Annotated in this window: 55 protein-coding genes and 2 pseudogenes (1 of these 57 only partly in view); 21 read left to right on the top strand and 36 right to left on the bottom strand. The window is 71.3% G+C overall.

The features are described 5' to 3' along the window. Together AB0383_RS44705 and AB0383_RS44700 are read left to right on the top strand one after the other, a co-directional pair. A pseudogene (locus tag AB0383_RS44705) lies at window positions 1-562 on the top strand (sigma-70 family RNA polymerase sigma factor) (it extends 289 nt beyond the left edge of the window). A 201-nt stretch (window positions 563-763) separates the two neighbouring features. Further along, window positions 764-1,570, top strand: a complete 807-nt coding sequence (locus tag AB0383_RS44700; RefSeq protein WP_364185548.1) for a PaaX family transcriptional regulator C-terminal domain-containing protein — start codon at window positions 764-766, stop codon at window positions 1,568-1,570. Window position 1,571: 1 nt separating this feature from the next. Here the strand turns inward: AB0383_RS44700 and fdxA are convergent, their stop codons facing one another. Together fdxA and AB0383_RS44690 are read right to left on the bottom strand one after the other, a co-directional pair. After that, entirely contained in the window at window positions 1,572-1,901 is a 330-nt protein-coding gene (gene fdxA, locus AB0383_RS44695; protein ID WP_366190482.1) for a ferredoxin, read from the bottom strand. A 33-nt stretch (window positions 1,902-1,934) separates the two neighbouring features. Further along, window positions 1,935-2,935, bottom strand: a pseudogene (locus AB0383_RS44690) (NAD(P)/FAD-dependent oxidoreductase). A gap of 122 nt (window positions 2,936-3,057) precedes the next feature. Between AB0383_RS44690 and AB0383_RS44685 the strand changes: the two are divergent. Continuing rightward, window positions 3,058-3,366 (top strand): SdrD B-like domain-containing protein, encoded by a 309-nt coding sequence (locus AB0383_RS44685; protein ID WP_364185546.1) that lies wholly within the window; start codon window positions 3,058-3,060, stop codon window positions 3,364-3,366. A gap of 18 nt (window positions 3,367-3,384) precedes the next feature. Here the strand turns inward: AB0383_RS44685 and AB0383_RS44680 are convergent, their stop codons facing one another. From AB0383_RS44680 to AB0383_RS44645, 8 genes are all read right to left on the bottom strand, one after another. Then, complete coding sequence (locus AB0383_RS44680) at window positions 3,385-3,840, bottom strand: helix-turn-helix domain-containing protein (RefSeq protein WP_364185411.1); 456 nt, start codon at window positions 3,838-3,840, stop codon at window positions 3,385-3,387. Then, complete coding sequence (locus AB0383_RS44675; RefSeq protein ID WP_366190452.1) at window positions 3,837-4,790, bottom strand: LLM class F420-dependent oxidoreductase; 954 nt, start codon at window positions 4,788-4,790, stop codon at window positions 3,837-3,839. The genes AB0383_RS44680 and AB0383_RS44675 overlap by 4 nt, the downstream gene beginning before the upstream one ends. Further along, window positions 4,787-4,909, bottom strand: coding sequence for a hypothetical protein (locus tag AB0383_RS44670; protein WP_366190451.1), 123 nt, complete (start codon window positions 4,907-4,909; stop codon window positions 4,787-4,789). Before AB0383_RS44670 ends, AB0383_RS44675 begins: the two co-directional genes overlap by 4 nt. A gap of 112 nt (window positions 4,910-5,021) precedes the next feature. Continuing rightward, a complete protein-coding gene (locus AB0383_RS44665; protein ID WP_366190450.1) occupies window positions 5,022-5,144 on the bottom strand; it encodes a hypothetical protein in 123 nt (40 codons plus the stop codon). After that, window positions 5,141-6,265 carry an acyl-CoA dehydrogenase family protein gene (locus AB0383_RS44660; protein WP_366190449.1) on the bottom strand — a complete coding sequence of 375 codons (1,125 nt, stop codon included), beginning with the start codon at window positions 6,263-6,265 and terminating at the stop codon, window positions 5,141-5,143. The genes AB0383_RS44665 and AB0383_RS44660 overlap by 4 nt, the downstream gene beginning before the upstream one ends. 79 nt (window positions 6,266-6,344) lie before the next feature. Then, complete coding sequence (locus tag AB0383_RS44655; protein ID WP_366190448.1) at window positions 6,345-6,839, bottom strand: universal stress protein; 495 nt, start codon at window positions 6,837-6,839, stop codon at window positions 6,345-6,347. Window positions 6,840-6,853: 14 nt separating this feature from the next. After that, on the bottom strand, window positions 6,854-8,233 hold the full coding sequence (locus AB0383_RS44650) for an MFS transporter (protein WP_366190447.1): 1,380 nt from the start codon (window positions 8,231-8,233) through the stop codon (window positions 6,854-6,856). A 757-nt stretch (window positions 8,234-8,990) separates the two neighbouring features. Next, the gene (locus AB0383_RS44645; RefSeq protein WP_364185399.1) at window positions 8,991-9,782 is read right to left on the bottom strand and encodes an IclR family transcriptional regulator; all 792 of its coding nucleotides are present in this window, start codon (window positions 9,780-9,782) and stop codon (window positions 8,991-8,993) included. Between the two features lie 124 nt (window positions 9,783-9,906). Here AB0383_RS44645 and AB0383_RS44640 point away from each other — a divergent pair, with 124 nt between their 5' ends. The 3 genes from AB0383_RS44640 to AB0383_RS44630 all read left to right on the top strand — a co-directional run bounded on the left by AB0383_RS44640 (window position 9,907) and on the right by AB0383_RS44630 (window position 14,262). Then, window positions 9,907-11,112: a CaiB/BaiF CoA-transferase family protein gene (locus AB0383_RS44640; protein WP_366190446.1), complete on the top strand. Its 1,206-nt coding sequence runs from the start codon at window positions 9,907-9,909 to the stop codon at window positions 11,110-11,112. Window positions 11,113-11,148: 36 nt separating this feature from the next. Further along, window positions 11,149-12,054: a hydroxymethylglutaryl-CoA lyase gene (locus AB0383_RS44635; RefSeq protein WP_364185398.1), complete on the top strand. Its 906-nt coding sequence runs from the start codon at window positions 11,149-11,151 to the stop codon at window positions 12,052-12,054. Between the two features lie 135 nt (window positions 12,055-12,189). Beyond that, entirely contained in the window at window positions 12,190-14,262 is a 2,073-nt protein-coding gene (locus AB0383_RS44630; RefSeq protein WP_366190445.1) for an AMP-binding protein, read from the top strand. A gap of 3 nt (window positions 14,263-14,265) precedes the next feature. Here AB0383_RS44630 and AB0383_RS44625 read toward each other — a convergent pair whose 3' ends face one another. Together AB0383_RS44625 and AB0383_RS44620 are read right to left on the bottom strand one after the other, a co-directional pair. Next, window positions 14,266-14,907: a TMEM175 family protein gene (locus AB0383_RS44625; protein WP_366190444.1), complete on the bottom strand. Its 642-nt coding sequence runs from the start codon at window positions 14,905-14,907 to the stop codon at window positions 14,266-14,268. A 43-nt stretch (window positions 14,908-14,950) separates the two neighbouring features. Further along, a complete protein-coding gene (locus tag AB0383_RS44620) occupies window positions 14,951-15,841 on the bottom strand; it encodes a LysR family transcriptional regulator ArgP (RefSeq protein ID WP_366190443.1) in 891 nt (296 codons plus the stop codon). Window positions 15,842-15,908: 67 nt separating this feature from the next. On the opposite strand from AB0383_RS44620, the gene AB0383_RS44615 reads away from it, so the two are divergent. The 6 genes from AB0383_RS44615 (at window position 15,909) to AB0383_RS44590 (ending at window position 21,746) form a co-directional block, all read left to right on the top strand. After that, window positions 15,909-16,517 carry a LysE family transporter gene (locus tag AB0383_RS44615; protein ID WP_366190442.1) on the top strand — a complete coding sequence of 203 codons (609 nt, stop codon included), beginning with the start codon at window positions 15,909-15,911 and terminating at the stop codon, window positions 16,515-16,517. 98 nt (window positions 16,518-16,615) lie between these two features. Then, window positions 16,616-17,065, top strand: a complete 450-nt coding sequence (locus AB0383_RS44610; RefSeq protein WP_364185389.1) for a MarR family winged helix-turn-helix transcriptional regulator — start codon at window positions 16,616-16,618, stop codon at window positions 17,063-17,065. After that, on the top strand, window positions 17,062-17,895 hold the full coding sequence (locus tag AB0383_RS44605) for an ATP-binding cassette domain-containing protein (RefSeq protein WP_364185388.1): 834 nt from the start codon (window positions 17,062-17,064) through the stop codon (window positions 17,893-17,895). The genes AB0383_RS44610 and AB0383_RS44605 overlap by 4 nt, the downstream gene beginning before the upstream one ends. After that, window positions 17,855-18,676, top strand: coding sequence for an ABC transporter permease (locus tag AB0383_RS44600; RefSeq protein WP_364185386.1), 822 nt, complete (start codon window positions 17,855-17,857; stop codon window positions 18,674-18,676). Before AB0383_RS44605 ends, AB0383_RS44600 begins: the two co-directional genes overlap by 41 nt. A gap of 126 nt (window positions 18,677-18,802) precedes the next feature. Then, on the top strand, window positions 18,803-20,851 hold the full coding sequence (locus AB0383_RS44595) for a transglycosylase domain-containing protein (protein WP_366190480.1): 2,049 nt from the start codon (window positions 18,803-18,805) through the stop codon (window positions 20,849-20,851). A gap of 109 nt (window positions 20,852-20,960) precedes the next feature. Next, a complete protein-coding gene (locus AB0383_RS44590; protein ID WP_366190441.1) occupies window positions 20,961-21,746 on the top strand; it encodes a hypothetical protein in 786 nt (261 codons plus the stop codon). On the opposite strand, the gene AB0383_RS44585 is transcribed toward AB0383_RS44590, so the two are convergent. Both AB0383_RS44585 and AB0383_RS44580 read right to left on the bottom strand, forming a co-directional pair. Further along, window positions 21,635-23,113, bottom strand: coding sequence for an aldehyde dehydrogenase family protein (locus AB0383_RS44585; RefSeq protein WP_364185383.1), 1,479 nt, complete (start codon window positions 23,111-23,113; stop codon window positions 21,635-21,637). The two genes, AB0383_RS44590 and AB0383_RS44585, sit on opposite strands and share 112 nt — an antisense overlap. A gap of 133 nt (window positions 23,114-23,246) precedes the next feature. Then, window positions 23,247-24,221, bottom strand: a complete 975-nt coding sequence (locus AB0383_RS44580; RefSeq protein WP_366190440.1) for an AraC family transcriptional regulator — start codon at window positions 24,219-24,221, stop codon at window positions 23,247-23,249. Between the two features lie 99 nt (window positions 24,222-24,320). On the opposite strand from AB0383_RS44580, the gene AB0383_RS44575 reads away from it, so the two are divergent. After that, entirely contained in the window at window positions 24,321-25,955 is a 1,635-nt protein-coding gene (locus AB0383_RS44575; protein WP_364185379.1) for an AMP-binding protein, read from the top strand. 15 nt (window positions 25,956-25,970) lie between these two features. On the opposite strand, the gene AB0383_RS44570 is transcribed toward AB0383_RS44575, so the two are convergent. The 11 genes from AB0383_RS44570 to AB0383_RS44520 all read right to left on the bottom strand — a co-directional run bounded on the left by AB0383_RS44570 (window position 25,971) and on the right by AB0383_RS44520 (window position 39,324). Further along, window positions 25,971-26,423 (bottom strand): ATP-binding protein, encoded by a 453-nt coding sequence (locus AB0383_RS44570; protein WP_366190439.1) that lies wholly within the window; start codon window positions 26,421-26,423, stop codon window positions 25,971-25,973. Window positions 26,424-26,425: 2 nt separating this feature from the next. Then, the gene (locus AB0383_RS44565; RefSeq protein WP_366190438.1) at window positions 26,426-26,797 is read right to left on the bottom strand and encodes an STAS domain-containing protein; all 372 of its coding nucleotides are present in this window, start codon (window positions 26,795-26,797) and stop codon (window positions 26,426-26,428) included. Window positions 26,798-26,847: 50 nt separating this feature from the next. Further along, on the bottom strand, window positions 26,848-27,285 hold the full coding sequence (locus AB0383_RS44560) for a response regulator (protein ID WP_220238953.1): 438 nt from the start codon (window positions 27,283-27,285) through the stop codon (window positions 26,848-26,850). Continuing rightward, on the bottom strand, window positions 27,282-28,880 hold the full coding sequence (locus AB0383_RS44555) for an ATP-binding protein (protein WP_366190437.1): 1,599 nt from the start codon (window positions 28,878-28,880) through the stop codon (window positions 27,282-27,284). The genes AB0383_RS44560 and AB0383_RS44555 overlap by 4 nt, the downstream gene beginning before the upstream one ends. Further along, on the bottom strand, window positions 28,877-30,106 hold the full coding sequence (locus AB0383_RS44550; protein ID WP_366190436.1) for a SpoIIE family protein phosphatase: 1,230 nt from the start codon (window positions 30,104-30,106) through the stop codon (window positions 28,877-28,879). The genes AB0383_RS44555 and AB0383_RS44550 overlap by 4 nt, the downstream gene beginning before the upstream one ends. A gap of 209 nt (window positions 30,107-30,315) precedes the next feature. Beyond that, a complete protein-coding gene (locus AB0383_RS44545; protein ID WP_366190435.1) occupies window positions 30,316-31,911 on the bottom strand; it encodes an FMN-binding glutamate synthase family protein in 1,596 nt (531 codons plus the stop codon). A 151-nt stretch (window positions 31,912-32,062) separates the two neighbouring features. Beyond that, a complete protein-coding gene (gene metH / locus AB0383_RS44540) occupies window positions 32,063-35,692 on the bottom strand; it encodes a methionine synthase (RefSeq protein ID WP_366190434.1) in 3,630 nt (1,209 codons plus the stop codon). A 158-nt stretch (window positions 35,693-35,850) separates the two neighbouring features. Beyond that, a complete protein-coding gene (locus AB0383_RS44535; RefSeq protein ID WP_366190433.1) occupies window positions 35,851-36,435 on the bottom strand; it encodes a hypothetical protein in 585 nt (194 codons plus the stop codon). Window positions 36,436-36,449: 14 nt separating this feature from the next. Beyond that, the gene (locus tag AB0383_RS44530; RefSeq protein ID WP_366190478.1) at window positions 36,450-36,980 is read right to left on the bottom strand and encodes a sigma-70 family RNA polymerase sigma factor; all 531 of its coding nucleotides are present in this window, start codon (window positions 36,978-36,980) and stop codon (window positions 36,450-36,452) included. A gap of 109 nt (window positions 36,981-37,089) precedes the next feature. After that, window positions 37,090-37,587, bottom strand: coding sequence for a sigma-70 family RNA polymerase sigma factor (locus tag AB0383_RS44525; RefSeq protein WP_366190432.1), 498 nt, complete (start codon window positions 37,585-37,587; stop codon window positions 37,090-37,092). Between the two features lie 117 nt (window positions 37,588-37,704). Further along, the gene (locus AB0383_RS44520) at window positions 37,705-39,324 is read right to left on the bottom strand and encodes a carboxylesterase family protein (protein ID WP_366190431.1); all 1,620 of its coding nucleotides are present in this window, start codon (window positions 39,322-39,324) and stop codon (window positions 37,705-37,707) included. Window positions 39,325-39,406: 82 nt separating this feature from the next. On the opposite strand from AB0383_RS44520, the gene AB0383_RS44515 reads away from it, so the two are divergent. Beyond that, window positions 39,407-39,904 carry a MarR family transcriptional regulator gene (locus AB0383_RS44515; RefSeq protein WP_364185362.1) on the top strand — a complete coding sequence of 166 codons (498 nt, stop codon included), beginning with the start codon at window positions 39,407-39,409 and terminating at the stop codon, window positions 39,902-39,904. A gap of 15 nt (window positions 39,905-39,919) precedes the next feature. After that, the gene (locus tag AB0383_RS44510; protein ID WP_366190430.1) at window positions 39,920-40,363 is read left to right on the top strand and encodes a hypothetical protein; all 444 of its coding nucleotides are present in this window, start codon (window positions 39,920-39,922) and stop codon (window positions 40,361-40,363) included. 26 nt (window positions 40,364-40,389) lie between these two features. Here the strand turns inward: AB0383_RS44510 and AB0383_RS44505 are convergent, their stop codons facing one another. Continuing rightward, the gene (locus AB0383_RS44505) at window positions 40,390-42,084 is read right to left on the bottom strand and encodes a helix-turn-helix domain-containing protein (protein ID WP_366190429.1); all 1,695 of its coding nucleotides are present in this window, start codon (window positions 42,082-42,084) and stop codon (window positions 40,390-40,392) included. A 127-nt stretch (window positions 42,085-42,211) separates the two neighbouring features. Here AB0383_RS44505 and AB0383_RS44500 point away from each other — a divergent pair, with 127 nt between their 5' ends. Beyond that, entirely contained in the window at window positions 42,212-43,909 is a 1,698-nt protein-coding gene (locus AB0383_RS44500) for an FAD-dependent oxidoreductase (protein WP_366190428.1), read from the top strand. Window positions 43,910-44,035: 126 nt separating this feature from the next. Further along, window positions 44,036-44,176 (top strand): hypothetical protein, encoded by a 141-nt coding sequence (locus tag AB0383_RS44495; protein ID WP_366190427.1) that lies wholly within the window; start codon window positions 44,036-44,038, stop codon window positions 44,174-44,176. Window positions 44,177-44,222: 46 nt separating this feature from the next. Here AB0383_RS44495 and AB0383_RS44490 read toward each other — a convergent pair whose 3' ends face one another. Next, window positions 44,223-44,702 (bottom strand): DinB family protein, encoded by a 480-nt coding sequence (locus AB0383_RS44490; protein WP_366190476.1) that lies wholly within the window; start codon window positions 44,700-44,702, stop codon window positions 44,223-44,225. Window positions 44,703-44,850: 148 nt separating this feature from the next. Here AB0383_RS44490 and AB0383_RS44485 point away from each other — a divergent pair, with 148 nt between their 5' ends. Together AB0383_RS44485 and AB0383_RS44480 are read left to right on the top strand one after the other, a co-directional pair. Beyond that, window positions 44,851-45,804 carry a YafY family protein gene (locus AB0383_RS44485; RefSeq protein ID WP_366190426.1) on the top strand — a complete coding sequence of 318 codons (954 nt, stop codon included), beginning with the start codon at window positions 44,851-44,853 and terminating at the stop codon, window positions 45,802-45,804. Window positions 45,805-45,831: 27 nt separating this feature from the next. Beyond that, entirely contained in the window at window positions 45,832-46,236 is a 405-nt protein-coding gene (locus AB0383_RS44480) for a VOC family protein (RefSeq protein ID WP_366190425.1), read from the top strand. A gap of 121 nt (window positions 46,237-46,357) precedes the next feature. Here the strand turns inward: AB0383_RS44480 and AB0383_RS44475 are convergent, their stop codons facing one another. From AB0383_RS44475 to AB0383_RS44440, 8 genes are all read right to left on the bottom strand, one after another. Beyond that, window positions 46,358-46,660, bottom strand: coding sequence for a hypothetical protein (locus tag AB0383_RS44475; protein ID WP_366190424.1), 303 nt, complete (start codon window positions 46,658-46,660; stop codon window positions 46,358-46,360). A gap of 82 nt (window positions 46,661-46,742) precedes the next feature. Next, window positions 46,743-47,756, bottom strand: coding sequence for a lysylphosphatidylglycerol synthase transmembrane domain-containing protein (locus AB0383_RS44470; RefSeq protein ID WP_366190423.1), 1,014 nt, complete (start codon window positions 47,754-47,756; stop codon window positions 46,743-46,745). Next, window positions 47,756-48,865, bottom strand: coding sequence for a glycosyltransferase (locus AB0383_RS44465; RefSeq protein WP_366190422.1), 1,110 nt, complete (start codon window positions 48,863-48,865; stop codon window positions 47,756-47,758). The genes AB0383_RS44470 and AB0383_RS44465 overlap by 1 nt, the downstream gene beginning before the upstream one ends. Window positions 48,866-49,023: 158 nt before the next feature. Further along, complete coding sequence (locus tag AB0383_RS44460) at window positions 49,024-50,526, bottom strand: CYTH and CHAD domain-containing protein (protein ID WP_366190421.1); 1,503 nt, start codon at window positions 50,524-50,526, stop codon at window positions 49,024-49,026. A 49-nt stretch (window positions 50,527-50,575) separates the two neighbouring features. After that, entirely contained in the window at window positions 50,576-51,031 is a 456-nt protein-coding gene (locus AB0383_RS44455; protein ID WP_366190420.1) for a hypothetical protein, read from the bottom strand. 72 nt (window positions 51,032-51,103) lie between these two features. Further along, window positions 51,104-51,943 carry an aldo/keto reductase gene (locus AB0383_RS44450; RefSeq protein ID WP_366190419.1) on the bottom strand — a complete coding sequence of 280 codons (840 nt, stop codon included), beginning with the start codon at window positions 51,941-51,943 and terminating at the stop codon, window positions 51,104-51,106. A 39-nt stretch (window positions 51,944-51,982) separates the two neighbouring features. Further along, the gene (locus AB0383_RS44445) at window positions 51,983-52,351 is read right to left on the bottom strand and encodes an STAS domain-containing protein (RefSeq protein ID WP_366190418.1); all 369 of its coding nucleotides are present in this window, start codon (window positions 52,349-52,351) and stop codon (window positions 51,983-51,985) included. A 97-nt stretch (window positions 52,352-52,448) separates the two neighbouring features. After that, the gene (locus AB0383_RS44440; RefSeq protein WP_366190417.1) at window positions 52,449-53,852 is read right to left on the bottom strand and encodes a PLP-dependent aminotransferase family protein; all 1,404 of its coding nucleotides are present in this window, start codon (window positions 53,850-53,852) and stop codon (window positions 52,449-52,451) included. Window positions 53,853-53,933: 81 nt separating this feature from the next. Here AB0383_RS44440 and AB0383_RS44435 point away from each other — a divergent pair, with 81 nt between their 5' ends. Next, a complete protein-coding gene (locus AB0383_RS44435; RefSeq protein ID WP_366190416.1) occupies window positions 53,934-55,145 on the top strand; it encodes an MFS transporter in 1,212 nt (403 codons plus the stop codon). 245 nt (window positions 55,146-55,390) lie between these two features. Here AB0383_RS44435 and AB0383_RS44430 read toward each other — a convergent pair whose 3' ends face one another. Then, the gene (locus AB0383_RS44430) at window positions 55,391-55,804 is read right to left on the bottom strand and encodes an SsgA family sporulation/cell division regulator (protein WP_220238926.1); all 414 of its coding nucleotides are present in this window, start codon (window positions 55,802-55,804) and stop codon (window positions 55,391-55,393) included. Between the two features lie 281 nt (window positions 55,805-56,085). Here AB0383_RS44430 and AB0383_RS44425 point away from each other — a divergent pair. Next, on the top strand, window positions 56,086-56,643 hold a 558-nt coding region (locus AB0383_RS44425; RefSeq protein WP_366190415.1), incomplete at its 3' end, for an EsaB/YukD family protein.

The raw sequence follows: 56,643 nt of genomic DNA, 5'->3' as shown, positions 1-56,643 counted from the left end.
AGGCCGTGATGGCCGACTCGGTCGGCCTGGCGCTGCTCGTCGTCCTCGACACGCTCTCTCCGGCCGAGCGCCTGGCGTTCGTGCTGCACGACATTTTCGGCCTGTCGTTCGACGAGGTCGCCCCGATCGTCGACTGCGCCCCGGCGGCCGCGCGCCGGCTCGCGAGCCGGGCCCGCCGCCGCGTCCGCGGCACTCCGGCCGGGGCCGAAGCGGACCTGGCCCGCAAGCGCGAGGTCGTCCACGCGTTCCTCGCAGCCTCGCGCGGCGGCGATTTCGCCGCGCTCGTGGCCCTGCTCGATCCGGACGCCGTGCTACGCGCCGACGGCGACGTCGCCAAGCTCGTGCGCGGGCCGAGAACATCGCCGCGGGCGCCGGCCGGTTCGCGGACCGCGCCGCCGTCTCGCGGCCCGCGCTCGTCGGCAGCCGGCCGGGCATCATCGCGGCGCCGCTGGGCCGGCTGCGGGTGGCGATGGCGTTCACGATCGAGGGCGGCGTGATCACCGAGGTCGACATCGTCACCGAGCCGGAGCGGCTGGCGGAACTGGAAATCTCGATGCTCTGAACCGCGCGGTGATCGATGCGAAACCGTTCGGGGAAGTTCAGGCAGGAAGCCTTGCGAGGAGAGCAACCGTTCTCCCCCGGGTCACGCACTCGGGCACCGTCAACCGGGTAATCTGACCAGACGCTTGTACCAGTTTTTCTCCCGGAAGGCGGTGATCCGCAGGTGGCGGCCACCCGGCCCACCGTCACGCGGCGGCGCGAACTGGCGCACACCAGTGCGCGGTCGCTGCTCATGACAGTGCTCGGCGAGTACGTGCTGCCTCGCCAGGAGCCGGTCTGGACGTCGTCGCTGGTCGACGCCCTCGCGTTGTTCAAGGTCGAGGAGAAGTCCGCCCGCCAAGCGCTCGCCCGCGCTTCCGGCGAGGGCTGGCTGAAGTCCGAACGCGCGGGCCGGCGCGTGCGCTGGCTGCTGACCCCGCCGGGACGCCGCCTGCTGAGCGAAGGCGCCGAGCGCATCTACGGCTTCGGCCGGCAGACCGGCGAGTGGGACCGCAGGTGGCTGGTGCTGCTGGTGTCGGTGCCCGAATCCCAGCGCGACCTGCGCCACCGCATGCGCACCCGGCTGAGCTGGGCGGGCTTCGGCTCACCCGCGCCGGGCGTGTGGATCAGCCCGAACGTCGGCGCGGAACCCGAGGCCGCCCGGCTCGTCGCGGAGCTCACCGACGGCGGGCAGGCCATGTCGTTCGTCGCGAGCTACGCCGAGATCGGCGACGAACAGCAGATGGTCGCCCGCGCCTGGGACCTGCGCGAGCTCGAACACCACTACGAGCGCTTCATCGACGAGTTCACCGGCCTCGCGCCGCGCTCGGGCGAGGCCGTGCTCCTCGCCCAGACCCGCCTGGTGCACGAGTGGCGCCGATTCCCGTTCCTCGACCCCGACCTGCCGCGCAACCTCCTGCCCGACCGCTGGAGCGGCACGCAGGCGGCCGAGCTGTTCCACACCCGCCACGCCGAATGGCGCGACGAGGCCCAGGGGCACTGGGACTCCTTCGTCGAGAGCGGCGGCTAGCTCAGCCGCGCGGGTCGTACTCCGCGACCAGCGCCGTGTCCGCGCCGGCCGGGCCGAAAGACATCGCGCCGCCGGGCTGGCCGATGGGCGCGTCGCGGCCGGGCAGGGCCTCGGTGAAAAAGCGGCGGTTGGCCTCGGCGAATGCGGCGTACTCGTCAGGCACGTGCCGGTCCTGCGAGATCGCCTCGACCGGCCAGGCGGGTTCGCAGTTGCCGCAGTCGATGCACTCGTACGGGTTGATGTAGAGCTTGCGTTCGCCTTCGTAGATGCAGTCGACGGGGCACTCCTCCATGCAGGAGCGGTCGGTGATGCCGATGCAAGGCTCGGCGATGACGTACGGCTGTTCTTCTCTCCCAACGGTTTTTCAGATTCGAGCGGGTTCGTCGGTGGAATGGCCGGGGGACACCGGCGCGGCGGGGTCCAGGTGGTGGGCGGCGTTGTTCACGGCCGTCGCGGCTCCGCCGAAACCGACGGCGATGAGCCGCACTTTGCCGGGGTAGTCGATGATGTCGCCCGCGGCGAAGATGCCGGGGACGGAGGTGGTCATGGCCGCGTCGACCGGGATGTGGCGCCGGTTCTCGACGTCGATGCCCCACCGCAACAGCGGCCCGAGGTTGGCGGCGAACCCCAGTGCGGCGATGATCCGCCCGCACCGCAGCGTCCGCGCGCCTTCACCGCCCTTGAGCTCGACGCCGGCGACTTCCGGCCCGCCGAGCACCCGCGAAACTTCCGCGTTGACGACCAGCTCCACACCCGGTTCCCGCACGGCCGCGACGGTCGCCGGATGTGCGCGAAAGGTTTCGCGCCGGTGCACGAGCTTCACGGACTTCGCGACCGGGTGCAGCACGAGTGCCCAGTCGAACGCCGAGTCACCGCCGCCGACGATCACCACGTCGCCGCCGGCGTAGTCGTCGAGGTGGCGCACGAAGTAGGCCAGGCCGTTGCCCTCGAACGCGGCCGCCGGGACGAGCGGGCGCGGGGTGAAGGTGCCGATGCCGCCGGTCACGATCACCGCGCGCGCCTCGACCCGCGTGCCGAGGTGCGTGGTCACGGCGAACGTGCCCGGCCGCGCTCCAGTACGTCGGCGCGGTGGCCGAGCAGGTAGCGCGGCCCGAACGGCGCGGCCTGCTCCAGCAAGCGCTCGACCAGGTCGCGCCCGCGGACGGACGGGAACCCGGCGACGTCGAAGATCTGCTTCTCCGGGTACATCGCGGTGATCTGCCCGCCCGGCTCGGGCAGCGAGTCGACGACCGCGACCGACAGGCCGCGGAAGCCGGCGTAGTAGGCGGCGTAGAGGCCGGTGGGTCCGGCGCCGACCACGAGCACGTCGGCGCTGACGACCGGCGGAGTGTCCGGAGTGGACATTCTGCGCTCCCTCGGTGGGTGCCTCGGGGAAGGTGGACGTACTCGTACTCGAACGGCTGACCGTTGATCCCGTTGCCCGGCGGCGCGACCCAGCTCGCGATCTTGCCGCGCTCGTACACGGGGTGCCTGGTGCGCCGGGTGTCACCAGCGGCTGGATCTACCACGACGACAACAAGAACAGCACCCGGGACCCGGGTGAAGCCATCGCGGACACCGCCGTGAGCCTGGTCGACACCCTGTCCGGCCAGGCGACCGCGACGGGAACCACCGACGCCGACGGGCACGTCTCGTTCGGGCCCGTGCCCGCGGGGCGTTACGACCTAAAGGTGACCGACGGCTGGGTTCCGGCCGACGCGAGCATGTCCGGGATTCAGGCGGGCACGTGCCTGAGCTGCGGCTGGGAATGGTCGAAGGTCTACACGAGGAGCTAGCCTGCAACCGGGCCCGGGTCAGCCTTCTTGGTACCCCGGGCCCGGTTCGGGCGTCACGTTCGCCGTCGTGATTTCGTCGCCGCAGTGCGTGCACGTCAACTGCGGCGCGACGGGCTCACCGCAGGAATGGCGCAGGACCAAGGGCGGCCCGTCGGGCGTCGGCAGGTGCTCGTCGCCCCAGCGCATGAGGATCACCAGTGCCGGGAAGATCTCCTTGCCGGTCGGGGTGAGGCGGTATTCGTGGCGGTCCGGGTCGGTGGCGTAGACCACGCGGTCGAGCACGCCCTGTTCCACGAGCTGTTTGAGCCGCGCCGACAGCGTCGGGCGGGGGATGCCGAGGTTGCGGGCGAACTGGGCGTAGCGCCGGACGCCGAAGAACGCCTCGCGCAGGATCAGCAGCGTCCAGCGCTCGCCGAGCACGTCGAGGGCCCGGCCGACGGACTCGGCCGTGAAGCGGTGCGACCCGGCCGTCACGGGGCCAGCTCGCGCAGCAGCGTGCGGCCGGCCGGGTCTTCCGCCGTGGCCGGGACGAGGCCGACGTGGTCGGCGCCCGCCGCGTGGTAGGCCGCGATGCGTTCGCGCACCTGGGCGGCGGAACCGATCGCCCCGACGTCGGCGACCAGCGAAGGCGGCACCACCAGCGAGGCGCGCTTGGCGCCGGCACGCGCGGCGGCGACGAGCTCGCCGTACCCCAGCTCGGCGAACATCTCGCCGTAGCCGGGCGGGCTCAGGTACACGCCGGCCTGCGCCGCGAGCTGCCGCAGCGTCGCTTCCCCCGGGTTCAACGCGACGGGCACCCAGACGGCCAGCCGCGGCGGCGTGCGGCCCGCGGCGTGCGCCTGACCGTCGATCTCCTTGCGCACGCGCGAAACGTGCGAAGGCGGCACGAGATTCAGCACGACCTCGTCCGCGATCTCCGCGGCCGCCCGCGTCATCGCCGGGCCGAACGCGGCCACCGTGATCGGCACCGGCGCCGGCTCCCTCAGACGGAACCCGTTGCTGCGCACGTGTTCCCCGTGAACCGAGAGGCGCTGTCCCTCGAGGACGGTCCGGACCGCGGCCACGGTCTCCCGCATCCGCAGGGCCGCGTGGTCCCACGGCCGGTCGTGCCAGCCATTGACGATCGCCGGGCTCGACCCACCCAGCGCCAGCCCCACGGGCCTGCGCGCCAGCGCCGCGACCGACGCCACGCCGAGCCCCAGCGCCACCGGCGTCCGCACCCCGAGCGGCAACGGCCCGATCTTCACCCCGATCCGCTCCGTCCGCAGGCCGACGGCCGTCGCGAGCGCGAAAGCGTCGAACGTCGCCATCTCCCCGACCCACAACTCCCCGAACCCATTGCGGTCCGCTTCCACGGCGATGTCCACGGCCTCCGCCGCCGGCCGATCCAGCCAGAACGGCGTGACAACCCCGACCGCGCTCACCGCTGCACCACTCCACTCGCCAAGCCGAGCAACGCCGGCCCGACCCACTCGACCATCACCAGGCCAGCCGCCGCCGGGTAGCCCGGCGACAACGGCGTCACCACACCCACCGCGCTCACCACTGAACCGCCCTGGCGGCCGAACCGAAGAACAGCCCGACGGCCGCAGCGATGCCGACCACCGCAACCAGCCGCCGATCCAGCCAGAACGGCCTCGCCACAACACCCACGCTCACCGCTGCACCACTCCACTCGCCAAGCCGAGCAACGCCGGCCCGACCCACTCGACCATCACCAGGCCAGCCGCCGCCGGGCAGCCCCGCGACAACGGCGTGACAACCCCGATCGCGGTCACAGCTGCGCCGTCTCGGTGGGCAGGCCCAGCAGCAGGCGGCCGGTCAGCTCGAACGTCGCGGGATTCACCTGGAAGTGCGCCGTGGCGGTGTGGGCGTCGCGGAAGCGGCGTTGCAGGGGGGACGTTTCGTAGATCGCCGAGCCGCCGCCGAGGTCGTAGAGGGAGCGCGTGACGTCGGCCGAGGTGCGGACCGCGTGGGTGCACGCGAGGCGCAAGGCGAGGCGAAGGTCTTCCGGCACAACGGAATCAGACAAGGACGCCTGCCAAGCGTCGTCGATCGCGCGGTAGTAGAACTCGCGGGCGGCGCGCAACGAAGCCTCCGCCGAGGCGACCGCGCTCTGCGTTGCCGTGCGTTCGGCGAGGGAGCGACGGGAGCCGCTGGGGTGTTTGGCCGCGGCGAGCTCCACGAACTCCGTGATGGCGCCCCGCGCGTTGCCCAGGGCAGCGGCGGAAATCGACGCGGCGAAGAACCCGAACAGCGGGAACCGGTGCAGCTGTCCGGCACCAACCGGGGGTCCGTCCACAACGGACAGCAGACGGTGGTAGGGCACGAACACCGTGTCGGCGCTCGTGTCGTGGCTGCCGGTGCCGCGCAGGCCCGAGGTGTGCCACGTGTCATGGATTTCCAGCTCGGTCGTGGGAATCGCGGCCACCACGAGCTTCCCGTCGAGCACGACGCCGAGGAAGATCCAGTCCGCGTGCGTCACGCCGCTGCAGAACGACCAGCGTCCCGACACCGTGACCCCACGGTCCACGGCCACGGCCTTGCCGCGCGGCGCCCACACACCGGCGGCGACGGCATCGGGGTCACCGAAGACCTCCTGGCCGCCCTTCTCCGGCAGGTACGCGCCCAGCAGGCTGCTCGTGGCCGCGATCGACACGCACCAGCCCGCCGACGCGTCGGCCTCGGCCACGCGCTCGGCGGCCCGCAGGATCGCCGCCGCGGAAGGTTCCTCGCCACCCAAAGAAGCCGGCAGCCCCGCGCGGAACAGGCCCGAAGCCCGAGCCGCCGACACGACCTCGGGCGCCAGCGCGCGACGCCGTTCGGTTTCGCCGGCGTGCTCCGCGGCTGCCGCGGCCACGGGTTGCGCCTTGTCGAGCAGGTCGTCGCGAGTGCCCACTGTCGTCCTCCGACCGGTTCAGGAAACTTACCGGTTCAGAATTTTTACCGACTCGCGAGCGCCTGTCAACGTCCGCTGGTCACGGCACCACGACCACGGGCCAGATCCCCGCGCGCACCAGCCGGTTGCCCACCGAGCCGACGAGCCGGTGCCCGCCCTGCTCCGACGCCCCGACCACGACCATGTCGGCACTCACCTCGAGCGCGGCGTCCTTCAGCTCTGGATAGGCCTCGCCGCGGCGCACCACGAACGTCACCGGCACCCCGAGCTCGTCCGCGCGGTCGTGCAGCCCGGACCGCAGCTCCGCGATCTCCTCGGTGAACGTCTGCTGCTCGACGTCGACCACGGCGGCCGCGGCCAGCCCGGCCCACATCGACGGCGCCGCGACGTACACGACCACCAGCCGCGCCCGCTGGCGCCGGGCCAGGCCCGCCGCGTACGAAGCCGCGCGCAACCCCGTCGGCGATGTGTCCGTGCCGACCAGGATCACGCGCGGTCCGTCAGTTCCCCGTTCGTACGGCCCGGATTCCCACCGCGGGCCGTACTCCTCGACCAGATCTTCCACGAGGCCCATTATGTCCGGAGCGGTCAGGCTTCCCCGGCCACGTTCTCCACCGAGCGGCCCGTGGTGCGCGGGCCGAGGATCGCGATGTCCAGCGCCACCAGCACGAGCGCCGCGCCGATCACTACGAACAGCGTGGTCGCGCCCGAGCTGTCGAGCAGCGGGACCAGCACGAACGGCATCAGGCCACTCGCCAGCCGCGAGATCGAGTACGTGCCGCTCGACGCCGTGGAGCGCAGCGCCGTCGGGAAGATCTCGGCCTGGTAGATGTGGTAGGAGTTCGAGAACACGTTGCTGATCGCCGTGTAGACGAAGCCGAACACGATGGCGAGGGCGATGGAGTTCGCGAGCCCGAACGCGAGGCCGAACACCGCCATCGCGAGCACCGAACCGATGACCAAGTGCTTGCGTTCCAAGCGTTCCACGAGCGGCAGCGACAACGCCGAGCCCACCGGGTAGCCCAGGAACGTCAGCGCGGTGAACAGCAGCGACTGCGAAACCGGGTAGCCCTTCGCGGCGAGCACGAGCGGGACCATCGTGCCGAAGCCGTAGTAGCCGATGGTCTGCAACACGTGGAAGACCGTCATCATGATCGTGCGACGGCGGTACGTCGGCCCGAACAGGTCACAGATCGGCGCGGCCTTGCGCACCGGCTTCTCGACCGGCGCGGGTGCGGGCTCCGCGGCCGGGGTCTGACCCGCCTCGGCCTCGAGACCCCGGATCACGGTCTCCGCCTCCTGCGTGCGCCCCACCGAGTGCAGCCAGCGCGGCGACTCCGGCAGGCCGCGGCGCAGCAGGAACACGACGCCGGCGCCGAGCGCGCCGATCACGAACAGCCAGCGCCAGCCGGCGATGCCCAGGAACGACCCCTCCGTGAGCCCCTTCGCCAGGAAGCCGACGACCGGCACGCCGCAGAACGCGAGCGTGTACGCCCACGCGATCAGTTTGCCGCGCTTGCGGGCGGGCAGCAGATCGGTGAGGTAGGTGTCGGCCAGCGGCGGTTCGGCGCCGAGGCCTACGCCGGCGAAGAACCGGGTGATCAGCAGCATGATCGCGTTACCGCTGAACGCGCCGAGCAGCGAGAAGAACGAGTACAGCGCCAGGTTGAGCAGGAACGCGCCGCGCCGGCCGAAGCGGTCGGCCAGGCGGCCGAGCAGCAGCGCGCCGAAGCACATGCCGAGGAACGTCGAGGCCAACAGCGGCGGAAGCGCCGCCTTGCTGAGCTTGAACTCGCTGACCAGCACCGCGCTGATCGTCCCGGTCAGGAACACCTCGTAGAACTCGAAGAACAGACCGAGCCCGACGGCGACGGTCGCGCGCCGGTGGGTGCGGGTGACCGGCAGCCGGTCGAGCCGCGCCGCGACCGCGGCCGTCCCCGGCTCCGCCGTGTCGAGGGGGTTCGCCATCCGTCGTCTCCTTTGACAGTTCATGGCCGCGCGGATCAAGCGTGAGCCAGGATCCACTATGTGATTCGTTCCCCCATGATGTGGCGGTAGGCGCGCGGACGTCAAGAGTCGCGGAGCGTTGTGGATCAGCCTGAGGGGTCCACCGATCGGGACGGATCCGCCCCCGGCAGGCCGCTCACCAGCACGAAGGGTGGCGATCCGCGCGGCCGCATCGCATGACAAGAAATCTTCACTCCGCGACGAATCCGGCGAACCAGCCACAACGGACAGCGAGGCCACTCCCTCGCCCGCCGACCAGCGCAAACTCACCCCGGGGTAGCGCACTCGAGGGGATCAGAGTTCGTGAAGGCGACCTTCACGAATCAGGCAGCGGTAGCGCCAGCCGATGACGTTGCGGGCCATTCCCCCCGGGTATCCGCGCCCGCCCACCCCGCAACAACCGATCGACCAGTGCCGCCGCCGCGAGACATGTGCCGAAGACGAGGTCATCCCCTGCGCCCGAAGCCCCAGCCGGCGAGGTCGCAGGTCATCCCCTGCGCGCTGTACCCACGCCGGCCCAACGCCGCGGCCCGCACTCCACCAACCGCGACACTTCCTCTGAAGTCAACAGCTGCCGCGGCGGCCGGAAACTCAGCCTCATGACGTCGCGGCTCGTCCCCGCCGAGCACCCCGCGCTCCTCCCAGGCCGCAACAGCCGCTCCATCAGCACAGCCGACCCCGACAAATCCGCCGAAGACAACCGCCGCAGCGGCCGAAGTCAGCCGATGACGTCGCGGGCCATTCCCGCGCGGTATCCCAGCCGTTCCGACGCCGCGGCCGCCGCCTCGAGTACCAGCGGCGCCAGGCGTGGCACGTCGGCCGACGTCATGCGCTGCGTCGGCGCGCCGATGCCGATCACGGCGCTCAGCTCGCCCGTCAGGCCGAACACCGGTGCGCTCAGCGAGGCCGCGCCGAGGTCGCGTTCCTCGAAGCTGCTGGCGTAGCCGTCGGCGCGGACCTGGGCGAGCTGCTGGTTGAGCAGGTCGATGTCGACGATCGTGTGCTCGGTGAAGCGCGCCAGGCCATGGCCGACGGCGTCACGCAGCGCCAGCCGGTCCCACGCCAGGAAGACCTTCCCGGCCGAGCCGGCGTGCAGCGGCATCACCATGCCGACCACGAACAGCCGGATCACGGGGTGGCGCGACTCGGCCAGCGACACCACCGTGCGGAAGGCGCCGTCGCGCACGTACAGGCAGGCCGTCTCGCCCGAGTCGTCGCGCAGTTTGTGCAGCACGGGACGCACGAGCCGCACCAGATCCAGCCCGAAGGTGCCCGGCGCGGCCCAGCGCACGAGGCCGAGCCCGACGCGGTAGGTGTCGTCGTACCGGTCGAGGAAGCCTTCGCGCACGAGGTTGTGCACCAGCCGCTGGCAGGTGCTCGCCGGCAGGCCGGTGGCGCGGGTGATCTGCTGCAGGGTCAGCTCGGGCTCCTCGATCGTGAACGACTCGAGGATCTGCTTGAACTTCCGCAGCACCAGCACCGGCGCGGTGCCGCCCCGCTCTTCCGCCATCGCCGCCCCGCTTCTGTGACCCACCCGACTGTTTCGCCGAGTGTAGTCAGCCTCGATCGTCTTGACGCCGACACGCGCACCCGTATTCTAGGTTTGCAACTCACTATGTGGTTGGAGCGTGATCATGAGCAATCGAGGCCCTCTCACCGGGGTGCGGGTGGTCGAACTGGGCAACTTCGTCGCCGCGCCCACCGCCGGCAGACTGCTGGCCGACTTCGGCGCCGACGTCGTGAAGGTCGAGCGCCCGGGCAGCGGCGACGAGCTGCGCCGCTGGCGCCTGCACGCGGGTGACACCTCCCTGCTCTTCCGCACGCTGGGCCGGAACAAGCGTTCCGTCACGCTCGACCTGCGCTCGCCGGAGGGCCAGGACGTCGCGCGCAAGCTCATCGCGAAGGCCGACGTCGTCCTCGAGAACTTCCGCCCTGGCACGCTCGAACGCTGGGGCCTGGGCCCGGACGAACTCAAGCAGCTCAACCCCGGCCTCGTCCTCGTGCGCGTATCCGGCTACGGCCAGACCGGCCCGTACCGCGACCGGCCGGGCTTCGGCGGCGTCGCCGAAGCCGTCGGCGGCCTGCGCGCGCTCACCGGCTATCCCGACCGCCCGCCGACGCGCGTCGGCGTGAGCCTCGCCGATTCCGTCGCCGGTCTGTACGCCGTGATCGGCGCGCTGATGGGCCTGCTGCGCCGCGAACGCGAGGGTGGCGGGGGCGAGACCGTCGACGTCGCGCTGTACGAGGCCGTCTACTCGCTGATGGAATCGCTCGTCCCGGACTTCGACGCGTTCGGCGTGGTCCGCGAGCCCGCCGGCTCGGCGCTGCCCGGCATCGCGCCGTCGAACACCTACCGCTGCGGCGACGGCAAGTACATCGTCGTGAGCGGCAACGGCGACGCCATCTTCAGCCGCCTCGCCCACGCCATCGGCCGCCCCGATCTCGCCGACGACCCGGCGCTGGCCGACAACGCCGGCCGCGTCGCCAACTCCGCCCGCCTCGACCAGGTCATCGGCGACTGGGCGCAGGGCCGTTCGCAGGAAGCCGCCGAGACGACGCTGCGTGCCGCCGACGTGCCCTGCGGCCCCATCCTCACCGCCGAGGACATCACCAAGGACCCGCACTTCGAGGCCCGCGGCATGCACCAGCGCCGGACCGTGCGCATCGACGACAACGACGTCGAGGTCACCTTCCCCGGCGTCGTCCCCGCGCTCGGCGAGCACCCGGGCAGCGTGCGGACGCTCGGGCCGGAGCTCGGCGAGCACACCGAAGACGTGCTGGCCGAGCTTGGCTTCGACGACGAGGCCCGCGCGCGCCTGCGCGCCGGCGGCGTGATCTGACCCTTTCGCACAGACAGAGAACAAAGGAGACCCACCATGGACGAGGTCCTCATCACCGAGGTCGTGCTGCGCGACGGCCTGCAGGACGAAGCCCGCACCGTGCCCACCCCCGACAAGCTCCGCCTCGCCCGCGGCCTCATCGACGCCGGATTCCGCGCACTCGAGGTCGGCTCTTTCGTCTCGAAGCGCCGCGTGCCGCAGATGGCCGACACCGACGAACTCCTGCGCACGCTGGACCCCGCGACGAGCCCCGCCACCCTCCACACGCTGGTCTTCACCGAGCGCGGCGCCCAGCAGGCCGTAGAGGCCGGCGCCCGCTCCGTGCGGCTCGTGGTCTCCGCGAGCGACGGCCACAGCTCGGCCAACGCCGGCGTGCCCACCGAAGGCGCGCTGGCCCGGCTCGAGAGCTGCGCCGAGATCCTCACCGCCGCGGACGTCGCCATCGAGGCGACCATCGCGACCGCCTTCGTCTGCCCGTTCGACGGCGACACCGACCCCGCGCGCACCGCCGCAACCGCGGCGCGCCTGGCCAAGCTCGGCGCCGGCGTGCTGCACCTCGCCGACACCATCGGCGCGGCGAACCCGAGCCTGCTGCGCCGCGGGATCGAAGCCGTGCGCGACGCGGTGCCCGACCTGCCGCTCGGCCTGCACCTGCACGACACCTACGGCTTCGCCGCCGCCAACGCGTGGGAGGGCCTGCGGCTCGGCATCCGCCGCTTCGACTCGTCGCTCGGCGGGATCGGCGGCTGCCCCTTCGCGCCCGGGGCCTCGGGCAACATCGCCACCGACGACCTCGTGCACCTGCTTCACCGCGAAGGCATCGCCACCGGCCTCGACGTCGCGAAGCTGGCCAGCCTGCGTGACGAGGTCCGGCTCGCCGTCGGGCACGAGCTCGGCTCGGCGCTCTCGTCGGTTCCTGCCGCACCCGCCGCGCTCGTCTGAAAATTCCCGTCCCGCCGGATTCCTGGTCATTCGGAGTACCGGAGCTGAGCCGATTGCTGGTAGCGTGCCCGCACCTGAACGCGCGTCCGGTACCCACCGGGGAGCGCAACGCGCGCGGCGGTGAGGCGGATCGCAATGCGAGACGATGTGGTCGAGGCGAGCTCGACCGTCGGGCACCCGCCCGACGCGGTGTGGCAGATCGTCGGCTCTCCCGAGCTCTATCCGAGATTCCTGCCGGCGATCAGCTGGTGCGAGGTGACCGAGGCCCCGCTGCGCGGGCGTGGCCCGCGCTGCCTGATCAGGCTGGCTCCCGACCGGGAAACGTTGGTGGAAGGCACCATCCACGCGGTGGTGTACCGGCCCGGCGAACACGTGGTGTGGTGCGGGCTGCCCGACGAGCGCAACTGGGTCTCGTTCGAGCTGCGCGCGCTCGCGGGCGGGGCGACGGAGATCGTGCTGCGCCTGATGCTCCCGTCGCTGCCGCCCGAGCACCACGACCTGCTCTCCCGCTCGGCGGTCAAGGGCATGCTGAAGGAACTGACGCGGCGGATCGAGCTGCAGCTGTCCGGCGAAGCCGCCGAGCCGCCGGAGTACGACCGCGCGACGACGCTGCGCACGGCCAACACGCTGGTGCGCGCGGGCGTGCTCGTGGCGGGCCGACCGGACAAGGTCGCGAAGCAGCTCAACTCGCTTTCGCAGTGGGGCGCCACGATCGCCGGCGGCTACCTCGCGGCGACCGCGCGCGGCGCCGACGACATCGCCGTGCACGACGAACGCAACAGCCGCTCCTTCCGCGACATCGACGAGCGCAGCAACCAGCTGGCCAACTCCCTGGCGAAGCTGGACGTGCGCCCGGGCCAGCGCGTGGCGCTGATGTGCCGCAACCACGCGGCGATGGTCGAGGCGTTCGTCGGCTGCAGCAAGCTCGGCGTGGACGTGGTGCTGCTTAACACCGGCCTGTCGCCCTCCGCGGTGGAAGACGTGCTCACCGAGCACCAGCCCGCCGCGGTGCTGGCCGACGACGAGTTCGCGCAGACGATCGCAGGAGTGCAGGGCGACTTTCCCCGCGTCAGCACGTGGGACGACGCCGAGCAGGGCTACCGCACCGTCGACGAGCTCATCCACGACGCCTCCACCGCGCGGCCGAAGCCGGCCAAGCGGCCGGGCCAGATCGTGGTACTCACCTCCGGCACCACCGGCACCCCGAAGGGCGCGCGCCGGCCGACTCCGAAGGGCCTGAGCACCGCGGCGAGCATTCTCGCGCGGATTCCCTTGCGGGCACGGGACAAGATCGCCGTCGCGGCACCGCTGTTCCACAGCTGGGGCCTGGCCGCGTTGCAGGTCGGGATGTCGGTGCGGGCGGAGCTGTCGCTGATCCGCCGGTTCGACGCGGAGCAGACGCTGCGGATGATCGCCGAGCACCGCTGCGACGCGCTGTTCGCCGTGCCGATCATGTTGCAGCGCATCCACGAGCTGCCCGAGCGCGTGCGCGGCCGCTACGATCTGTCGTCACTGCGGATCGTGGCCAGCAGCGGTTCGGCGATGTCGGGCTCGTTCGTCACGTCGTTCATGGACACCTACGGCGACATCCTCTACAACTTCTACGGCTCCACCGAGGTTTCCTGGGCCAGCATCGCCGACCCGGTCGACCTGCGCGCCGCGCCGACCACCGCCGGCCGCTGCCCGCCCGGCACCCGCATCGCCATCCTCGACGACGAGCGCCGCCCCGTGCCGCCCGGCGACGAGGGCCAGATCTTCGTCGGCAACGACATGCTCTTCGACGGCTACACCAATGGCTCCAGCGTGCCGCGCTCGAAGGACCTGATGGCCACCGGCGACGTCGGCTACCAGGACGCGGCCGGCCGGCTGTTCGTCACCGGCCGCGCCGACGAGATGATCGTGTCCGGCGGCGAGAACGTGTTCCCGCGCCCGGTGGAGGAGGCGCTGGTCGCGTTGCCCGGCGTCTACGAGGCGGCCGTGGTGGGCGTGCCGGACGAGGAGTTCGGCCAGCGCCTCGCGGCGTACGTCGTGCTCCGCCGCGGCGCGCGTATGCACGCCGAGGACGTGCGACACTACATCCACCAGAAGCTGGCGCGCTTCGCCGTGCCGCGCGATGTGTACTTCGTGCCGGAGCTCCCGCGCAACGCCACGGGCAAGATCCTCAAGCGGATGCTCAACGACGACCTTTGGCCGCTGCCGCAGGCTTGAGTTCTAGTCGTCGTCGCGCCCGCTGTACCGGCGGGCGATGATCGGCGGGATGGTGAGCAGCAGCAAGGCGTAGTAGCCCAGTGCCGGCCGGATCGCGCCGATCACGAACGCGATCGCCAGCGCCGCGACGGACAGCACGTTGTTGGCCAGCCACCGATCCGACACGGCCCCCTCGCGGGTGGCGACGTTCGGATCCCGCCGGACGATCAGCACGAGCACCGTCTGGCATGCGCTGCTGACGAGGATCGTGCCGATGTAGAACAACGTGGTGAAGCGGTCCGTGCCGAACTGGCCGGTGAGCTCCGTCGGAAACGGCAGTACCGCGATGGTGAAGAGCCAGCAGAAGTTCGTGAGCGCGAGCGCCCCGCTGTAGGCGCGGACTTCCTCGAAGATGCGGTGGTGGCCCCACCACATCCGCGCGATCACCACGAAACTCAGCACAAAGCTGAAGATCTGGTTCCAGTGCTCCAGCACGGCATCGACGGCGTCCTTGTGCTCCGCCGCCATCTCGGGCACCAGATCGGTGAGCGGCAGCACGAGCAACGTCAACGCGATGGCCACCACGGCGTCGCTGAAGAACACGAGCCGCTCGGGTGATTTCGTCCTCTCCGCATTGCTCTCCACCCTGTGATCCAACCACTTCACGTCGGGATCGTGAATCTGGGGCAAGGGTGTCTATTCAGGACAGTCACGTCCGCAGAGCGGTAGCCGCCGTGGCCGTGACCGCCTCCGCCAAAGCAGCCAGCGCGGGTGAGTCCAGCTTCCACTGTTGCCAGTACAGCGGCACATCCGCCGGCCGGTCGGGCGCCAGATCCACCAAAGCGTTCGCCGAAGAGGACCCCCGCGTCTGGAGTTCCGGCACCATCCCCCAGCCCAGGCCGGCGGTGACGGCGTCCGCGAAGGACTGCGACGAAGGCACGTAGTGGCGGGCGCCGCGCGGCAGCGAACGGCGGGTGAGGGTGCGCAGGAAGCGGTCCTGGAGGTCGTCCTTGCGGTCGAAGAGCACGGCGGGCGCCTCGGCCAGCGCGGAAGCCAGGGGGCGGTCCGCGAGCCAGCGTGCGACGAAAGCCGGGGAGGCCATGGCGCGGTAGCGCATGAGGCCCAGGCGCGTTGAAGTGCAGCCCTGCACCGGGTGGGGCGCGGACGTGACGGCGGCCATCACGAGGCCCTCACGCAGGAGGGTGGCGGTGTGGTCCTGGTCGTCGCTGCGGAGGTCGAAGGACACGCCGGGCACGGCGGCCAGCGCGGGGAGGAACCAGGTGGCCAGGGAGTCGGCGTTGACGGCGATGGGGAGGGTCACCGGGCCCACGACGCCCACCAGGCCGAGTTCCGCGCGGGTGTCCTCCTCCAGGCGCGTGAGCTGGCGGGCGAACCGTACGACGACCTGGCCCGAGCCGGTGAGCCGCACGGGTTTCGTCCGCAGGATGAGCACGCGGCCCAGGCGTTGTTCGAGCGCCTTCACGCGCTGGCTGACGGCCGACGGCGTCACGTGCAGCACGGCGGCCGCGCGGTCGAAGGACTGCTCGTCGACCACAGCGAGGAGCGTCCGGACCTGGTCGAGAGGGAGATCTGAGATCACGGCATCTAATGTTACGTAAGAATCTTTAGCTGGCCTAACCTGAAGATCTCGCCTTACGGTCGAAGGCGTGGTTCCCGCACTCGCCGCCGGCTTCGGTACCGGTCTTTCGCTCATCGTCGCCATCGGGGCGCAGAACACGTTCGTGCTGCAGCAAGGGTTGCGCGGTGGGGCGGTCAAACGACTGATCGTGGTGTGCGCGCTGTCGGACGTCGTGCTGATCGCCGTGGGGGTGAGCGGGATCGGCGCCGTGTTGCAGCGCTGGCCGGCGGCGATCACGGCGATCGGGGTCGTCGGTGGGGCGTTCCTGGTGACGTACGGGTTCCTCGCGGCGCGGCGCGCGATGAAGCCCGGCACGCTGACGACAAGCGCACTCGAGCCCGTTTCCCCGCAGCGCACGGTGCTCACCGGCCTCGCGCTGACCTGGCTCAACCCCCACGTCTACCTCGACACCGTGCTCCTGCTCGGCTCGGTGGCGGCCGGCCAGGGCGGTGGTCGCTGGGTCTTCGGCGTCGGCGCGGCGCTGGCGAGCGCCGTCTGGTTCAGCGCGCTGGGCCTGGGCGCGCGCCGGCTCGCAGGGGTGTTCGCGTGGCCGGCCGCGTGGCGGATCCTCGACGGGCTGATCGCCGTGACGATGACCGCGCTCGGCGTCTCGATGGTGCTCAGCCGGCTCGCCTGAAATCGGCAAGAAGACCAAAGCGCCCAAAACGTGAACAATAAGACCGATGAGACATTTGGCGTTGATAATAACTCTGACTCAGAGCTAACGTCGAAGGCATGACCCCACCTCCCGACCTCGCCGAGCGGCTGATGTCCGCCGTGCAGGGCATCCGCCGCGTCGTGCGGCGACGGGTGCGCGCCGAAGTGCCCGGCCCTCCCCTGCCCGGCGCGCAGGTCGAGCTGCTGCGAGTGGTCGACCGGCTGCCCGGCATCGGCGTCGCCGCCGCGGCGCGCGAGCTGAGCCTCGCCGGCAACTCCGTGAGCACGCTCGTGAACCTCCTCGTCGAAGCCGGGATGCTGCGCCGCGACGTGGACCCGGCCGACCGGCGCGCCGCGCAGCTGGAGGTGACCGAGGCCGCGCGCGAGCGCATGGCGACCTGGCGCAAGGCCCGGACCGGGCTGGTCTCGGCCGCGCTCACACAGCTGTCCGAAGAGGACACCGTGTCGATCACCGCGGCCCTGCCCGCGCTGGAGAAGCTGATGGACGCCCTGAAGGAGGAGGCATGAGCGCCCCGGAAACCGATCGCGAAGCCGGGCCCGAACCCGCCGTCAGGTGCACCGGCCTGTTCCACTCGTTCGGCACCACGAAGGCCGTCGACGGCGTCGACCTGGAGATCGTGCCGGGCGAGATCTTCGGCCTGCTCGGCCCGAACGGCGCCGGCAAGACCACCACCATCCGCATGATCACCACTCTGCTGCCGCTCGACGCGGGCGCCATCACCGTGTTCGGCGTCGACGTCACGCGCCGCCGCATGGCCGTGCGCCGCCTGATCGGGTACGTGCCCCAGCAGCTCTCGGCCGACGGCGCGCTCACCGGACGCGAGAACGTGTCGCTGTTCGCGCGGCTGTTCGACGTCCCCCGCTCCCGCCGCGCCGACGAGGTCCATCGCGCACTCGACCTGGTGGGCCTGCTGAATGAAGCCGAACGGCCCGCGGGCGGCTACTCCGGCGGCATGATCCGCCGGCTCGAGCTGGCGCAGGCGCTGGTGAGCTCACCCCGGCTGCTCGTGCTCGACGAGCCGACCGTGGGCCTCGACCCGGTGGCGCGCTCGGCGGTGTGGGACCGCATCACCGAGATCCGCGCGCGCACCGGCATGACCGTGCTCGTCACGACCCACTACATGGACGAGGCCGAGCAGTACTGCGACCGCGTCGCCCTGATGCACGCCGGCCGCGTCCGCGCGCTCGGCACCCCCGCCGAGCTCGAGGCGGAGCTCGGCCCGGACTCCACTTTGGACGACGTGTTCCGGTCGATGACCGGCGACGCGCTGCAGAGCGAAACAGGAGGGATGCGCAATGTCCGCGCCACTCGCCGCACCGCCCGCCGTCTCGGCTGACCCGGGACCGCTGGAACAACTGCGCATCCTGCTCTCCCGCATCGGCGCGATGTGCCTGGTGGAGCTGCAGAAGCTGCGCCGCGACCAGTCCGAGCTGATCACCCGCGCGATCCAGCCCGCGCTGTGGCTGCTGATCTTCGGCGAGACGTTCACGCGGATCCACGCGATCCCGACCGGCTCGATCCCGTACCTCGACTACCTCGCGCCCGGCATCCTCGCGCAGTCGGCGTTGTTCATCTCCATCTTCTACGGCATCCAGATCATCTGGGAACGCGACGCGGGCGTGCTCGCGAAGCTGCTCGTCACGCCGACGCCGCGGGCCGCGCTCGTGGCGGGCAAGGCGTTCGCGGCCGGGCTGCGCGCGCTCGTGCAGGCACTGATGGTGCTCGTGCTCTCGGCCATTCTCGGCGTGGGCCTCACCGCGAACCCGCTGCGGCTGCTGGGCATGGTCGTGATCGTGATCCTCGGTTCGGCGTTCTTCTGCTGCTTCTCCATCGTGATCGCCGGCATCGTGCTCTCCCGCGAGCGGCTGATGGGGATCGGGCAGGCCATCACCATGCCGTTGTTCTTCGGGTCCAACGCCCTCTACCCAGTGGAGCTGATGCCCGGCTGGCTGAAGGTGCTCAGCCACCTCAACCCGCTGAGCTACCAGGTCGACGCCCTTCGCGGACTTCTCATCGGCACTCCGGCCAACCTCGGCCTGGACTTCGGCGTCCTAGTGGGTGCGACCGCCCTGGCAATCGGCGTCGCATCGGCTCTGCTCGGGAGGTTGGCTCGATGACAAGTTCTGCTTTACCCACCGTATTCACACGAGCTCGGTCGTAGGTTGGGGACCGTGGGAAAAGGCAAGGGGGTAGCCCCGTTCCTCGGATTGTGCGTGCTCGCAGGCGTTCTCGTCGCGGGCACGATGGCACCGGTCGCCATCGGCGCGGGTGTTTTGTCCAATCAGGTCAGTGACTCCGTCGACGCGATCTCCGCGGACCTGGAGCACGCGGACCCGCCACTCGTGACGACGGTGACGGACCGGAACGGCAGTACGATCGCGACTTTGTACGCGCAGTACCGCATTCCGGTCACCGCGGCGCAGATCTCGCCGGCGATGAAGGCCGCGATCGTCGACATCGAGGACCGCCGCTTCTACACCGAAGGCGGTGTGGACCCGCAGGGCATGCTGCGGGCGGCGGTGAACGACAGCTCGGGTGGAGACCTGCAGGGCGCGTCGACGATCACGCAGCAGTACGTGAAGAACTACCTCATCAACGTCGTCGATCGCAACGACAAGACGGCACAGGACAAGGACCGCGAAGACTCGTTGGCCCGCAAGCTGCGCGAGGCCAAGATGGCCGTGCAGATCAGCCAGACCGTGTCCAAGAACGACGTGCTCGCCGACTACCTGAACGTGGTGGAGTACACCGGCACCGTCTACGGCATCGGCGCGGCCTCGGAAGCGTATTTCGGGACCACAGCGGACAAACTGACCGTGCCGCAGGCCGCGCTGCTGGCGGGCATGGTGAACAACCCGAGCGTCTACAATCCGTACACGCATCCGGACAACGCGCTCAAGCGGCGCAACACCGTCATCGATTCCATGGTCACGGCCAAGTCCATCCCCGCTTCCTTCGCCGCCGCCGCGAAAGCGACACCGCTCGGCGTGGTCGGCACGCGCCCGGCCGCGCCGTCGAGCACGTGCCTGGGCGCGGCACCCGACGCCGGGTTCTTCTGCGCGTACGCGGTGAATTACCTCAAGCAGGCCGGGTTCACCGTCGACCAGCTCGACACCGGCGGCTACGTCATCAAGACCACGATGGACCCGCACGTGAGCCAGGTCGTGAAGGACGCGGTGGACGCCAACGTGCCGACGACGCAGGACGGCGTGGCCAACACGTTCGCCGTGGTGCAGCCGGGCGCGAGCGGGCACCAGGTGCTCGCGATGGTCGCCAACCGCAACTACGGCACCGATCCGGCCCAGGGCGAGACGTCCACGAACATCGTGGCCGACGCGAGCAACAAGTTCGGCGCCGGTTCGTCGTTCAAGATCTTCACCTCGGCCGCCGCGATGGTGGCGGGCAAGGCGGGGCTGAACACGCCGCTGCCCAACCCGTTCAGCAACTGCTTCACGCCGCCGAACGCGAACAAGTACACGCCGTGTTACTCGGTGAGCAACGACGGCACCAGCTACCCCGACCCGATCTCGCTCGCCAGCGGCCTGGCGACGTCGCCGAACGTCGCGTTCGTGGGGCTCGAGTCGCAGGTCGGCATGCCCGCCGTGCTGGACATGGCCCGCAAGCTGGGGCTGCGCAACACCCTCGCCACCAACGACGCGGGCAACCCGCCGATCACCGACCCGTCGGACTCGCGGTCGAAGAACCCGCAGTACGACGAGCCGCAGTCGCAGTACTTCCAGAACCTGCTCTCGTTCACCCTCGGCAACAGCCCGGTGAGCCCGCTGGAGATGGCGAACGTCTCGGCGACGCTGATGAGCGGCGGCACGTGGTGCCCGCCCAACCCGATCCTGTCGGTGACCGACCGCAACGGCCAGGCTGTGCCCGTGAAGCAGCAGGGGTGCGAGCAGGTGATCCCGACGGGCGTCGCCAACACATTGGAGGCCGGGCTTTCGCAGGACACCACGGTGGGCACCTCGGCCGCCGCCGCGCACTCGGCCGGCTGGACGCGCCCGGACATCGGCAAGACGGGGACCACGCAGCTGTCGGAATCGGTCGCGTTCGTCGGCGGGGTGGACAACTTCGCCGTGTCGTCCATGGTCTTCGCCGACGGCCCGCACCCGGAGGAGATCTGCCCCGGCACCCCGGTGCACCTCGGCAACTGCGGCCACGGCGCGTTCGGTGGCACGGTGGCGGCCCCGCCGTACTTCCACGCGATGAGCACGCTGCTGGCGGGTGTCCCCGACACCCCGATCCCGCCGCCGGACCCGCAGTACCTCGACGCGCGGAACTGAACCCCCGCCGCACTCCCCCTGACGTCGGCTCGACCGGCTCGTTGACCCGGTTTCGCACGCCGTGTCACGATTCCGGTTCCGATGGCCGATTTCAGGGGGGAGTGAGGCCATGAAGGAATCCTCGGCGCACCGGCGAAGACCACCGGCCGGGCCGTCATGGCGAGAGATCGACCTCGCCCGGATGTGGCTGGCGCGGCACGGGATCGCCGTGTCCCTGCCGACCCGGCTGCTGAGCATCCGGATCGCCGCCCGCACTTCGCCCTCGGCGTGGCTGCGCACGTTCCCGGTCTACGCCGCGCTCGCGATCATCGGTGCCGTGGGATACCAGAGCCTGCAGTGCCTGCCGGGCGTGCGAGGCGTCGAGATGACCGAGGCCACCACCCTCTTCCTGCTGTTCGCCGCGCTCCAGATCAGCCAGTGGCGCGCCCGGCGGCGCCGTGAGCGTTCCCTCGACCTGCTCGTGCCGCACCGCATCACCGGAGCCGCCCGGCCGATCGGCGTGATCGACGCCTGGTACACCGCGACAGCGGTCACGACCGTCGCGGGCGGGGCTCTGCTGGCACTGTCCATGTTCGTTGCCGCGGCCGGCGCACGGACGTACGCGTGGAGCTGGGTCGGCCTGCTCACCGCAGGAGCGCTCTGCACCACCGTCGTCGTGCAGCCGGGATCGCGCAGTGGCGGCGGAAACTGCCGCCCGGCTATTACGGTGCGCCGGAAATCGCAGACCCGACGGCCGCGGGCGACGGCGTGTGACAGTCCGTCGTCCGCGGCGGAGCCGGAACCTCAGCCGAACAGGGGCGGCGGCAGTTCCTCCGCCAGCACGATCGACTTCAGCTGCGTGTACATGTCCAGCGTTTCCTTGCAGTACTCCCGGCCGAGGCCGCTGCCCTTGTAGCCGCCGAAGGGCGAGCCGTCGACGAGGTTGAAGTACTGGTTGACCCACACGGAGCCGGCGTGGAGGCGGTCGGCCGTGCGCATCGCGTTCTTCAGGTTGGTGGTGTAGATGCCGGCGGCGAGGCCGTACTCGACGTCGTTGGCCTGGTCGATCAGCGCGTCGTAGTCCTTCCAGCGGATGACCGACAGCACCGGGCCGAAGATCTCCTCCTGCGCGATGCGGCTGGAGTTCTCGGTCTCGAACACGGTCGGCTCGATGAACCAGCCGTGCTCGCTGCCGGCCACCGTCGTGCGGCCGCCGCCGGTGACCAGGGACGAGTCGGAGCGGCCGGAGTCGATGTAGTCCAGCACGCGCCGGCCCTGCTTTCCCGACACGAGACAGCCGAGGCGCGTGGCGGGGTCGAGCGGGGAGCCGACGCGCACGCCCTGGAAGCTCGCGGAAAGCTTGCCCAGGAAGTCGTCGTACAGGTCGTCGTGCACGAACAGGCGGGTACCGGCGAGGCACGACTGGCCGTTGCAGTAGGTGGCGGCGAACGTCGCGTTGTCGATGACGCGGTCGAGGTCCTCGATGTCGGGGAACACGATGTTCGGGCTCTTGCCGCCCAGCTCCAGCGACACCGGCACGAGCCGCTCGGCGCCGGCGTGCGCGACGAGCCGCCCGACCTCCGCGGAGCCGGTGAAGGCGAGCTTGTCCACGTCCGGGTGTGCCGTGAGCGCGGCGCCGGCCTCGTCGCCGAAGCCCGGCACGACGTTCACCACGCCGGGTGGGAAAAGTTCGGCGAGCTTCGTGCACAGTTCCAATGTGGACAGTGACGCGTTCTCGTCCGGCTTGAGCACCACCGTGTTCCCGGCCGCGAGCGCCGGGGCGAGCTTGAACGCGGTCATGATCGCGGGCACGTTCCACGGGATGATCTGCCCGACGACGCCGATCGGTTCGCGCTTGGCGATGGCCCAGCCGCCGGCGACGGGGTGGTTCCAGCCGTCGTGCGTGACGGCGGCCGAGGCGAAGAACCGGTACTGCCCCACCGCGATCCGGTGGTCCAGCGGCGTTTCGAAGATCGTGCGGCCGATGTCCATCGTGTCGATGGCGGCCAGGCGCTCGGCGTTGGCCTCGATCCAGTCGGCGAGGCGGTGCAGCAGCAGCGACCGCTCCTCGGGGCGAGTGGCGGCCCACTTCGGGAACGCCGCGCGGGCGGCGGCCACGGCGGCGTCGACGTCGGCCGCGCCGCCGCGGGTGATCGTCGCGAGCTGCGCGCCGGTCGCGGCGTCCACCGCCGGGAAGGTCTCGGTGGAGAGCGAGCGGAACTCACCGTTGATCAGTGGTTCGTAGTGGGAAGCGAGCGCCGGTTCGAGCTGTTCGACAGTCACAGGTGTCCTCCTCCGACAGTGACGTGGCTTACATCTCCTGCGGAGTATTCGGCACCGCGACGGTGAGTCAACGCGGCGTGCGTTCCCCGGCCCCCGCCGTGCGCGAACCGGCTTTCCACAACGGGGGACGCGGCTATCCGTTGCCGCGCAAGGTGTCCGACGGGCCGCAGCCGTAGAGACGCCGGTGCTCGGCGCTGAACCGCCCGGCGTTGCCGAAGCCCCACCGCGCCGCGACGGATGCCACCGTCGTCTCTTCCGGCGACCGCTCACGCAGCTCCGCGTGCGCCCGGCGCAGCCGTGTCTCCCGCAGGTACGCCACCGGCGAAGGCCGCCCCGCCCGGCTGAACGCGGCCTGCAGCCCACGCACGCTCAGCCGCGCCGCGGCCGCGATCTCGAGCAGCCCGATGTCCTCCGCGGCGTTCAGTTCGATGAATGCCTCGGCCCGCCGCACGGCCGCGGGTGACACCTGGCCCGTCGGCTCGGCCTCCGCTTCGCCGAACGTGCTCGGATACGCCTCCAGCAACGCGGTCGCCGCGAGCCGGAAGAGCTGGGCGGCGAGCAGCGGGCTGCCCGCCATCCCGTCCGCCGTCCGCGTTTCCTCCAGCAGCAGCCGGGTCGCGGTGTCCCACCGGCGGGCGGCGGCGGCCGACGCGGGCGCGCCGAGCACGAAGCGCACCGGCCGCGGTTCGTCCCACCCGCGCAGCTCGGCGGCGATCCGTTCGAGCCCGTCGCGGTCCAGCACGGTGTTGAGCACCTCGGCGCTGTCGTACCACCGCAGCTGGTACGAGCCGTACGCGTCCATCACGAGCGCGCCCGGCCCGGCGCCGATCAGACCGTCGGTGGTCGAGCGGACGGCGAAGCGGCCCTTGAGCGGACGCGTGACGAGCACGAAGTCGTCGAACGGCACCGGGTCCACGCGCACCTCGGGCCCGCCGTACACGAGGTCGAACAGCCGCACCTTGGCGAACCCGCGCGAGCTCTGCCGGCAGACGAACCCGCGCGCGCCGCCGACGAGGTCGAGCCGGTGCGGGCAGTAGACGTCGCTGAGCCGCGACCGCGCCTCGTCCGGATCGCGGGTGTCGACCTCGGGTTTCACGACCGCAGCCATGACTCGGCCCCCTTCGGCCGCTCTAGCGCCTTCCTGACGATCGTAAATTGTATTACAGTGGCGTTCTCTTGACGGCCGCCACGGGAAATGAGGTCAGCCGTGCAGCTCACGCCCAGTGCCCACTCGGATACGTTCTGCCGGGACAACTTGCCTCCCTTCGACCAGTGGCCGCACCTGCTCTTCGAGCTTCCCGAACTGCACTACCCCGATCGGCTCAACGCCGCAACCCGCCTGCTCGACGGAGCCGTCGAGCAATGGGGCCCCGACCGGCCCGCGGTGCTCTCGCCGACGAGCACCTGGACCTATGGCGAACTGCTCGTCCGCGCCAACCAGATCGCGGGCACGCTGGTGAGCCTCGGTGTGGTGCCGGGCAACCGCGTGCTGCTGCGCGGCCCGAACACGCCGTGGCTCGCCGCGTGCTGGCTCGGCGTGCTCAAGGCCGGCGCGGTCGCCGTGACCACCATGCCGATGCTGCGCACGCATGAGCTGACGAAGATCGTCGACGCGTCCTCCCCCACGCTCGCTCTCGCCGACCACCGCTACACCGAGGACCTGCTGCCGTTCGCCCTGCCGCTGCTCGCCTTCGGCGGCGACTCCCCCGACGACCTCTCGGCCCGGTGCGCGACGCAGCCCGAGACGTTCGCCGACGTCGAGACGGCCGCCGACGACGTGGCGATCCTGGCCTTCACCTCCGGCACCACCGGGCGACCCAAGGCCACCATGCACTTCCACCGCGACCTCATCGCCATCGCGGACACGTTCTCGCGCCACGTCGTGAAGCCCGAGCCCACCGACCTGTTCACGGGCACGCCGCCGCTCGCCTTCACGTTCGGCCTCGGCGGACTGCTCGTGTTCCCGCTGCACGCGGGCGCGGCCACGCTGCTGGTCGAGCGCGCTACGCCGCCGGAGCTGGCCGACCTCGCGGCGGCCCATGGCGTCACGGTGCTGTTCACCGCCCCCACGGCCTACCGCGCGATCCTCGCCTCCGACCGAAGAGCCGCGCTGTCGGCGCTGCGCCGCGCGGTCTCGGCGGGCGAGGCGCTGCCCGAGAGCGTCGCCGTCGACTTCCACGAGGCCACCGGCCGCTGGCTCATCGACGGCATCGGCAGCACGGAGATGCTGCACGTGTTCATCTCCGCCGCCGACGAGGAAACCCGCCCGGGTTCCACCGGGCGCGCCGTGCCGGGGTTCCGCGCGCGGATCGTCGACGACGAGGGCCGCCCGGTGCCCGACGGCACGCCCGGCCGGCTCGCCGTGCAGGGCCCCACGGGCTGCCGCTACCTGGCCGACGACCGCCAGACCGTGTTCGTCGAAGACGGCTGGAACCTCACCGGCGACACGTATGTGCGCGACGCCGACGGCTACTTCCACTACCGCGCCCGCAGCGACGACATGATCGTGTCCTCGGGTTACAACATCGCCGGCCCCGAGGTCGAGGAAGTCCTCATGGCGCACCCCGACGTGCTGGAGTGCGCGGTGGTCGCCGCGCCGGACGAGGCGCGCGGGTCGATCGTCGCGGCGTACGTGGTGCTGCGCGAAGGCGCGGACAGCGACGCCGCGATGGTCAAACAACTGCAGGACTTCGCGAAATCCGTTGCGGCGCCGTACAAGTACCCGCGACGGGTGGAGTTCGTGACCGAGCTGCCCCGCAACCCCAGCGGCAAGGTGCAACGGTTCCTCCTGCGCCGCCGAGCGGCCGGGCAGTCCGCGGAACCGCAGCCCGTCAACCCCTGAGCGTGGCCGAGCCCGTCAGTGCGACCGGGCGGGGATCAGGTTCCAGCCGAGGGTGACCACGGTGCCGTCCACGCCGGGCACGATGTCGGCGTGGTCGGCGCTCGCCCGCAGCAGCAGAAGCCCCCGGCCGCGCAACGACACGGGGTTCGGGTCGTCGACCGGCGCGCGCCAGTGCCCGTGATCGGTGATCACGATCTCGACGCGGTCGGGCCGCACCACGGCTTCGAGGTCGAGCAGACCCCGCCCGTCGCCGCCGTACGCGTGGTCTGCGACGTTGGCCAGCGCTTCGTAACTGGCGAGCACGATGTCCTGCGCCCGGTCCTCGGGCACGCCCGCCGCGCGCACCCACGCCGTGAGCCGGTGGCGCAGCGCGCGCAGGGCACCCGGCTCGGCCACGACGTCGCGACAGCTCAGCGGGGTCCCGCCCGGCTGGATGTCCTGGGGGAGGTTGTCTTCGGGCAGGGCCACGATCACGCCTCCGTTCCCGAAGCGAGCGCCTCGTCGACGGTGGTGAACAGGCCGATCCACGTGTCGAGCCCGGTGCTGGTGAGCGGCCGCGTCGTGACGTGCGACGTCGAGACCACGCGCAGCCTTCGCTCCCCCAGCCGCTGGTGCGCCGCGGCCAGCACCTGGAGCCCGGCCGAGCTGAGGAAGGTGACCTTGCGCAGGTCGACCACGAGCACCTCGGGACTCTCGTCGACCACGCCGGTCACGATCTCGTCGAGCTCGGGCGCGGTGACGAGGTCGATCTCGCCCGCGACGGTCACCACGGCGGCCCGCTCGTGACGCCGCACCGTGACCAGCAGGTCGCCGGTCTCGGGCACATCCCTGGGAGAAGACATCACAAGATCCCATCGTGCAGGATCGCCGCCGCGCGCGCCACTGCCGGCGCTCAGCGCGGCAGCTTCACGACGGTGACGAAGAAGTCGTCGATCTGGCGCACGACCTCCACGAACCGGTCGAAGTCCACGGGCTTGGTCACGTACGCGTTGGCGTGCAGGTCGTAGCTGCGCAGGATGTCCTCCTCCGCCTCCGACGTCGTCAGCACGACGACCGGGATGCTGCGCAGCTCCGGCGTCGCCTTGACCTCGGCGAGCACCTCGCGCCCGTCCTTGCGGGGCAGGTTGAGGTCCAGCAGGATCAGGCCCGGGCGCGGCGCGTCGGCGTACCGGTCCTCGCGGCGCAGGAACTGCAGGGCCTCCACCCCGTCGGCCACCACGTAGAGCGCGTTGCGGATCTTGTGGTGCTCGAACGCCTCCTGCGTCATCAACACGTCGCCCGGGTCGTCCTCGACGAGCAGGATGTCGATGGGGGCCATGGTTTCGGTCATGCGTCCTCGTTCCCGGTTCGGGTCTCGATCAGGGGCTCGGTGTGCTCGGTCCGCGCTGGTTCCTGCTCGGGCGCCGGATCGGGCGCGGGCAAGGTGAAGCGGAAGCGGCTGCCTTCGGTCACCTCGGTGTCGAGCCAGATGCGGCCGCCGTGGAACTCCACGATCTTGCGGCACATCGCAAGCCCGATCCCGGTCCCGCTGTAGGCCGACTTGCTGTGCAGCCGCTGGAAGATCACGAAGATCCGCTCGGCGTACTGCTCCTCGATGCCGATCCCGTTGTCGGACACGGAGAACAGCCACTCGTCGCCCTGGCGCTCGGCGCTCACGCGGACGACGGGCGGGACTTCGCCGTGGAACTTCAGCGCGTTGTTGACCAGGTTCTGCAGCACGGCGGTGAGCAGCGGCCCTTCGCCCCGGACCCGGGGCAGCTCGTCGCGCTCGATCCGCGCGCCGGTCTCCTCGATCACGGGCTCGAGGTTGCCGAGCGCGTCGTCGAGCAGCTTCCCGGTGTCCACCACGGTCATCTCGCCCGCGCGGCGGCCCACGCGGGAGAAGGAAAGCAGGTCGTTGATGAGGTTCTGCATGCGCTTCGCGCCGTCGACGGCGAAGGCGATGTACTGCTCGCCGCGTTCGTCGAGCTGGCCTTTGTAGCGGCGTTCGAGCAGCTGGCAGAAGCTCGCGACCTTGCGCAGCGGCTCCTGCAGGTCGTGCGAGGCCACGTAGGCGAACTGCTCGAGGTCCGAATTGGACCGTTCGAGCTCCTGCGTGCGAGTGTCGAGCAGCTCGTGCGCCTGCTCCAGCTCGCTGACCTCGCTCACGATCCGCAGGCGCATCGCGTCGACGTCGGACCCCAGCTCCACGAGCTCGCGCGGGCCGGTGCCGCGCACGGGCCGGTGGATGTCGTCGGTGGCGGACACCGCGCGGACCTCGGCGGCCAGCCGCATGATCGGCACCGTGATCACGCGGCGCAGCCAGACCCACAGCAGGACCAACAGGATCACCACGAGCCCGGCGATCACGAGCAGCAGCACGGTGAGCTGGCTGGCGGCGCCGTTGAGGTCGGCCCGGCCGACGTCACGCGCGGCGGACACGTGCGCCGAGAGCGTGCCGAGGGTGGCCCGGACCCGGTCGAACAGCGTCTTGCCGGCATCGGCCGCGCCGACTCCGGGCGGCGGGGCTCCGGGTGACGTCGGCTTCGTGACCGCGTCCTGCCACGCGCCGGCGGCGCGCAGCACGGACTCGAGGTCGTCGCCGACCTGGGTGCCGGGCAGCGCACCGAGGCGGCGCAGCTCGGCCGCGGCGTCGTCCTGCTGCGTGCGGCCCGCCAGGTAGGGGTCGAGGAACTCGCGCCGGCCGGTGAGCAGGAACCCGCGGATGCCGGTCTCCTGGTTCAGCAGCGCCTGCGAAAGCGCGTTGGCCTGCAACAGCTGCGGGCCGCTCTGGTCGAGCAGACGGCTGCGGGCGTCGTTGAGGTTGCCCACCGCGAGGACCCCGCCGGCGACCGCCGCCAGCAGGAGCACCGCCTCGACGAGGCCGACCACCGAAACCCAGCGGCGGATCGGCCAGTGCGGCTGCGCTCGGACGTACCGGCTCACTCCGCGACCTCTTCACGATCTTCGAGGTACGTGAGCATGGTGAGGGCGACGTCGTCGTCGAGCGGGCCGGCGTTGAGCTCCTCGACACAGGTGATGAGCCGGTCGAGCACCACGCCGTGGCCGGTGTCCGGGCCGGCCTCGCCGAGGAGCTCGACGAGCAGCCGCGCCATCTCTTCGTGGCCGAGGCGCTCCGCTCCGCCGCCGACGCGGCCCTCGAAGATGCCGTCGGTGTAGAGCACGAGCGACCAGCCGGGTTCGAGGTCGACGTCCAGCGGGTCCCAGCGCGCGTCCGGGACGACGCCGAGCGGCACGCCCAGCTTTTCGCCGGACAGCAGGCGGCCGGTGCCGTCGCGGCTGATCAGCAGCGGGGGCGGGTGGCCGGCGAGGCTCATCCGCGCCGATCGGCGGTCGGGGGCGACGACGACCGTGCACAGCGTCGCGAACAGCGGGCGGATCCGCTCGTGCACGAGGACGCGCTCGACCGTCGCGAGCACGTCGGCCATCGGCATGCCGGCCAGCACCAGCGCGCGCCACGCGATGCGCAGCGCGACGCCGAGGGCGGCTTCGTCCGGGCCGTGGCCGCAGACGTCGCCGATCACCAGGTGCACGGTGCCGTCGGTGAGCTCCACGGCGTCGTAGAAGTCGCCCCCCAGCAGTGAGCCGTTGCGGCCCGGACGGTACTTCGACGCCAGCTCCAGGCGCGGGTCGGCGAGCAGCGGGGTGGGCAGCAGGCCGCGTTCCAGACGCGAGTTCTCGCTGGCCAGCAGCTGTTGCTGCAGTAGTTGCTGCTCCACCTGCTCGGTGCGCTTGCGCTCCCACGCGTAGCGCAGCGCCTTACCCAGCAGCGGGCCGTCGACCTGGTTCTTGCCGAGGTAGTCCTGGGCGCCAGCGGCGACGGCGGCGACCCCGGTGGTCTCGTCGTTCTGCCCGGTCAGCACCACCACTGCGGTGCCGGGCGCGTGCTGGCGCACCCGCGTGAGCCCGGTGAGACCCATGGCGTCGGGGAGCTGGAGGTCGAGCAGGATGCAGTCGGCGACGACCGGGCCGGCGAGGGCTTCGGCCAGCGTCCGCGCGCGGGCGAGAGTGGCCGGCACCGCGGCGTCGGCGAGCAGCTCTTCCACGATCAGGGCGTCGCCGTCGTCGTCCTCGATCAGGAGGACGCGCAACCGCGAACCCGGCGTGGCCGGAACGGCCGGCGGGAGCACCGGTGAGGTGTCCCGCTCCATGGTGTCCGGCAATTCCCTGTTGGACAGAGCAACCAGCCTTTCGAGAACCGTGCCGTCCCGATACCACCCGCGCGCGATTCGAGGCGACACGAAGGAGAGCCCTGGCGCGGACGAATCCACACCGGGGCTCGAAGGCTGCCTTTTCAACCTCCGCTCACCCTAGCCCGGCCGCAGCGTGCGGCCTATGCCGGACATACCGGAGCGTCCCGCTACACGGTGAACCGGTCGGGGTCCGCAGCCTTCCAGTCGACGGCCCACTCCTCGGGCGGCTCGGCGAGCAGCTGCCCCGGCTCCAGCCAGTCGTACAGCTCGGCGTAGGACCGCACCACGTGCGGGTCGAGGCGGCGGCGCAGCTGGTGCGGCGCGAGGTCGGCCGGGTCGGACACGCCCATCGCGGCCATGATCTGCAGGGCACCGGCGACTGTCGAGTGCTGGTAGCGCTGAACCCGCTGCGACTTGTCCCCGACGTCGAGCGCGCGCCCGCGCCGCGGGTCCTGCGTGGCGACGCCGACCGGGCACTTGTTGGTGTGGCAGCGCTGCGACTGGATGCACCCGACGGCGAACATCATCGCCCGCGCGGCGTTGGTGTAGTCGGCGCCTTGGACCAGGCGCTTCACCAGATCGGCGCCCGTGGCGACCTTTCCGCTGGCGCCCAAGCGGATGCGGTCGCGCAGGCCGGTGCCGACGAGTGCGTTGTGGACGGTGATGAGCCCTTCGGTGAGCGGCGTGCCGAGGTGGTCGGCGAACTCCAGCGGCGCGGCGCCGGTGCCACCCTCGGAACCGTCGACGATGATGAAGTCGGGCGTGACCTCTTCGTCCGCCATCGCCTTGCACAGCGCCAGCACCTGCCGCCGCGAGCCGACGCACAGCTTGAAGCCGGTGGGCTTGCCGTCCGCGAGCTCACGCATGCGCGCGACGAAGTGCACCAGCTCGCGCGGGGTGGAGAAAACGCGGTGGTACGGCGGGGAAATCACGGTCTGCCCGATCGGGACGTCGCGCACCCGGGCGATCTCGGCGTTGACCTTCGACCCCGGCAGCACCCCGCCGATCCCGGGCTTCGCACCCTGGGAAAGCTTGAGCGACACGCACTTCACGGCGTCGTGCTGCGCTTTGTCGGAGAACTCGGCGGCGTCGAAGTCGCCGTCGGAGGTGCGGCAGCCGAAGTAGCCGGTGCCGACCTCCCAGATCAGGTCTCCGCCGCCGCGCAGGTGGTACTCGGACAGCCCGCCCTCGCCCGTGTCATGCGCGAACCCGCCGAGCGCGGCGCCTTTGTTGAGCGCGAGGATCGCGTTGGCCGACAGGCTGCCGAAACTCATCGCGGAGACGTTCAGCAACGCCATGTCGTAGGGCTTCGTGCAATCCGGCCCGCCGATCCGCACGCGCGGCGGCGTCTCCGCCTGCTTGACCGGCGCCATGGAGGGCACGAGAAACTCGTAGCCGTCGGCGTACACGTCGCGCTCGGTGCCGAACGGCTCCTCCGCGTCGGTGCCCTTCGCGCGCTGGTAGACGATGCTGCGCACGCTGCGGTCGTACGGGCGCCCGTCGAAGTTGCGCTCGATGAAGTACTGCTGCAACTCCGGGCGGATGGCCTCCAGCAGAAACCGCGCGTGGCCGAGCACGGGGTAGTTGCGCAGCACGGAATGCTTCGTCTGCAGCAGGTCGTACACGCCGACCACCGTCGGCACCAGCAGCGGCCCGGCGAGGAACCACCACCACGCGTTGCCGGCCGCCAGCACCACCGCACCCGCCGCAACCACCACGAGCAGCGCCAGCGCGCCGAACCTCACCGCACTCAATCCACGCACGGGGAGAACGTAGCCGCAGCACCGCCTTTGCGCAGGTCCGGGCGGCCTTTCGAGCCGCCGGGCCAGATCGTTTCGTCCCGTTCGTGCCCGATCGACTACCGGAACCGGACACAGCCGACGTGGTGTGACCCACGCCGGCCGTGCTTCCGGATCAGTAGGCCAGGTTCGGCCGCAGCCAGCGCTCCACCTCGTCCAGGTCCAGGCCACGCCGGCGGGCGTAGTCCTCGACCTGGTCGCGGCCGAGGCGCCCGACGGTGAAGTAGCGGGACTCGGGGTGCGCGAAGATCAGGCCGCTGACGGCGGCGGCCGGAGTCATCGCGTACGACTCGGTGAGGTCGATACCGAGCTCGCGGGCGCCGAGCAGGTCGAAGAGCTCCTTCTTCTCGCTGTGGTCAGGGCTCGCGGGGTAACCCAGCGCCGGGCGGATGCCGCGGAAGCGTTCGGCGTGCAGGTCCTCCAGCTTGGGCTGCGCGTCGGGCTCGAACCAGCGGCGGCGCGCCTCCAGGTGGATGAACTCGGCGAAGGCCTCGGCCAGGCGGTCGGCCAGAGCCTTGACCATGATGGCGCGGTAGTCGTCGTGCTCGGCTTCGTAGTGGTGCGCCAGATCCTCGGCGCCGTGGATGGCCACGGCGAAGCCGCCGAGGTGGTCGCCGGACGGCGCGATGTAGTCGGACAGGCAGCGGTTGGCGCGACCTTCGGGCTTCTTCGTCTGCTGGCGCAGCATGGGGAAACCGCGGCCGGCGTACTCGCCGTCGAGCAGGATGTCGTCGCCCTCGGAGTGCGCCGGCCAGTAGCCGTACGAGCCGCGGGCGGTGAACGAGCCGTTGGCGATGATCTCGTCGAGCAGCGTGTTGGCGTCGTCGAAGAGCTCGCGCGCGACGGGCTGCTCCAGGATCGCCGGGTACTTGCCCTTGAGCTCCCAGGCCAGGAACAGGAACTGCCAGTCGACCATCTCGCGCAGCTCGGCGATCGTCGGCTCGACCACGCGCACGCCCGTGAACTCCGGCACGGGCACGTCGTCGAACGACACCTGCTCGCGGTTGGCGCGGGCCTGCCCGACGGTGAGCAACGGCGTCGCGTGGCGGTTCTCGTGCTGTTCGCGCAGCCGCTGCTGCTCCGCGCGGTTGGCGACGTCGAGCACGTCGGAACGCTCCGTGTCGAGCAGGTCGGACACCACGCCGACCACGCGCGACGCGTCGAGCACGTGCAGGGTGGAGTGGTCGTAGACCGGCGCGATCTTCACGGCCGTGTGCTGCTTCGACGTGGTGGCGCCGCCGATGAGCAGCGGCAGCTTCAGCCCGCGCCGCTGCATTTCAGTGGCCACGCTGACCATCTCGTCGAGCGACGGCGTGATCAGCCCGGACAGCCCGATCACGTCGGCGCTCTCGGCCACCGCCGTGTCGAGGATCCGCGCGGCGGGGACCATCACGCCGAGGTCGATCACCTCGTAGTTGTTGCAGCCCAGCACCACGCCGACGATGTTCTTGCCGATGTCGTGCACGTCGCCCTTCACCGTGGCGAGCACGACCTTCCCCTGGCCGCGGGAGGTCTCGATGCGGCCTTCGAGGCGCATCTTCTCCTTCTCCGCCTCCATGTACGGCTCCAGGTAGGCCACCGACCGCTTCATCACGCGGGCGCTCTTCACGACCTGCGGCAGGAACATCTTGCCGGAGCCGAACAGGTCACCGACGATCTTCATGCCGTCCATCAGCGGGCCCTCGATCACCTCGAGCGGCCGGTCGAACTGCTGACGCGCCTCTTCGGTGTCGGCCTCGATGAAGTCGACGATGCCGTGCACCAGCGCGTGCGAAAGCCGCGCGCCGACCGGGCCCTCACGCCAAGACAGGTCGACAGTTCGCTTGGTACCGCTGCCCTTCACCGTCTCGGCGAACTCGACGAGCCGGTCGGTCGCGTCCTCACGGCGGTCGAAGAGCACGTCCTCGACGAGCTCCAGCAGGTCCTTCGGGATGTCCTGGTAGACGGCGAGCTGACCCGCGTTGACGATGCCCATGTCGAGCCCGGCGCGCACGGCGTGGAACAGGAACGCCGAGTGCATCGCCTCGCGCACCACGTCGTTGCCGCGGAAGGAGAACGACAGGTTCGAGATGCCGCCGGACGTGTGCGCGCCGGGGCAGCGCTCCTTGATCCGGGGCAGGGCCTCGATGAAGGCCTTGGCGTAGCCGTTGTGCTCGCTGATGCCGGTGGCGACGGCCAGCACGTTCGGGTCGAAGATGATGTCCTCGCCCGCGAAGCCGGCCTGCTGCGTGAGCAGGTCGTAGGCGCGGGCGCAGATGTCCACCTTGCGCTGTGCGGTGTCAGCCTGGCCCTTCTCGTCGAAGGCCATCACGACGACACCGGCGCCGTAGTCGCGGATGCGGCGGGCCTGCTCCAGGAACGGGCCCTCGCCCTCCTTGAGGCTGATGGAGTTGACCACGCCCTTGCCCTGCACGCACCGCAGGCCGGCTTCGAGCACGCTCCAGCGCGAGCTGTCGATCATCACCGGGATGCGCGCGACCTCGGGCTCGGTGGCGATGAGGTTGAGGAACGTGGTCATCGCCTGCACGGAGTCGAGCAGGTCGGCGTCCATGTTCACGTCGAGCAGGTTGGCGCCGCCGCGCACCTGCTCCAGCGCGACGTCCACGGCCGCCTGGTGGTTGTCGCCCTCGATGAGGCGGCGGAATTTCGCGGACCCCGTGACGTTGGTGCGCTCGCCGATCATCACGAACCCGGTGTCCTCGCCGATCGTGAACGGCTCCAGCCCGCTGAAGCGCGAGCGGTGCGCCGGCTCGGGCACCTCGCGCGGTGCCAGGCCCTGCACGGCTTCGGCGATCTTCGCGATGTGCGCGGGCGTGGTGCCGCAGCAGCCGCCGACGATGTTGACCATGCCCTCGCCCGCGAACTCGCCGAGCATGCCGCCGGTCTCGGCGGGCGTCTGGTCGTAGCCGCCGAACGCGTTGGGCAGGCCGGCGTTGGGGTGGCACGCGGTGTAGGTGCCCGCGATCTTCGCCAGCTCCTCCACGTGCGGGCGCATCTCCGCGGCACCCAGCGAGCAGTTCACGCCGACGACCAGCGGTTCCGCGTGGGCGACGGAGCTCCAGAACGCCTCCACCGTCTGCCCGGACAGCGTGCGGCCCGACAGGTCCACGATCGTCACGGAGATCCACAGCGGCAGGTGCGGTGCGACCTCGCGCGCGGCCGTGATGGCGGCCTTGGCGTTGAGGGTGTCGAAGATCGTCTCGATGAGCAGCAGGTCGACACCGCCGTCGGCGAGCGCCTGGATCTGCTCGGCGTAGGACGCCTTGACCTCGTCGAAGGTCACCGCACGGAACGCCGGGTCCTCGACGCGCGGCGAGAGGGAAAGCGTGACGTTCAGCGGGCCGATGGAGCCGGCCACGAAGCGGCCGCCGAACTCGTCGGCCGCCTGGCGCGCCAGCGCGGCCGCGCGCAGGTTCATCTCGCGCACGTGGTCCTGCAGGCCGTAGTCGGCCTGGCCGATGCTGGTGGCGGTGAAGGTGTTGGTGGTCGTGATGTCCGCGCCCGCGGCCAGGTACTGGCGGTGGACGTCGAGGATCACGTCGGGCCGGGTCAGGTTCAGCAGGTCCGGGTCGCCGGTGACGTCCTTGGGGTGTCCCTCGAGCCACTCGTCGCGGTAGTCCTCGGGGGTCAGACCGGCGCCCTGCAGCATCGTGCCCCACGCGCCGTCGAGCACAGCGATGCGCTGGTCGAGCAGGTCCCGCACGCTTTTAGTCCTGCGCTGCTGGGTCATGCGCTGCTGGGTCATGCCACCTCCGTCGTAGTCACGGAGGCGCCCTTCGGTTCACAGTGGAGCCGGCCGAGCGTGGCGGACTCACGTGGTCCGTTGCAGCGCCTCTCGACCTTGGTAGTCGAGACTACCGGATCCCCCTGTTACAGGCAGCCGCCGTTCACACTCCGGGACGGTCAGTCACCGAGCGGCGCACCCCGCCACTTCCACTCCGTCCGCCGTGACCTGCCCGGCAACGCGATCCGGCCCGCGCACCAGCGGAGGCCGTCCCACGGGTCGGACGCCGGGGCCTCACCGGGGAACAGCCGCGCGACGACGTTCGCGCAGACCTCGCGGGGCGGGTCGAGCTCGGTGCCGAGTCCGGTGGCCAGGTCTTCGCCGTGCAGCAGGAGTTCGGCGCAGCCCATGGCGGCGAAGCCGGCCGGATCGGCGCGGCCGGTGGGGTGGTAGGCCCGGGTGTCTTCCGCGCTCGTGCTGACGGCCGCTTGAAGGAGGCGGGCGCCGGTGAGGGCAAGCTCCAGGAGTTCCTGGGGCGTGGCGCCTTCATCGGCCTTCGCGAGGAAGCGCACGTAGTGGTCTTGCGGCGCGCTGACCACCTGGGCGGCGTAGGACATCAGCACGTCCCCGACGTGCTCCGCGGTCTGGCGGCAGTCCCAGTCGAGCTCGCCGGCTGTGCGGGTCCAGTCCTGGGTGACCGTGGGGCGAAGCGTGTTTTCGACGCTTTCCAGCGCTCGGCCGAGGTCCGCGGCGGTGACGGTCATGGGGTCATGGTGCCTCAGCCGGGGTTGAGCTCCTTGCGCAACCGGGTGAGCGCCCGGTGCTGCTGCACGCGGACAGCGCCTGCGGTGAGGCCCAGCGCCTCGGCGGTCTCCTCGGCGGACAGGCCGATGATCACGCGCAGGACGAGGATCTCGCGCTGCCGGTCGGGCAGGACCCGCATGAGGTCGGTCATGCGCTCGTCCAGCGCCTGCCGCTCGACGACCAGCCTGGCACCGCGGCGCGCGTCGGCGACCTTCTGCTGGGCGATTCCGTACACGAGAGCGAGAAACGCCAGGTCATCGACGCGGTGACCGGGCAGCGCCCTGAGTATTTCGAGACAGACCTCCTGCGCGAGGTCGTCCGCACGCGCGAATCCGCCGTGCTGCCGCCCGATCCGGGCCCGGCAATACCGCACGACCAGCGGCCGCACGGTCAGCAGGAGCTGGACGATCGCCTCACGGTCGCCCTTCGCGGCCTCGGCGACGACGTCGAGGCCCGCGGGCACGATGCGGGCCGAGGTGGAGTCGGAGGCCAGGTCCTGGCTCATCACCCGGTTCTTGACCTGAGCCAGCATCTTGTCGAGTTCCAGCTCCTCCCGCAGGGCGCCGGTGAAGGCGCTGTCCGCGGCGGCCAGCCAGCCGGGTACGTACTTCCGGTCAGTCATCGTGGTCTCCTCCTTCCGTTTCCCGCAGTTGCGCGTGGAGGTCGTCGAGCCGCTTGCGCGCGTGGCGCAGGTTGGACCGGACCGTGCTCACCCGCGTGGACAGCAGCGCGGCGATCTCCTCGGTCGAGTAGCCGTCGATGTACCAGGCCAGCACTTCGCGCTGCCGCGACGGGAGCCGGCTCAGCGCCTGCACGATCAGCTCGCGCTCCTCGTACCCGGCCGAGCCGTTCGCAGCGGCAGCCGGATCTTCTTGCGGGGTCCAGTCCTCTCGCTCCTGCCGCCGGCGGTGCTCGTTGGCGATCCGCAAGCCGGCCTTGCGCACCCAGGCTTTCCGGTGCGTGATGCCGTCCCACAAAGCCAACGCCTTCGTCATGGCCTCCTGGGCGGCGTCCTCGGCGGTGGCCCGGTCGTGGCCGTGCTTGCGCAGGAAGCCGACGAGGAGCGGGAAGTCAGCGCGGAAGAAGTCGTCGAAATCGGCACGATCGCTCACCCGGCATCGCTCTCCCTCCCCTGCGCAAGCCGTTCGACAGTAGGAGCGCGACACGGGGCCGAACGTGCAACGACACCGGAAAACACCCGCGCGTCGCAGAGCAGATGCGTCAGGGAGTCACGGGGTGTTCCGATGCCAGAACGTGCAGTGGTGGTCGGCGGCGAAGCCGGGGTCCGGGTGGAGACCGTCGGCCGCGAGCGAGACGACCGAGCCGGCCGGCCAAGACGACAGCGGGCTGCCGTGGACAAAGGCCGCCCAAGCGTCGACCATCTGGTCGGACAGGGACTTCTGCGCCGGGGTGAGGGCGGCCGGGTGGCCGTCGAGGTCGAACAGGTACGGGAGTTCGAACGTGTGCGCCGCGCCGAGCGGGAAGGGGGCCGGGACGCCGGTGGCGGCCGGGGAGGTGGCGTCGGTGAAGTCGTAGCGCCAGACCGACGGCAGGGAGCGCGACAGCTGGTCGGCCACGCAGGAGAAGGACGAGTCCGTGACGGCCGCCGCGTAGGCGCGGGAAGCGTTGCCGCCGAAGGAGGACGGTGGGTATTCGGCCGCGACGGCCGTCGCGTCGGGGAAGTAGCGCGCGAGGGCGGCGGGGTAGCCGGCCGGGGTGATGGGCGGGGCACCGGCCGCGAGCTGCTGGGCGAGGAAGTAGGTGAACTCGTCGTGGGTCGTGCCCATGAGCACCGGCACGGGGGCGGCGGAGCCGTGCCGGACGGCTGTGACCGGGTCGGCCGGCAGGACCGTGCCGCCGGTGACCGGGCCGGGAATCTCGATGCCGGCCAGCGAGTAGTAGACGGGGGCGGTGGCCAACTTCGCCACCGGCAGCGCGCGCAGGCAGGCGGCGGCCGTGGCGCGGTCCGGGCAGCCGTGGGCCGTCGAATAGTCCACACTGGACTTTCCGGCCGCCGCGAGGGTGGCCTGCGCCTGGCACGGGGCGCTTTGGACGATCGCCGCGCGGAAGAGGCCGCGGGAACCGGGGGCGACGAGGTGGTCGCACACCGACATGCCGCCCGCGGACTCGCCGGCGATGGTCACGGCGTCGGGGTCGCCGCCGAAGGCCGCGATGTTGTCGTGGACCCAGCGCAGGACCTGTTGCTGGTCGAGGAAACCGTAGTTGCCGGGCTGCGCGCCCAGGGCCGGGTCGGCGAGGAAACCCAGCGCTCCCAAGCGGTAGTTGATCGTGACGACGACCGCGCCGCCGCGCACGACCAGCCGGGTGGCGTCGTAGCCGTCACCGCCGCCGTCGAGGAAGGCGCCGCCGTGGATCCACACGAGCACGGGGCGTTTCGTCGTCGAAACGGGCGGCGTCCAGACGTTGAGGTACAGGCAGTCCTCGTTCGTGCCGGCCGCGGTGCCCTGCGGGCAGCGTGGACCGGGGGCCGTGGCGTCGCGCTCGGCGGTCCAGGACGCGGGCGGGGCCGGTGGCTGCCAGCGGCGCTCGCCGACCGGTGGCGCCGCGTACGGAATCCCTTGGAACACACGGTGATCCGGAGTCACCGTGCCGAGGACCGGGCCCGACGCCGTGCGCACGACCTCGCCCAGCCGCCCGATCGCCGCGTCCGAAGCCGCGCAGGCCGACGCGGCCACCGCGAGCACGAGGAGCACCACCGCGAACCCGCGCCGCCGCACCAGAGCCTCCGCCACCGCGCGGACGATACCGGGCACCAAGATTTTTTCACGGTCCGGGATCCCCTCGCCGGAGCCGCGAATCGTGTCGGCACTGGTCTCGACGTCGGCCACCCGGCCAAAGTAGCTCACCACTAAGCAACTTCGACAGATCGCTGACGTACCTCACGGCTAAGCCACCCATTAGGCTGACGTCATGGCCGACCACGTGGACTCCGTGCTCGCGCAGTGGGCTGCGCAGCGCCCGGACCTCGACGTGTCCCCGATGGCCGTGATCGGCCGTCTGAAGCGGGTGTCACGCCTGATCGACACCGAACTGGCCCGCACGTTCGCCAAGCACCGCCTCGACGCGGCGTCGTTCGACGTGCTCGCCACGCTGCGCCGCAGCGACCCGCCCCACCGCTTGACGCCGACCGAGCTCATGCGCACGGCCATGGTCACCTCCGGCGCCGTGACGCAACGGCTCGACCGGCTCGAAGACCGCGGCCTGATCGCCCGCAGCCGCAGCGAAACCGACGGCCGCGGCATCGTCGTCGCCCTCACCGTCGAGGGCCGGGATCTGATCGACCGGGCCCTGCCCGACCACCTCGACACGGAGCACCGGGTGCTCGACGCCCTCGACCCGCCCGCGCAGGCCGCCCTCGCCGACGCCCTGCGCGTGCTCCTGGAATCCTTCGGCGACCGCACCGGCTGACTCTGGAGGCGCCGCGTGAGCTCCGACGACCTGGACCCCTTCCTCGGCGAGTGGACGGTCAGCGTCCGGTTCCCCCACGCGCCCGCGGACCAGCCCCCACCCGTCGCCCGGTGTGTCTTCGAACGGATCCTCGACGGCCGCTACCTCACGCAGCGCACCGAAGTCCCCCTGCCCGAGGCCCCGGACAGCTACTCCGTCGTGGCCGCCCACGAGGACGGCACGTTCACCCAGCACTACTACGACGCCCGCGGCGTCAGCCGCCTCTACGCGATGACCTTCCGCGACGGCGTGTGGACGCTGCTGCGCGAAGCCGCCGACTTCTCGCCCCTGCACTTCCGCCAGCGCTTCACCGGCACCTTCAGCGCGGACGGCAACCGCATCGACGGCGCGTGGGAGATGGCAATGCCGGACGAGGACTGGAAGCACGACTTCGAAATGCACTACACGCGGATCACCTGAGCCCGGCCCGTTCACTCCAAGCCCGCTCACTCCAAACCGTAGCGCCGCAGCTTGCGGTACAGCGTCGCGCGGCCGATCCCGAGCAGCGCGGCCGCCCGCATGCGATTGCCGTTCGCGGTGCGCAACGCGTCGGAGATGGCCAGGCGTTCGGCTTTCTCCAGCTCCGTCAGGCGCGGGTGCGCCGGTGCGGAGCGCAGGCGCCCCGGCAGATGGCGTGCGCTGACGGTCGGCCCGGCGGCCTCCGCTTGCGCCGCCGCGACCACGGCCTTCAGCTCGACGAGGTTGCCGGGCCAGTCGTGGCGCTGCAGCGTCGACCGCGCGTCCTGGGTGAAGTGCGTGCCGCGGCCGAACCGCTGCGCGAGCTCCGGGATGTCCGCCGTTCGCTCGCGCAGGCTGGGCACCAGGATCTCGATCGGCGACCATTCGGTGCGCAGCACGTCCGAGTTGTCCGGCCCGGTGCCGGTCGTGAGTGTCGCGATCACCCGCGCGGGATGCCCGGCGGTCAGGAGGGCGGCGAGGCGCGCGGCCCGGCTCGACGGCAGGCGCTCGACGTGGCGCAGCAGCACTGCCGGCGCCGCCAGCGCGTCCGCGACTTCCGCCAGCCAGCCCTCGTCGTCGGCGGCCTCGAGGACGACGGGATCACCGAGCGCCGCTCGCGCAACGACGGTCTTGCCCACACCCGGCTCGCCCAGCAGGAGCACCGGCCGGGTGGCCGCCCGCGCCACTGACCGCTCGAGCGAACGCCAGGCCGGCGAGGTACCCGCCAGCCCGGCGTCGGCGAAGAGGGAAAGCCGGGCGCGTCGGCGTCCCGGCCGCGGCCGCGGTGGCTCGACGACCACGAGCAAACCCCGGCTGTCGTCCGGCAGTGCGGGCCGGAGCCGGACCTTCACACCGTCGTCGAGGATCAGTTCGGTCGTGGTCGGCCCGCCGTCGCGCGCCGCCTCGACCGCACAGGACTCCAGCGTTTCGATGTCGCGGGCTCGCAGCAGCGCGGCGGCGCCGTCGCTGACGAGCCTGGTGCGGCCGTCCAACACAGCGATCGGGTACCGGCCGGGACCGGCCCGCAGGTAGGCCTCGAGCAGACGGTGTTCGTGCGCCGACGCGGCGTGCAGCAGCTCCCGCTCGATCGCGCCGGTCGCCGTGGTCGCGAGCGCGTGCAGCACCCGCAACGGCACGTCGAGCTCGCACACCACCGCCACCGCGCCGCTGACCTTCCGCGTGACCGGGTCGGTCACCGGGGCGCCGACGCACACCGTGCTCTGGTACAGCTCGAAAATGTGCTCCGGTCCCCCGACCACGACCGGTCCGCCCGTGTCCAGGACGTGGCTGATCCCGTTGGTCCCGGTGGAGCGCTCCGACAGGTCCGCACCCAGCCGGGTGTCGATGCGGGCGAGGTGGGCGCCCACCGCCTCCTCGTCGGCCCAGCAGCCGACGACCCGCGCGTGGCCGTCGCTGAGCACCACCGCGGCGCCGAGCCCGACGAGGTCACCGGCCAATTCGGACAGAACCGGGGTCGCGGCGCGGACCAACGGGGTCTCCAGCGACACCGGCACTTCCGGCACGTAGGCACGCGTGACGTCGAGCTCGGCGAAACTCGAGCGGCGCCAGGCGGCGGACAACCAGGCGGGCAGGTCTTCCGGCAGCCGCCGCTCGGTCAGGAAGACTTCCCTGGCGTGGCGCAGGCGGGCCAGCCCGTCGCGTGTGTCGATCTCGTAGCCCATCCGTTGTCACTCCATTGTGTTCACGGACCGAAACCCCCGGCGCACCCATCATGGGCCACCGGCCGGGCGCCACGGCTGTCTCATTGTGAGACACCCGCGCCGCGCGGGGAAACCGCAAGGTGTGTGCATGACGAAGGATTCAGTCGCCCCGCGAGAGAGCGCCCGGCCCGCGACCCTCACGTCCGCGGACGTCGAAGCCGACGTGGTCGTGGTCGGCGGCGGAGGCGCCGGCCTGCCCACCGCGCTGTTCAGCCGGTGGCTGGGCAACGAGGTGGTCCTGCTGGAGAAGGCACCGGAACTCGGCGGCACGGTCAAGAAGGCCGCCTTCTGGTACTGGGTGCCGAACAACGAGCCGATGCGCGCGCTCGGCGTCGAGGACCGGTTCGAGGACTTCCTCCGCTACGTCGCGCGCCTGTCCCAGCCGACCCGGTTCGACCCGGCGAGCCCGACGGCCGGCCTCACCGACTGGGAAGCCTCGATGGCCCGCGCGTTCTACGACAGCGCCGGCCCCGCCGCCGAGCTGCTGGCCGAGCGCGGCGCGCTCACCTACCGGCATTGCCCGGACGTGCCGGACTACTGGTCGGAACTGCCGGAGGACAAGGCTCCGAAGGGGCGCGTGCTGGTGCCGGAAGGCGCCCGGGAATCGATGTCCGACGGCGGCGAAGTGGCGGTCGGGCAGATGTCCGCGGCCGCCGAGCGCGACGGTGTGGACGTGCGCACGGGACACCGGGTCCAACGGCTCGTCGTGGACGGTGTCCGCGTCGCCGGTGTCGAGGCCACGACCGCCGCCGGGCAGACGGTGCGGGTGCTGGCGCGCAAGGGCGTCGTGTTCGCCACCGGCGGCTTCTCCCACGACGACGAGCTGCGCCGCGACTACCTCGGTGTCCCCGCCTACCCGGGCTGCGCGGCGGTGACCAACGAGGGCGACTTCGTACGCATCTCCTCGGCGATGGGCCCGCAGTTCGCCACCATGAACCACGCCTGGATGTGCCCGGTGCCGCTGGAGAAGACCGGGCGGCCCGACCTGGTCGGCATGTTCTCGGTGGCCGGCGACTCGATGATCCTCGTGAACCGGCGGGGCGAGCGCGTGGCCAACGAGAAGCTGCCCTACAACGAGTCCGCACGGACGTTCTTCCGATGGGACCCGGCCACCGGCGAGTACCCGAACCTGGTGCTCGTCCAGGTGTGGGATCAGCGCAGCCAGGACCATTCCGCCAGCGAGGAATACGGCCGTTTGATCGTCCCGCCGGGCAGCGACGACTCCCACGTCGTCAAGGCGCGGACGCTCGACGAGCTCACCGTGAAGATCCGCGAGCGGCTCGCGGCCCACGCCACCGAGACCGGTGGTTTCACCCTCGCCGACGACTTCGCCGAGAACCTGCCCCGGACGATCGACCGGTTCAACCACTTCGCCGCGAACGGCAAGGACGAAGACTTCGCCCGCGGCGAGACCGCGATCCAGCTGGTGTTCAACGGTCCGGTCAAGGAGGAGCCCGACCGCGAGAACCCGACGATGTGGCCGATCAGCGACACCGGTCCGTACTACGCCGCGCTCGTCACCGGCGGCGTCCTCGACACCAAGGGCGGCCCGCGGACCGACCCGGACGGCCGGGTGCAGACGACCTCGGTGCGCCCATCCCGGGCTTGTTCGGGGTCGGCAATTGCGTGGCGTCGGCTTCGGGCCGCGCTTACTGGGCCGGCGGCGCTACGCTCGGCCCGATCATCGCGTTCGCGTACCGGGCCTCAGGCGCCGTGGACCGCGCCTGGCGACCCGCCTGAGGGCAGGAGCCGAAATGGCGTTGAGCACCCAGATCATGACCGATGAGCCGGCACTCTGAAGGCCATCAAGCACCACTACTCCGAGCTGAACTGGATCTTCTCCGGCAGCGACCTCGTCGTCGTCGAAGGCACCAGCCACGGTGAGCACCGCGACGGCCCGTGGCGCGCCGGCGTGCCCGACTGGGCGGCCGGCCGGTGGTGCGACGTGTTCGAGATCCGGGACTGGAAGATCCACCGCTGCTTCATCTACCTCGACCCGGACTACGCCGGGCAGGACACGGCCCGCTACCCGTGGCTGGCCGAGGAGAACTGACGCGGCAGGCGGGCGCCCGAGGACGTGGCGCCCGCCTGCCCCGCGCTCAGCCCATGCTCTTCGCGCCGTCGAGCGACTCGCGGATGATGTCGGCGTGGCCGGAGTGCTGCGCGGTCTCGGCGATGATGTGCATGAACACGCGCCGCGCCGACCAGCTCGCGTTCTCCTCGAACCACGGCGCCTTCGGCAACGGCTGGGTCTCGCCCAGGTCGGGCAGCGTGGCGACGAGCTCGTCGGTCTTGGCGGCCACGTCGGCGTAGACGGCCAGCACGCCTTCCAGCGTCTCGCCGGGCAGCAGGGTGAAGTCGTCGGCGCGCTCGGCGAAGTCGGCTTCGGTCATCTCCGAGAAGTCCGGCATGGCCGCAGGACCCTGCACGATGAACTCCGCCCAGCCGCGCTCCACCGACGTCACGTGCTTGATGAGGCCGCCGAGGCACAGCTCGCTGGCCGTGGTCCGCAGGCGGGCCTGGTCATCGGTGAGGTCGCGCGTCGTGAACCGCAGGAAGTGGCGGTGCTTTCCCAGCATCGCCAGCAGGTCGGCGCGCTCGCCCGTGGTCACCTCGGTCGTCAGGGTCTCGTTCACGGCCTCGTCCTCTCGTCGGTGTCTGTGTCCAAACGTAAGGTAAAACCCATTCCGGCCACTTTGTGACCTCAATAGGAGAGAATCTGGATTCATGGCCAACACGAGCTCGCGAACCCTGCGGTTGCTGTCGCTGCTGCAGACGCACCGGTACTGGCCCGGCCAGGAGCTGGCCGGGCGCCTGGAGGTGTCGATCCGCACGCTGCGCCGCGACGTCGAGCGGCTTCGTGAGCTGGGATATCCCGTCGAGGCGCAGCGCGGCGTCGACGGCGGTTACCAGCTCGCGCCGGGCGCGACGCTGCCGCCGCTGGTGGTCGACGACGAGGAGGCCGTGGCGCTGGCGGTCGGCCTGCAGGCCGCCGCGCAGGGTTCGGTCGAGGGCATCGCGGAGTCGTCGCTGCGCGTACTGGCGAAGGTGGTGCAGGTGATGCCGGCCCGGCTGCGGCGGCGCGTCGACGCGTTGCGCGCGATGACCGTGCCACTCGGCTGGAACGGCGCGCTCGGCCCCAGCGTCGACCCCGGCGTGCTCACGGCCATCGCGCTCGCCTGCCGCGACAGCGAACGGCTGCGGTTCTCCTACACCGCCGCTGGCGGCCGGCAGACCGAGCGGCACGTCGAGCCGCTTCGCCTCGTGCCGGTGGGCCGCCGCTGGTACCTCGTCGCGTACGACCTCACCCGGCACGACTGGCGCAGCTTCCGCGTCGACCGCCTCAGCGACCCGCACGCCACCGGCGCCCCGTTCCGCCCGCGCGAGCTGCCCTCGGCCGACGCCGCCGAGTTCGTCCGCGCCGGACTGGACAACGTCGCGCGGCCGTACCGGGTGGAGGTCGTGGTGGAGGCCCCGGCCGCCGGCGTGCGCGAGCGGATCGGCCAGTGGAGCACGGTGGAGGAGCTTTCGTCGGGCCGCTGCCGGGTGCTGATGACCGCCGACTCGCTGGACTGGCCGACCCTGGCGCTGGGCGTCGTCGGCGCTGAGTTCCAGGTGGTGTCGCCCCCGGAACTGCTGGACCGCGTGCACGAATGGGGCGCGCGCTTCAGCCGGGCGTAGGTATCGTGAGGACTTCGGGAGGCTGCCATGGCCACAGTCAGCGTGCGTTACTTCGTGGACGACGTCGACGCCGCGATCGCGTTCTACCGCGACCACCTCGGATTCAGCGAGGTGATGCACCCCGCCCCGGCCTTCGCGATGCTCGCCCGCGGTGATCTGCGGCTGCTGCTCAGCGCGCCGGGCGGCGGGTCCGGCGGCGGCCAGGCCCTGCCGGACGGCCGGGTGCCCGAGCCGGGGGGCTGGAACCGCTTCGCGCTGCAGGTCGAGGATCTCGACGCCGAGGTCGCGCGGCTGCGCACGGCCGGGGTGGCGTTCCGCGGCCCGGTCGTCGACGGGGTCGGCGGACGGCAGGTGCTGATCGAAGATCCGTCCGCCAACTCGGTCGAGCTGTTCCAGCCCACCCGCGCCGAAGCTCGCCTCGACGCGGACTGAGCCGGTCAGCGCAGGTCGAGCCGAGTCCACCCGCGCCGAGGCGTGAGTCGGCCCGGATGAGCCGCTCAGCGCCACCGGACCAGGTCGGTCCGCACCACAGTCGGGCAATGCACCCGCGCCGTCACGGATGGTGCCAGGACTGGGCTTTCAACCAGGTCAGGTAACCGTCGAAGATCACTGCGGTCCCACCGGGCAGGTCGCGCTTGTCGAGGAAATCGGCCAGCAGCGAGAAGAGCAGGTCCACCGCCGTCTGCCGGCCCTCGCCGGCGGCCTCGTCGCGCCAACCCGAGGTGCGGCCGGGGAAGGCGAGGTGCAGCACCAGGGCGACCCCGGTCAGGTTGTTGCGGGTGCCGACCCGCGGAACCAGTGATTCCCTGAATCCGGTCAGCAGCCCGCCGTCGTTCGTGTCCGGCGCGTCGGTCAAGTACTTTTGTCAGGTGAATTTTGCCTAGCAAGATTACCCTGCGAGCGGCCACAGCGGTACCGCATCGGAAAAGGGGTGATCGTCAGGCGGCCGAGTGCGCGGGCATCCGAGCCTGCGCAGGCACCGGAGTACGCGTCGGCAACGCGGTCGGTGCGGCCGGACGGCGGCGCAGCGAGCCGAGCCACTGGACCAGCAGCACAGCGCCACCGGGAGCCGTGGACACCAGCCCCAGCAACCCGTAGACGACGGCGACCGTCACCCCCTGCTGGGCGCCCAGCCCCGCAGCGGCGAACGCCAGCGCGGCGACACCTTCGCGCGGCCCGAATCCGCCGACGTTGATCGGCAGCCCCATCGCCAGCAGCGCGAGCACGAGCAGCGGCAGCAGCGTCATCAGCGAAGCGGTGGCACCGGCCGCGTGCGCCGCGACCACGAAGAGCGTGAGGTGCCCGGCCAGCGCCACCAGCGACAACGCCGTGACCCGCGGCCAGGTGCGCAGCCCCAGCAGCCCCGCGCGAACGTCCGCCATCGACTCGGCGAACCCCCGCCGCCACTTCGACGCGCTGTGCAGCCGTCGCTCGCCCGTGCCGCACGCGACCGTGAGCACCACGATCGCGACGAAAAGAACCCCGGCACCTGCGACAGTCAGCACATCGTGTGCGACCCCCGGCAACACCGCAGGTCGGAAAATCAACACGGCGAGTCCGGCCGCCACCACCACGACCTGTCCGGCTGTGCGTTCGAGCACAACAGCTCGCACACCCCTCGCCACGTCGCCGGCCTGCCGACCGTGCTCGACCGCCCGGTGCACGTCGCCGAGGATCCCGGCGGGCAGCACCCCGTTCAGGAACTGCGCGCGGTAGTAATCCGCCACGGCCTGGCGCAGCGGCAGCCGCAGGCCCAGCCGCGAAGCGACCACGCGCCAGCGCCAAGCGCTCACGACGGTGGTGAGCAGCCCGATCGCCAGCGCGGCCAGTACCGGCATCAGGCCGATCACGCGCAGGCCGTCGAGAAAGGCATCGGTGCCGAGGCGCCACGCCAGCACCCCGATGATCGCGAACCCGGCGAGGATTCGGAACCACGACCAGAACGTACGCATCAAGCCACCTTGATCGGGATGGAACGCCAGCGGGAAAGGACTTCGGTGAGCCGGCGGGCCGCGCCGTCCCATTCTTCGAGGGCGCTGCCGCGGCCGAGCGCCGCCGTGCGCAGGGCGCGCCGCAGCTCGGCGTTCGTCACCCAGCGGCGCAGCGCGAAAGCGAGGGCGCCCGGGTCGCCGGGCCGCACGAGCAGGCCGGGCACGGCGCCGTCCGACGAGCGGCCGAGCGCGTCCGGCACCCCGCCGACGTCGCTGGCCACCACGGGGATGCCGCGCGCCAGGGCTTCGGTGATGACCATGCCGTAGGTCTCCGCGTGCGAGGGCAGCAGCACCAGGTCGGCGCGGTCGTACGCCGCGTCGAGCTCGGCGCCGGCCTTCGGGCCACTGAAGGTGACGCGGTCGGCGAGGCCGAGGCGGTCGACGGACCACCGCAGCTCGTCGACGTACTCCGGCGCGCGCGTCAGCGAGCCGACGAAGTCCACGGTGAGATCGAGGTCAGGCAGCTGAGCCAGCGCTTCGACGAGCACGTCCTGGCCCTTGCGCGGGGTCACCGCCGCCACGCACAGCAGCCGCGAAGCCCCGTCGGTCCCCGACGCCAGCGGCGCCAGGTCCACGCCCGGCTCCACCACGGCGACCGTCGACGGCCCGAGGCCGTGGCGGCGGATCAGTGTGCGCGCGGCCGTCGGGCTGGTGGCCACGACCTGGCGCACCACCCGCAACGTCTCGCGCTCGCACGCGTCGAGCTCGGCGGCGTGCACAGGGTCCAGGCCGGTCTCGTCGGCCAGCGGCAGGTGCACGAGCACGCCCAGGCGCAGCCGCCGCGCGTGCGGCACCACCACTTCGGGCACCCCGCACGCCACCAGGCCGTCGATCAGCACGGTCGTGTGGTCCGGCAGCGCCGCGAGCGCCCGCGCCAGCCGCGCGCGCCCCGTCGGCCCCGGCTCGGGCCACGACCCGGGCACGGCGACCTGCAGCACGGGCATCCCCGCGCCCGGCAGGCTCTCGCACATCCGCCGGTCGTAGGTGTTGCCCCCGCTGGGCTCCGTGACGTCGTCCACGTTGCCCGGCAGCACGAACGCGACCACGTCCCCGGCCCGTTGACTCCGCACGTTGCCTCCTCACGCCGCTCTCACCCAGCAACACGGACGACACGGGCCGGCGGTTCAATCACGCCCGGAATTCCCACCTCACGAACGGGCGATGGCCGGACACCGAGGCACCTCGCCCCGGCACCCGGCCGCCGTTCGTGGTCACCTCGCCGCGCGGCCTACAGCCACTTCGGCGCGTCTCCCTTTTCGAGCTGCTTCCACCGGCTCACGAACTCCCGCTGCATCCCGGCCCGCACTCCCCCACCGGTCCCGTACAGCACGCCGAACGTGAAACCGACTCCTTCATCGCGGCCATCGACGCCGAGGCGGTACACGACCGGCCCCGCGACCACCCAGTCCTGGTGATCGCCCAGCAGCTGCTGCACGTTCTTCACGTTCTTGCGCCACACCCGCACCTTGCCGCCGAACACGGGCCGCACCACGTCCGCCGCGTAGCGGGCGCGCTTGGCCTTCTTGCGCACGTCGTGCAGTGCGTGCTCCAGCTCCCGGCCGGACAGCCCGTGCGCCGCCTTCTCCGCCTTCCGCAGCTTCCCCGCGGCCTTGCGCACCGGCTTGCGCAACACCTTCTTCGCAGGTCCGGCATCGGTCGGCACACCCGACACCACGGCGTCCAGCTCCTGCACCAGAGCCAGGTATCGCTTACCGCGCAACGCTTCCAGCGCCTTCGTGCGCGCGTCCACGGCCTCGCGGGAGAACCGCCGCGTCAGGAACTGGTCGACCGGCCCGACCACGAGCTCGGCCGACGCGCCGTCCAGCCACTCGCGCACGAGCGCCTCGACGACCTCGCCGTCGCGGGCCGGGCCCAGCTCGCCGCCCAGCCACTTCAGCTCGCGCGTCACGCCCGGAACCCGGTCGTCGTCCACAATGGACGAGAACGTCCGCAGCGCGCTCCGCAGCTTCCTCGACGCCACGCGAAGCTGGTGCACGGAGTCCTCGACGTCGCGCCGCACCCCGACGTCGGCCCGCTGCAGGGCCGCGAACTGCTCCCGCAGGTAGGCCCCGGCGACCTCGCCGGCGTCGGGCCGGTTGCCCACCACCTGCCCGTCGGGCACGCGGTCGCCGATCAGCCGCCGCAGCTTCGAAGGCCACTGCGACGTCCGGGCGCCCGCGTCGACCAGCGTGCTCTCCAGCTCGTCGAGCAGGTCCGGCGCGGCGTCACCCTTCAGTTCCACTTCGAACTCGCGCCACCGGTCCAGCCGCGCGGTCTTGCCGCCGACCTCGCCGGTCACGTGGTCGTCGGTCACCGTCGCCACGATCTGGCCCGACGCGTCGGTGAGGCGATGCTCGAACCGGTCGGTCTTGAGGTGCGCGATCGGCAGCAGCTTGCGCCCCAGGGTGTGGGCGCGCAGCAGCTGGTTCAGCTCGTGGGGCACTCTGCCGTCGTCAGCGCCGAGCGGTACCTGCAGCTCCTCGCGCTCGTCGGGCCCGACCGGCAGCTTCAGGTGCCACCCGGCGTCGTGCCCGCCCAAGCGGCGGCGCAGGGTGATCCCGGCGCGCACGAGGGAAAAGCCGGCGGTGTCGTAGTACGTCGCGTCGAGCTGCTCCTCCGCCGGAGCGTCCTGGCCCTGCACCGTCCCGCAGCCGACGAACTCGGGGACCACCAAGTCCTGCGCGACCTCGTACTTGCGCTCGCGTTCGATTTCGACCACGGGTCTGTTCATTCCGTCACTCCTCAGGTTCGTTCACGAAAGTCTGAGGCATGAAGGGCATTCACGGCGCGCGATGCTCCAGCGGTGGGCTCACGTCCGGATAACTCGCCTCCTGGGTCGGCACGGCCGTGGTCACCGCCGTTCCGCGCTGCTCGGCCTCCCGGCGCGAGATCCTGCGGTTCACCACGGCCTCGCCCACCTGTTCGCCGCGGATGCGGCCCAGCACGGTGAGCGTGATGGCGTGCACGATCGCCAGCACCAGCAGCAGCACGCCGACGCGGCCCACCACGCCGGGCAGATCGCTGTCGCCCAGCGGAATCGTGGACAGCAACGCCAGCAGTCCCAGCGTCACCAGGTGGAACAGCACCGTCACCAACCGGGTCATCGACGCGCCGGCGGCCGGGTCACCATAGGAATTCTCCAGGTACCCGCGTCCGCTGCGGTAGATGACCTGCCCGTCGATCAGCACGAGCACCACACCGATGGCGAGGAACGAGACGTACGCTTCTGTGCTCATCCCGGCACACTCCTTCCGGCCTCTTCCGAAGAACTACCCCTCGACCAGCGGGGGAAAACCCGCAGCGACGGTTCAGCCGCGGAATGTGTCGGGATGCGGGCCCGTGCGGTGGTCGGCGTCGAGCTTGCCGATCGCTTCCAGGTCCTCGTCGGCGAGTTCGAAATCGAACACGTCGATGTTCTCGCGGATGCGCGAGGGCGTGGCCGACTTCGGGAACACGATGTTGCCCAGCTGCAGGTGCCAGCGCAGCACCACCTGAGCCGCGGTCTTGCCGTGCTTGTCCGCCAGCCCGGTCAGCACCGGGTCGGACAGCACGGCCGCCTGCGCGAGGGGGCTCCACGCCTCGGTCGCGATGCCGTGCGCGCGGTGGTAGGCGCGAAGTTCGGTCTGCTGCAACGCGGGGTGCAGCTCGATCTGGTTCACCGCCGGCACCGTGCCGGTCTGGCGGGCGAGCTCTTCGAGGTGCTCCACCTGGAAGTTCGACACGCCGATCGAGCGCGCCTTCCCGGCGCGCAGCAGCTCTTCGAAGCCTTCCCAGGTGCGCACGTACTTGTTCTGGTGCGGCAACGGCCAGTGGATCAGGTACAGGTCCACGTATTCGAGCCCGAGCCGGCGCAGGCTGCCTTCGAGCGCGTTGATCGCGTTGTCATGGCCCTGGGCGTCGTTGGCGAGCTTCGTGGTGACGAAGACTTCTTCACGAGGCACACCCGACTTCTTGATGCCCTCGCCGACACCGGCTTCGTTGCGGTACATCTGCGCGGTGTCGATGTGGCGGTAGCCCGCCTCGAGCGCGGTCCGCACGGCGTCGGCGGTGTCGTCCTCCGGGATCTGGAACACGCCGAACCCGAACTGCGGGATGCGCACGCCGTTGTTCAGCTCGAGGTCCGGGACGTTCGTCGTGTGAGCAGTCATGATCTCGGCCTACCCGAGGCCCCGGGCCCCGAAACTCGCTCAGGACACGACCGCGGCCGCGAGCGCTTCGGTGAGCGTCGTGTGCACGGCCAGCGTGTCGGACGCGCCGGTCAAGTCGAGGCAGCGGCGCACGCTGCGCACACCGTCACACACCACGGTGAACGAAAAAGCCCGATCGTGCGCGGCGAACAACGCGCGGATTCCGGCGCAGCCGAGGAACTCGACGCGGGAGAGATCCGCCACCACAGGCCCGCCGAGCCGCGCGGCATCCGCGAGTGCTTCGGCGAAATCGTGGGCGGTGGCGGAGTCGAGGTCGCCCACCGGGGTGAGCACGCGAGTGCCCTCGTGGTCGGTGGTCGTGATGGTGAGCTCCGCCGGTATCGAAACCGCGGAAAACGGGGTGTTCATGGAGCGCTCCTCTCGCAGGAACCTGCAGGGGCGCTGACCGGAGCACGTGTCTGAACAACAGCCAACACCTCCGACCGTACGCCGGTGTGCTGTGAGGTCAACCCTCGTCGAACACACGTTTCAGTGCGGCGAGCCCAGCCGCGATCTTCTCCGGGGCCACGGCGCCGTACCCAAGGGCCAGCCCGGACGGCGCAGGTTCCCCGCAGAGCCCGGCCAGTGTCTGCACACCGAAACCGGCCTGGTTCGCCCGCGCCGCAACGGGTTCCACGTCCACTTCGGACAGCGCACACAGGTGCAACCCGGCGGCCGAGGGCACCGGCGTGAGCTGTTCCGCGAACTCCTCGTGCAGCAGCGTCGTGATGTGCTCGTGGCGCGCGGCGTATTCGCGCGTCGCTTTGCGGATGTGGCGGGCGAACAGGCCCTCGTCCAGAAACCGGGCGAGGGCGGCCTGCGCGTAGTGGTCGCCGTGCCAGTCGGCCAGCTGCCGGGCGCGGAGGAGCGCGCCGCGCAACGAGCGTGGCGCGATCAGGAAACCCAGGCGCAGCACGGGAAGCAGCGTCTTGGCGAACGAGCCGACGTAGGCGACGCAGCCGGCGCGGTCGAGGCTCTGCCACGGTTCGAGCGGCCGGTCGGAGAAGCGGAACTCGCTGTCGTAGTCGTCCTCGATCACGAGCGCGCCGGCGCGCTCGGCCCAGCCGAGCAACGCGGTGCGGCGCGCGAGCGACATCGGCGTACCCAACGGGAACTGGTGCGACGGCGTCACGTACACCAGGCGCGTGCGCGCGGGCAGCGCCGAAACCTGCAACCCTTCGCTGTCCACGGGTACGCCGACGATTTCGGCGCCGTGCGAACGGAACAGCAGCCGCGCCATGCGGTAACCGGGTTCTTCCATCGCGACCCGGTCGCCGGGTTCGAGCAGCACGCGGCACAGCAGGTCGAGCGCCTGCTGAGCGCCTTGCGTCACGAGGACGTCGTCGGCGTCGGCGCGCACGGACCGCGAAACGCCGACGTGGCGGGCGATCGCCGCCCGCAGCCCGGCGTGGCCCGCGGGGTCGCCGTACTGCGCGAAACCGGTTCCCCGCAGCTCCGCCAACAGCAGCCGGCGCCAGGTCTGCATCGGGAAGAGCCGCGCGTCGGGGATGCCGACGCGGAAGTCGTACTCCGGATCGGCGCGCGTCGGCTCGAGCGGGGGCAGCGTCCGCCACACCTCACGCGGGCGCAGGGCCGCACCGGCGGGTGCGTGTCTCGTCCGGGCGGCGGGCAGCTCGGCGGACACGTAGGTGCCGGAGCCGACGCGGCCGGAAAGGAACCCGTCGGCGGTGAGCCGGTCGTAGGCCACGGCGACGGTGTTTCGGGAGACCGACAGGCGCTTCGCCAGCTCACGGGTGAGTGGGAGGCGTGCGCCGGAGCGCAGCCGGCCGTCGAGGATCGCGTCGCGCGGCTCGCGGTAGATGCGTGTGCCGAGGTCGCCGCGCCCGGCGAGCGTCACGTGGAAGTCCACCTCCGGGAGCCTACATTGGCCCGGTCTGGCTGCGTGGAATTGGATCTGGTGCAGGGCCAAATGCTCTTCTACCGTCGCGGCATGACGACGATCGAGCGCCTCGCTTCCGTGACCAGTTCGCGGCCCGGCCGCCTGCTCGCGGGCGCGCAGCTCGCCGCCTCACTGGGCGATGGTGCGTTTCTCACGTGCTCGGTGCTGTATTTCACGCGTGTTGTCGGATTGACACCAGGCCAGGTGGGGCTCGGTCTCACGCTGGGCTGGGCGGTCGGCACGGTCGCCGGCGTGCCGCTCGGGCACGCGGCCGACCGCCGGGGTGCGCGGAGCGCGGCGGTGCTGCTGTCGGTGGCGACCGGGCTGGCGATCACGGCGTTCCTGTTCGCGGGTTCGGCGTGGACGTTCACGCTCGCCGCTTGTTGTTATGCCACCGGTCAATGCGGCGTCGGCGCCGTGCGGCAGGCCCTGCTGGCCGCGGTGGCGGAACCGCAGCAGCGCACGCGGATCCGCGCGTACCTGCAGTCGGCCGGCAACGCGGGGCTGGCCGTCGGCGCGGGACTCGGCGGGCTCGCGCTGCTGGCCGACACGCGCGGCGCTTACGTCGCCGCGTTCTCCCTCGACGCGGCCGCGTTCGTGGTGTCCGCCGTGCTGCTGCGCCTGCTACCGGCCGTCGCGCCGGTGCCGCGGGTCAAGGGCGAGCCGGCGCGGGCCGTACTGCGCGACCGGCCCTACGCGTTCGTCACACTGCTGAACGCCATCCTGTTGCTGCGCATGCCGTTGCTGAGCGTCGCGATTCCACTGTGGATCGTCTCGCGGACTGCCGCTCCCGAGTGGACGGTGTCGGCCCTGTTCGTGCTGAACACGATCGTGGTGGTGCTGGGCCAGGTGCGCGTGGCGACGCGGGTGACCGGCCTGCGTTCGGCGACACGGCCGGTGCGGCACTCCGGGGTGCTGCTGGCCGCATCCTGCGTGGCGTTCGCACTGTCGGCGGCGGGCTCGTCGGCAACAGTGGCCGTCGCGGTGCTCGTGGCCGGAGCGCTCCAGCAGGTACTCGGGGAGATGCTGCAGTCGGCCGGTACCTGGGAAATCGGCTTCGACCTGGCGCCCGCCGCGCGGCAGGGCCAGTACCAGGGGTTCTTCGGGACCGGCACGTCCGTGGCCCGGATGGCGGGCCCGGCGCTGCTGAGCACGGTGGTGGTGCAGTGGGGCACCCCCGGCTGGCTGCTGGTGGGCGCGGTGTTCGTGGCCGCCGGGTGGGCGATGGGTCCCGCCGTCCGGTGGGCCGGACAGCGGCGCTGAGAACCCGGCGGCGCGGCGGCTTTGGTACCTGCCGCCAAGGCCCCGGTGGTGCGGGGCCTCGGTGGTGCGGGGCCTCGGTGCCGCTGAGGCCCCGGCGATGCGGAGAAGTGCGAGGGCCTCGGCGAAGCTCGGTGATGCGGCCGACCGGTGGTGCAGACGGCTCAGTGGTACGAGCCAATCGGCGGCACCGAGCTTCGATAAAGCGGAGCCTCGATCAAGCGGAGTCCCCAATGGTGCCGGGGAGCTCAGTCCCGCAGAGCCAGCTTCGCGAGCTCCTGATCGAAGTCGAACCACAGGGCCTCGTCGCCGGCCGGCACCTCGTCGTAGGTGCGGTCGAGGAAGTCGGCCAGCTCGTCGGCCGGCGCTTCCAGCACGGCGGAGCCGTCGGGGGCGTTGAGCTCGACGACCACTCGGGCGTCGTCGGCGGCCGGGCGCACTCGCACATCGCCGTCTCCGGCGGGGGCGATGAGGCCGTCGGCGAGCAGGTCGCGGCCGAAGAGCCAGCGGACGACACCGGGGCCGGCGTGGTAGCCGACGGAAATGGCGTACGGGTCCGACGGGTCGTACTCGAGGTCAGCGCGCACCGGCAGCGGAACGCTCCCGAACGTGCGCAGCCCGAAGACGATCGTCGCGTGGACGACGGGGGGCTCGGTGCCCATGGCGGTACCTCCTTCATCTCGTTCTTGGCTCGAAGCAACTCACGGCTCAACGTGAATGTTCCTCTATGAGTAACGCCCCGTAAGAGTACGAGCTGCCCGACAACCGATCTTTCACCCCTTTGGTGGAGACGGACGTCTCATGCGCTCACTCATCGGTATGAAGAGCGTCCCCGATCGATGTCCGGAAGCTGCCGAGAGCCCCCGCGGGCCGTGCTCCCCCGTCGTCGTGAGCCGCCCGAGCCCGGGCAGGACCGACGACGACCACAGGCCTGGAGAGGGTGATGATCGACGTGCCGGCCCGCCGCATGGACCTGGCGCTGCCGGACCGCTCGCCGGTCGCGGAGCTGCTGCCCGGCCTGGTGCGCCGCGCCGGCGCCGCGCTCGCCGACGAGGGCGTGCACGACGGCGGCTGGATGCCGCGCCGCCCCGACCGCACCCCGGTGATGGAAGCGAGCACGCTGGGCGCCCAGCGCGTGCGCGACGGTGAGGTGCTTCACCTTGTGCCGAGGGGCACAGATCGGCCGGAACCGGAGTACGACGACCTCGCGGCCACGGTCACGGCCGGCGCCGCGCGCACCGGCCGGCTGTGGGCTTCGCGGCACACGCGGGCGCTGGGCCTGGCGGGAGCGGGCGCGGCCGCGGGCTCCGCGGCACACGCGGGCGCTGGGCCTGGCGGGGGCGGGCGCGGCCGTGGTGCTGACGCTGGTCGCCGTGCTGCGCTCAGGCCCGCCGTCAGCGCGGCCGCGCGGACGGCGGGTGGGGGGGTGGGGCTGCGGGCGGCGGGCACGGTGCAGACGCGCGCGCGGGGTGTTTCCGGCGCGCGTACCGCGCGCGCGTCC

This window comes from Amycolatopsis sp. NPDC051373 (assembly GCF_040689465.1).
Lineage (GTDB): Bacteria > Actinomycetota > Actinomycetes > Mycobacteriales > Pseudonocardiaceae > Amycolatopsis.
This window is presented reverse-complemented; position numbering and strand designations above follow the sequence as displayed.

Bases quoted from the DNA above. Each gene is read 5' to 3' on its own strand.
- AB0383_RS44655 (WP_366190448.1), bottom strand. From the start codon at position 6,839: ATGGGCCTCGTGGAAGATCTGGTCGAGGAGTACGGCCCGCGGTGGGAA.
- AB0383_RS44650 (WP_366190447.1), bottom strand. From the start codon at position 8,233: ATGGCGAACCCCCTCGACACGGCGGAGCCGGGGACGGCCGCGGTCGCG.
- AB0383_RS44645 (WP_364185399.1), bottom strand. From the start codon at position 9,782: ATGGCGGAAGAGCGGGGCGGCACCGCGCCGGTGCTGGTGCTGCGGAAG.
- AB0383_RS44640 (WP_366190446.1), top strand. From the start codon at position 9,907: ATGAGCAATCGAGGCCCTCTCACCGGGGTGCGGGTGGTCGAACTGGGC.
- AB0383_RS44635 (WP_364185398.1), top strand. From the start codon at position 11,149: ATGGACGAGGTCCTCATCACCGAGGTCGTGCTGCGCGACGGCCTGCAG.
- AB0383_RS44630 (WP_366190445.1), top strand. From the start codon at position 12,190: ATGCGAGACGATGTGGTCGAGGCGAGCTCGACCGTCGGGCACCCGCCC.
- AB0383_RS44610 (WP_364185389.1), top strand. From the start codon at position 16,616: ATGACCCCACCTCCCGACCTCGCCGAGCGGCTGATGTCCGCCGTGCAG.
- AB0383_RS44605 (WP_364185388.1), top strand. From the start codon at position 17,062: ATGAGCGCCCCGGAAACCGATCGCGAAGCCGGGCCCGAACCCGCCGTC.
- AB0383_RS44600 (WP_364185386.1), top strand. From the start codon at position 17,855: ATGTCCGCGCCACTCGCCGCACCGCCCGCCGTCTCGGCTGACCCGGGA.
- AB0383_RS44595 (WP_366190480.1), top strand. From the start codon at position 18,803: ATGGCACCGGTCGCCATCGGCGCGGGTGTTTTGTCCAATCAGGTCAGT.
- AB0383_RS44590 (WP_366190441.1), top strand. From the start codon at position 20,961: ATGAAGGAATCCTCGGCGCACCGGCGAAGACCACCGGCCGGGCCGTCA.
- AB0383_RS44580 (WP_366190440.1), bottom strand. From the start codon at position 24,221: ATGGCTGCGGTCGTGAAACCCGAGGTCGACACCCGCGATCCGGACGAG.
- AB0383_RS44565 (WP_366190438.1), bottom strand. From the start codon at position 26,797: ATGTCTTCTCCCAGGGATGTGCCCGAGACCGGCGACCTGCTGGTCACG.
- AB0383_RS44560 (WP_220238953.1), bottom strand. From the start codon at position 27,285: ATGACCGAAACCATGGCCCCCATCGACATCCTGCTCGTCGAGGACGAC.
- AB0383_RS44550 (WP_366190436.1), bottom strand. From the start codon at position 30,106: ATGGAGCGGGACACCTCACCGGTGCTCCCGCCGGCCGTTCCGGCCACG.
- metH (WP_366190434.1), bottom strand. From the start codon at position 35,692: ATGACCCAGCAGCGCATGACCCAGCAGCGCAGGACTAAAAGCGTGCGG.
- AB0383_RS44535 (WP_366190433.1), bottom strand. From the start codon at position 36,435: ATGACCGTCACCGCCGCGGACCTCGGCCGAGCGCTGGAAAGCGTCGAA.
- AB0383_RS44530 (WP_366190478.1), bottom strand. From the start codon at position 36,980: ATGAGCCAGGACCTGGCCTCCGACTCCACCTCGGCCCGCATCGTGCCC.
- AB0383_RS44515 (WP_364185362.1), top strand. From the start codon at position 39,407: ATGGCCGACCACGTGGACTCCGTGCTCGCGCAGTGGGCTGCGCAGCGC.
- AB0383_RS44505 (WP_366190429.1), bottom strand. From the start codon at position 42,084: ATGGGCTACGAGATCGACACACGCGACGGGCTGGCCCGCCTGCGCCAC.
- AB0383_RS44500 (WP_366190428.1), top strand. From the start codon at position 42,212: ATGACGAAGGATTCAGTCGCCCCGCGAGAGAGCGCCCGGCCCGCGACC.
- AB0383_RS44490 (WP_366190476.1), bottom strand. From the start codon at position 44,702: ATGCTGGGAAAGCACCGCCACTTCCTGCGGTTCACGACGCGCGACCTC.
- AB0383_RS44485 (WP_366190426.1), top strand. From the start codon at position 44,851: ATGGCCAACACGAGCTCGCGAACCCTGCGGTTGCTGTCGCTGCTGCAG.
- AB0383_RS44480 (WP_366190425.1), top strand. From the start codon at position 45,832: ATGGCCACAGTCAGCGTGCGTTACTTCGTGGACGACGTCGACGCCGCG.
- AB0383_RS44470 (WP_366190423.1), bottom strand. From the start codon at position 47,756: ATGCGTACGTTCTGGTCGTGGTTCCGAATCCTCGCCGGGTTCGCGATC.
- AB0383_RS44460 (WP_366190421.1), bottom strand. From the start codon at position 50,526: ATGAACAGACCCGTGGTCGAAATCGAACGCGAGCGCAAGTACGAGGTC.
- AB0383_RS44455 (WP_366190420.1), bottom strand. From the start codon at position 51,031: ATGAGCACAGAAGCGTACGTCTCGTTCCTCGCCATCGGTGTGGTGCTC.
- AB0383_RS44450 (WP_366190419.1), bottom strand. From the start codon at position 51,943: ATGACTGCTCACACGACGAACGTCCCGGACCTCGAGCTGAACAACGGC.
- AB0383_RS44445 (WP_366190418.1), bottom strand. From the start codon at position 52,351: ATGAACACCCCGTTTTCCGCGGTTTCGATACCGGCGGAGCTCACCATC.
- AB0383_RS44435 (WP_366190416.1), top strand. From the start codon at position 53,934: ATGACGACGATCGAGCGCCTCGCTTCCGTGACCAGTTCGCGGCCCGGC.
- AB0383_RS44430 (WP_220238926.1), bottom strand. From the start codon at position 55,804: ATGGGCACCGAGCCCCCCGTCGTCCACGCGACGATCGTCTTCGGGCTG.